We start from the raw sequence: 55,542 nt of genomic DNA on the forward strand, positions 1-55,542 counted from the left end.
ACCCGCCAGCACGTCGTCGACGAACGCCTCGTCGCCGAGGTCGTCGAGCAGTCGCGGCTGAAGATCAGCAGACGTCCCGGAGGGCGACCCACTGCCCGAGGCGGAGGAGCTGGGTGAGCCGGGGGAGTCGGAGGCATCGCCGCCCTTGGCGTCGGAGGCGTCGGCCGACGGCTCGTCCGAGGCCTCCGACGACGCGGAAGCCGAGGCCTCCGACGCCACCGGCTCCGGCAGATGGGCCGCGTCCGCCTTCGACGCGAACACGGACGCCGCACGGTCGTCATCGCTCACCGCCGTGTCGTACGACACCACACGCTCGAAGTCGAGGCTCAGACGATGCGTGCCGTCCCGGGCCGAATCGTCCTTCCACCGGCACCCGACCCGGCGATCCGTGTCGTACGTGACCGTGGCCACACCCTCGTACGCCTTCTCCCGCTGCTCCGCGTCCGGGAGCTTCCTGATGCCGGGCAGCATCTCGTCCAGCGTGCCCCGGTCGGGCTGGCTGCACGGCTCGGGCAGCGTCCGGTACTTGCCCGGCTCCGCGGTCGACGCGGTCGCGGTCGGCTCACCCGGCTTCGAGTCGTCGGCCCCGCCGTCGCCGTCGGAACCACTGGTGCAGCCGGCGAGCACAGCCGCAAGGAGCACGGCGACACCCGGTACGAACGCGTACGACTTCCGCTGCACCCTGAGGCTCCTCTCGGCGCTTCGCGCCTGGTTAATCGGTTGCCGCGACGGGGCGGCCAATGGGCACCATGTCTATCGCACGCGCCGCCGTGAATGCCGGTCCGGCATCCGATTTGCCGCGCTGGCGCCGGTATTTGCGCTACATCCATTTCCGCTGCTTCAACTCGAAGTTGACCAACTCGTACCAACTCATCCGATCCTCGGGGGATTTCATGTCATACGTAGAGGTTCCGGGCGCCAAGGTCCCGATCCGCATGTGGGCCGACCCGGCCACGGTGGACCCGGGCGCGCTCCAGCAGCTCCAGAACGTGGCGACGCTCCCCTGGATCAAGGGCCTGGCCGTCATGCCCGACGTCCACTACGGAAAGGGCGCCACGGTCGGCTCGGTGATCGCGATGCAGGGCGCGGTCTGCCCGGCGGCGGTCGGCGTCGACATCGGCTGCGGAATGAGTGCGGTAAAGACGTCCCTGACAGCGAACGACCTCCCGGGCGACCTGTCCCGCCTCCGCTCGAAGATCGAGCAGGCGATTCCGGTGGGCCGCGGCATGCATGACGAGCCGGTGGATCCGGGCCGGCTGCACGGGTTCGCCACGGGTGGGTGGGACGACTTCTGGGGACGGTTCGGCGGGGTCGCCGATGCGGTGAAGTTCCGGGAGGGGCGGGCCGTGAGGCAGATGGGAACGCTAGGCTCGGGCAACCACTTTGTAGAGTTTTGCGTAGATATGTCTGATTCGGTCTGGCTCATGCTGCACTCCGGTTCCCGCAACATCGGCAAGGAACTGGCGGACCATCACATCGGCGTGGCGCAGAGCCTGGCGCACAACCAGAACCTGGTCGACCGCGACCTCGCCGTGTTCATCGCGGAGACCCCGCAGATGGCGGCGTACCGCAACGACCTGTTCTGGGCGCAGGAGTACGCCAAGTACAACCGCACGATCATGATGGCGCTCTTCAAGGACGTGATCCGCAAGGAGTTCAAGAAGGCGAAGCCGACGTTCGAGCCGGAGATCAGTGCTCACCACAATTACGTGAGCGAGGAACGGTACGAGGGTGTCGACCTGCTGGTCACCCGCAAGGGGGCGATCCGCGCGGGCTCCGGCGAGTACGGGATCATCCCCGGTTCCATGGGCACGGGCTCGTACATCGTGAAGGGCCTCGGCAACGCGGCGTCCTTCAACTCCGCGTCGCACGGCGCGGGCCGGAAGATGAGCCGGAACGCCGCGAAGAAGCGCTTCTCGACGCGAGACCTGGAGGAGCAGACGCGGGGCGTGGAGTGCCGCAAGGACTCCGGCGTCGTGGACGAGATCCCGGGCGCGTACAAGCCGATCGAGCAGGTCATCGACCAGCAGCGGGACCTCGTGGAGGTCGTGGCCAAGCTCAAGCAGGTCGTCTGTGTGAAGGGCTGACCCACTGGGGCCGCGCGTACCCTGGGCTGCGATTCAGTGGATCGTCGCCGAAAGGTAGGGCAAGACCATGGCTCCCGCCCCCGCATCCCGTATTGCCGTCGTCACGGGCGCGAGCAGTGGCATTGGTGCTGCTACTGCTCGGCAGCTGGCGGCCGAGGGGTATCGCGTGGTGCTCACGGCTCGCCGGCAGGACCGGATCGACGCGGTCGCGAAGGAGATCACGGCTGCTGGGCACGATGCCGTCGCGTACGCGTTGGACGTGACCGATCGGGCTGCCGTCGACGAGTTCGCTTCCGCGTTCAAGACCATCGGCGTGCTCGTGAACAACGCCGGTGGCGCCCTCGGTGCCGATCCCGTTGCCACCGGGGACCCGGATCAGTGGCGGCAGATGTACGAGACGAACGTCATCGGCACGCTCAATGTCACGCAGGCGCTGCTGCCCGCCCTCACCGCGAGTGGGGATGGGACTGTTGTTGTTCTGTCGTCGACCGCTGGGCATGGGACGTATGAAGGTGGGGGCGGGTACGTCGCCGCCAAGCATGGGGAGCACGTGCTCGCGGAGACGCTGCGGCTCGAGATCGTCGGGACTCCGGTGCGGGTCATCGAGGTCGCGCCGGGGATGGTGAAGACCGATGAGTTCGCGCTGACCCGGTTCGGCGGGGACGAGGAGAAGGCCGCGAAGGTGTACCAGGGCGTGGCCGAGCCGCTGAGCGCGGACGATGTCGCCGACACCATCAGCTGGGCCGTGACCCGGCCGCCGCACGTGAACATCGACCTGCTGGTGGTGCGGCCGCGTGCTCAGGCGTCCAACACCAAGGTGCATCGTGAGCAGTCATAGCTCCGAGCAGGCTGGTGAGAGCGATCCGCTCGACGTGCTTCAGCGGGAGTACGACGAGCGGCGTCGCGCGGAGGAGAAGCGCGGCGAGCGGTACATGTGGTGGTACCTGGGGTACTTCCTGTTCGGGATTCATATCGTCGCGTTCGTGATGATCTACGCGATCAAGCACGCCAACTAGCCTGCGTATGCCGTCGGGGGTACCCCCACCGTCGATGTGAAGTCCCGTACGAGGTGGGCCTGGTCCGCGTAGCCGAGGTCGGCGGCCAGGGCGGCCCAGTCGATGTTGCGGCGGGCCGCGGCCGTCTCCACCGCCTCGTGGATGCGGTAGCGCAGGATGCACCACTTGGGGCTGACGCCCACGTACGCGTGGAAGAGGCGTTGCAGCGACCGCACCGTCATGCCCTCGGCCTGCGCGAAGTCGGCTACGCGGCGGACCCCACGGTCGGCTCTTATGCGGTCGACCAGGCCGATCGCGAGCTCCGCCTGCGGGTCGGGTGCGGTGGGGGCGAGGGGCAGCAGGTACGCGTCGAGGGCGGCGATCCGGCCCGCGTCGTCGGTGGTGTCTGCGGGGGAGAGGATGGCCGCCGGGTCCGTGGCCGGGAAGATCTCCTCGTAGGGCAGGACGCGGCCCGTCCACTCCGAGACCGGCGCGTCCGGCGCGAACGGTCGGAACGCCCCGGGCCGGAACTTCACCCCGCACACCCTTCCCCGCCCGTGGATCTTGCGCGTGTAGAGGCCGGGCGCGGCGACGCCGGTCAGCTCCCCGTACGGCGGCTGGTCGATGTCGTCCTGCTGGAAGGTGAGGTGCACGGACGGGTGGGGCAGCACGTTCGATGCGTAGGGCTCCGGCAGGTCCCAGTCGATGAACCAGTAGTTCTCGACGTGCCGGCGCAGCGGCTCGGCGGGTTCGTGGTGCCGCAGCCGTACGCGCGTGAGCAGCGCGGTCGGCTCGACGATCCCGCGGGTGTCGGGGCGGTCCTGCGACATGTCCTGTGACATGGGGAGAGCGTAGAGCGGGGCACTGACAGTGCGGTTCCGTGGCGTCGTGTTTCTTCAAGCCGGGCGGGCCGTGCGCTCGTAGCGTCGAGTCATGGACACGAACGAGAACACGAACGAGAACACGAACGAGAAGCAGACGCACACGAAGTCCCTGGGCGCGCTGCTCGCCGCGGCCGTCTCCCGTGCCGTCCCGGTCGTCGCCGGGATCGAGGACAAGGCCCTCGATGCCCCCACGCCGTGCGCGGACTACGACGTGAGGGCCCTGGCCAACCACCTTCTCCACGTGGTCGTCGAGTTCCAGAAGCTCGCGGTGAAGCAGGACTCCGACTTCTCCTCGCCGCCGGACTACGTGGCGGAGGCCGACTGGCGGGAGCGGTTCGCGCGTGAGGCGGAGGCGCTGGTCGAGGCCTGGTCCACGCCCGGGGCCGAGGAGGGGACGACCGGGGCGCTGAACATGCCGGCGCGGACCGTGGGCGGGATGGCGCTGCTGGATCTGACCGCGCACGCGTGGGATCTGGCGCGGGCGACCGGCCAGGAGTACGGGGCCGATCCGGCGGTGGTGGCGGAGCTCACGGAGGTCGTGGAGCGGCTCGCGCCGACGGGCCGGGAGATGGGGGTGTTCGGGGCGGCCGTGCCGGTGGGCGCGGACGCGGATCCGCTCACTCGCCTGCTGGCCGCCACGGGCCGGGATCCGTACGGGAAGTAGGTGGCGACGGCGTCGGGGAATAGCGCGCGACCGTGCACCGTTCCGGAGGTATAGTTGAAGCGTCAACAACCTGCGGAAGGTGAGCAAGGTGAGCAGCATGCAGTTCGGGATCTTCACCGTCGGTGACGTCACCGTGGACCCGACGACCGGACGCGCGCCGAGCGAGCACGAGCGCATCAAGGCGATGCTCGCCATCGCGCAGAAGGCGGAGGAGGTCGGCCTGGACGTCTTCGCCACCGGTGAGCACCACAACCCGCCGTTCGTCCCGTCCTCGCCGACGACGATGCTCGGCCACATCGCGGCCCGCACCGAGAACCTGATCCTGTCCACGTCGACGACGCTGATCACCACGAACGACCCGGTGAAGATCGCCGAGGACTTCGCGATGCTGCAGCACGTCGCGGACGGCCGGGTCGACCTCATGATGGGGCGCGGCAACACCGGTCCGGTCTACCCGTGGTTCGGCAAGGACATCCGGGACGGCATCGACCTCGCCATCGAGAACTACGCGCTGCTGCGCCGCCTCTGGGACGAGGACGTCGTGACGTGGAAGGGCAAGTTCCGTACGCCGCTCCAGTCGTTCACGTCGACGCCGCGTCCGATGGACGGTGTCGCGCCCTTCGTGTGGCACGGCTCCATCCGCTCGCCGGAGATCGCCGAGCAGGCCGCGTACTACGGCGACGGCTTCTTCCACAACCACATCTTCTGGCCGGCCTCCCACACCAAGCAGATGGTGAACCTGTACCGGCAGCGCTACGCCCACTACGGGCACGGCACGCCGGAGCAGGCGATCGTCGGCCTCGGTGGCCAGGTCTTCATGCGGAAGAACTCCCAGGACGCGGTGCGCGAGTTCCGCCCGTACTTCGACAACGCGCCGGTGTACGGGCACGGTCCGTCGCTTGAGGAGTTCACGTCGCAGACGCCGCTGACGGTCGGTTCGCCGCAGGAGGTCATCGAGCGGACGCTGTCCTTCCGTGACTACGTGGGCGACTACCAGCGCCAGCTGTTCCTCATGGACCACGCGGGGCTGCCGCTGAAGACGGTCCTGGAGCAGCTCGACCTGCTGGGCGAGGAGGTCGTGCCGGTGCTGCGCAAGGAGTTCGCGAACAAGCGGCCGGCGAATGTGCCGGATGCGCCCACGCATGCGGCCCGTGTCGCCGCCAAGTCGGCTTCTGCTTCTGATGAAGGGAGTTCGAAGTGAAGCTCGTCGTCGTGTCGGCGGGGCTGAGTGCTCCGTCGTCCACGCGGCTGCTGGCCGATCGGCTGGCTGCCGCGACCACGGAGCACGTGGACGGGGAGGTCGAGGTGCTCGAACTGCGTGACTACGCCACGGAGATCGCCCAGCACTTCGTCACCGGTTTCCCGCCGGTCCGGCTGGCCGCCGCGCTCGATGCGGTGGCGGCGGCGGACGGGTTGATCGCGGTGACCCCGGTCTTCTCCGCCTCGTACAGCGGCCTGTTCAAATCGTTCTTCGACCTGATCGACAAGGATGCGCTGACGGGGAAGCCGGTGCTCGTCGGCGCGACCGGCGGCACGGCCCGCCACTCGCTCGTGACCGAGCACGCACTGCGCCCGCTCTTCACGTACCTCCGGGCCGTCGTCCTCCCGACCGCCGTGTACGCGGCGTCGGAGGACTGGGGCGAGGAGGGCCTTGCCGCTCGTATCGCGCGGGCGGGTGGGGAGTTGGCGCGGTTCATGGGGCCTCCCGCGCAGGCCCCCGACGTGGACACGGCGTCGGCGATCGCCCCGCGCTCACTGCACGGCGCGATCACGTCCGTGGACCCGGAGGACGGCTTCGAGGTCGTCCCCTTCGCGGAACGCCTGGAGGCGCTGCGGGTCGGGTGACGCCGCGGTTCTACTTACGCGGGACCGGGGGCCGGGCCTGTACCGGGGCCGGCCCTCGCCGTTCTCGTCACGCGGCACCGGGGCGCCGCCTTGCCCACCCTGCCGCCCTAGGCGGCAGATTGCCCAAGTCGGCGGCGGTCGACCGCAGTGGGCGGGAGCCGTCCTTGCGGTCACGGACCCAAGGCGGGTGCGGTCGACCGTTATGGGCGGGGACGGGGCCATCGGCGGAGGCTGGGCAAATCAAGCCCCGCCTGTGGACGATAGCCCGCGGGGTCCGGGGCGGAGCCCCGTGGCGTAGGCAACACCCGGTCACCGCACCGCGCGCCGCACCCGCCTCTCCGCCCGCGCGCCCAGCTTCTGCCAGGACCGCCGGTGGCGGGAAGCGTGGAGGTCGGTGAAGAGGGACTCGTAGCGGGTCACGATCGGCTCCGGGTCGTAGCGGTGCGCGGAGGCGAGTGCCGCCGCGCCCATTTTGCGGCGGGCCGGCTCGTCCTCGATGAGGTCCATGACCGACTCGGCGAGCGCGCTCGCGTTTCCCACGGGCACGAGCCACCCGTCGACACCGTCCGTGATGATCTCGGCGGGACCGAGCGGCGCGTCCGTGGACACGACGGGTACGCCGCAGCGCATCGCCTCGACCAGCGTCATCCCGAAGGACTCCGCGTCCGAGGCGCTCACCACGATCGACGCCCGCGCGAACTCCGGCTCGATCGGCGACACCGTCCCCATGAGGTGGGCCCGGCCGCGCAGCCCGAGCTCGTCAACGAGGGCCCGCAGACGGGGTTCCTGCCGGCCGCCGCCGTAGATCCGCAGCTCCCAGTCAGGATGCTTCGCCGACACCGCGGCGAAGGCCTCCAGGAGCAGGTCGTAGCGCTTGCCGCGGGCGAGCCGGCCCGCCGCGGCGATGATCTTCGAGCTGCCGTCCGACGGCGGCACGGTGGCCGGCGGCACGATGTTCGGCACGCAGAGGATCCGCACTCCGGGCAGCCGCATCCTGGCCCGGTACACCTCCGCGTCCTCCTCCGTGACCGTGACCAGGGCGTCCAGCGCCTGGTAACGCCGGGCGGCGGTCTCGAGCAGCTTGCCGCTGTGCGCGTCGTGCCGCAGGTGTTCCTGCGCGATCCGCAGCGCCCGCTTCGGCCCCCACTGGGCGAGGTAGACGTTGAGCCCGGGCCGCGTCCCGATGACGACGTCGGCCTCGCACCGCTCCTCCAGGTAGGCGCGTACGCGAACGTCGTGCAGGAGCGAATACTGCTTGTACCGCTTGTCGGTCGCGGGGTAGTCCCGGGACGGCTCGTCGTACGCGGGGGCGCGGGTGTCGGACGTCTCCGCTCGGATGTCCACCAGCGGTACGAGGGTGATCCGCGGGTCGACCGGGAAGCGTGGGGTCTCCCGGTGCCGGGAGAGCGACACGATCTCCACCTCGTGGCCGCCGTGCTCGATGAGCGCGGTGGCGAGGTTGAGCGTGGTGCGCGCCGTGCCGCCGACGGCGTACACGTTGTGCAGCAGGAACGCGATCTTCATGTGCCCATGCCTTCCCCGGAAGGCGTGCGCCGCGGATGGGAGCCGGTGAAGAAGCCCTTCGGCGGACCACCGAACAGGCGACCCTCCGACGCCCCGGCGCTGGCCGTGCTGCCCACCATGCCGCCCGCCGTGCCGCCCGCGCGCCACCCGCCGGGGAGGACCCGTGGCGCTCTGTCGGGCGGGCGTCCTGGCCGACATCATGGCGTCATGCGCTTCTCGGTCAACATTCCGAACTTTGGTGACTTCGCCGACGCCCACACCGTCGCCCGCACGGCCGTCGCGGCCGAACAGGCGGGCTGGGACGGCCTGTTGCTGTGGGACCACGTCGTGCACGACAAGAAGGTGCGGCGCGGCAAGCCCTTCGGCGATCCATGGATGCTGCTCACGGCGGCGGCCCTGGCCACGTCCCGGATCAAGGTCGGCACGCTCGTCGCGGCGGTGCCCCGCTACCGGCCCGAGCAACTCGCTCGCCAGGTCGCCACATTGGACGCGCTCAGCGGCGGCCGTGTCGTGTTCGGTGCCGGTCTTGGTGGTCCCGTCGACGACGAGTACGGCGACTTCGGGGACACCGTCGACCGGATCGTGCACGCCGAACGCCTCGACGAGGGGCTGGACTTGCTCGCCCGGTACTGGTCGGGCGGGACGGTGGACCACGACGGTGCCCACTTCCGCGTAAAGGAGACGCAGCTGTTGCCCGCGACCGCACAGCAGCCCCGCCCGCCCGTCTGGATCGGCGGCTTCTGGCCGGCCCGCCCGCCGATGCGCCGCGCGGCCCGCTGGGACGGCGCGGCCCCCTTGTTCGCCGACGCCCTGCACGGTGTGCCGCCGCGCCCGGACCAGTTCGCGGACGTCGTCCGTTACGTGAACGAGCACCGGGAGTCCGTCGAGGGCCCCTTCGACTTCGTCGTCGGCGGGCTCACGCCGCCCGGCAAGGCGGCCGCGCTCGACGTCATCGGCCCGCTGGTCGACGCGGGCGCCACCTGGTGGGACGAGCGGCAGTTGCAGACGGGCGGGACGATCGACTCGTACGAGGCCGTGCTGCGAAGGATCGAGGCGGGTCCGCCGGTGCTGTAGGGGCGGCGGAGGCTCAAAGATCCGGCGGCCCAAGGGCCCAAGGATCCGACGGCTCAAAGATCCGAAGACCCAAAGCCCCGACAGGCGTACTGCCTACGGCCACACCAGGCAGTACGCCTGATGCCCCGCATCGTGCAGACGGTGGCTGAAGTCCTGCCACTCGTGCAGCAGTTGGTACACGTTGAACGCGTCGCGCGGGCCGCCGCGATCGGGGACCGTGGACCAGATGAACGCCGCGGCGCCGACGGACTCCTCGCCGACGCCGCGCAGCGGGTCGACGACCGTCATGGGGAGCTTGACCACCGCGTAGTCGGGGTGGAGGACGACGAGTTCCAGGGGCGGGACCTTGTGCAGGGGTATGCCCTCTATGCCGGTGAGGACCATCGCGGCCATCGTCTCCGGCTTGATCTTGGTGAACATGCCGCCCATGCCCAGCTCGTCACCGCCGAGCTCCTCGGGGCGCATGGAGATCGGGACGCGGGCGGCCGTCGCGCCGTCGGGCGCGCCGAAGTATTTGTACGTCACCCCCACCCGGCCACCATTCCCGATGTCCCCGTCCGTGATGTCTCTGGCCGTAATGTCCCTGGCCGTGATGTCCCTGGCCTCTTCGCCCTCTTCGCGCCGGTGCTTCCCCCGCCGGGCACGCCGGGGGCCCAGGTCGCCGGTCCCCTCGCCCAGTCCGCCACCGCGATGCATATCTCCACCCGACTGCTGTTCTCCAGGGCGTGAAGCCCTTTTCTAGGCCGCGCGACCGCCTACGCGCAACCCGATCATCGTGTCAGTGACCTCCCCCACGGTCCCCCGCCGAAACGTGTCGGCGCGGTATCGCGCGAGGCAGAGTCTAGAGTCCCCGCGGGTCCACGCGCCGGGGCGCGCGAGGGTGGGCCGTACGCTGAGAGGTATGGCAGAGGCGAACAACACTCCCTATCCCTATGAGGCACCCGCGTCGCAGGGGCTTTTCGACCGTGCGGAAGCGGTGACGCCCGGTGGCGTGAACTCGCCCGTGCGCGCGTTCCGTGCGGTGGGCGGAACGCCCCGGTTCATGGTGTCCGGTAACGGTCCGTATCTCACCGATGCCGACGGCCGCGAGTATGTCGACCTCGTGTGCTCGTGGGGGCCGATGATCCTCGGCCATTCCCACCCCGAGGTCATCGCGGCCGTGCAGGAGGCCGTCTCGCGCGGCACCTCCTTCGGTACGCCGGGCGCGGGTGAGGTCGAGCTGGCCGAGGAGATCGTCCGGCGGATCGACCCCGTCGAGCAGGTGCGCCTCGTGTCCTCCGGCACCGAGGCGACCATGTCGGCGATCCGGCTCGCCCGCGGGTTCACCGGGCGCGCCAAGGTCATCAAGTTCGCCGGGTGCTACCACGGTCACGTCGACGCGCTGCTCGCCGCCGCCGGTTCCGGCGTCGCCACGCTGGGCCTGCCGGACACCCCGGGTGTCACGGGCGCGCAGGCCGGCGACACGATCGTGCTGCCGTACAACGACATCGAGGCCGTGCGTGCCGCGTTCGCCGCGCACCCCGGCGAGATCGCCTGCGTGATCACGGAGGCCTCGCCCGGCAACATGGGCGTCGTGCCGCCGAAGGCGGGCTTCAACCAGGGGCTCAAGGACGTGTGCGCCGAGAACGGCGCGCTGTACGTCTCCGACGAGGTGATGACCGGCTTCCGTACGTCGAAGGCCGGCTGGTTCGGCGTCGATGGCGTCGTCCCCGACCTGCTGACGTTCGGCAAGGTCATGGGTGGTGGCTTCCCGGCCGCCGCGTTCGGCGGTCGCGCCGATGTCATGGCGCACCTCGCCCCGGCCGGCCCCGTCTACCAGGCGGGCACGCTGTCCGGTAACCCCGTCGCCACCGCCGCCGGTGTCGCCCAGCTGCGGCTGCTCGACGACGCCGCGTACGACAAGGTGAACGCGACCAGTGAGCAGCTGCGCGGCCTGGTGAGCGAGGCGCTCACCAAGGAGGGCGTCGCGCACCGCGTGCAGAACGCCACGAACATGTTCACCGTGTTCTTCACGGAGAACGAGGTGACGAACTACGAGGACGCGAAGGGGCAGGACGCCTTCCGCTTCGGCCCGTTCTTCCACTCGATGCTGGAGCAGGGCGTGTACCTTCCGCCGTCGGCCTTCGAGTCCTGGTTCGTCTCGACGGCCCACGACGAGCGGGCGATCGAGCGCATCGCGGCCGCGCTGCCCGCCGCCGCCCGCGCCGCCGCCGAGGCCACCGCATGAGCGCCCCGAAGTCGGGCGACGACATCACCGTCGTCCACGTGATGCGCCACGGCGAGGTGCACAACCCGGAGGGGATCCTGTACGGGCGCCTCCCCGACTACCACCTCTCCGAGCTCGGCCGGCGGATGGCCGACCGGGTCGCCGAGCACCTCACCTCGCGCGACATCACGCACGTCGTGGCGTCCCCGCTGGACCGGGCGCAGGAGACGGCGACGCCGATCGCGAAGTCGCACGGCCTCGACCTGGACAGCGACGAGCGGCTCATCGAGGCGGGCAACGTCTTCCAGGGCAAGACCTTCGGCGTCGGCGACGGCGCGCTGAAGAACCCGGAGAACTGGAAGCACCTGGTCAACCCGTTCAAGCCGTCCTGGGGCGAGCCGTACATCGACCAGGTCGTGCGGATGATGGGCGCCTTGGACGCCGCGAAGGATGCCGCGCGCGGGCACGAAGCCGTGTGCGTCAGCCACCAGCTGCCCATCTGGATCGTGCGGAGTTACGTCGAGAAGCGGCGCCTGTGGCACGACCCGCGCAAGCGGCAGTGCACGCTCGCCTCGCTGACGACGTTCACGTACCAGGGCGACAAGATCGTGTCCGTGGGCTACACCGAGCCCGCCCGCGACCTCGTTCCCGCGCATCTCCTGGCCGGCGCGAAGCCGGTGAAGGGGAAGGACAAGGCCTTCGGGGCCTGATCCCGGGCAACGATCACGCGAGAGGCCGCCGTCAACCCGGCGGCCTTTCGCGTACCCCTTCAAATCACCGCAAAACAGGACCGTTTACCGGAACCCGCGTGTTCCTCATGCCCTCTTCCGGGGCGCCCCTGTGAATGGGGCAGCGTGAGGAATGGGGACGACGGAATGCGGGACGTGAGTCGCAGGGGACTGCTCGGACTCGGTGCGGGCGCGGCGAGCGGGGCGCTGCTCGCCGGATGCGGTACGGGCGGTGCCCCGAAGGTCACTTCACCGGGGCACGGCGGGCCGGGTCCGCAGGGGCGGACGCCCGACCGGCCCATCGGCGACGGCTCGACGGCGTACACCGGAAAGCAGCCGCGGCAGCCCGGCAGGCCCGAGCGGCTCGAACCCGGCCAGAAGCCACCGCAGTTCGTGGTCTTCTCCTGGGACGGCGCGGGCGAGGTGGGCAACGGGCTCTTCCCGCGCTTCCTGAAGCTCGCCGAGGACCACGGCGCGCACATGACCTTCTTCCTCTCGGGCCTGTATCTGCTGCCCGAGTCGAAGAAGCGGCTCTACCGTCCGCCGAACAACCCCGTCGGCGCCTCCGACATCGGCTATCTGACCGACGCCCACATCAAGGAGACCCTGAAGTACGTCCGCCGGGCCTGGCTCGAAGGGCACGAGATCGGCACGCACTTCAACGGGCACTTCTGCGCGGGATCCGGCTCCGTCGCCAACTGGACGCCCACGCAGTGGCGCGACGAGATCGACCAGGCGACGTCCTTCGTAAAGAAGTGGCGTACGAACACGGGCTGGAAGGACCTGCCCGCGCTGCCCTTCGACTACGACAAGGAACTCGTCGGCGGCCGCACGCCCTGTCTGCTCGGTCAGAACAGCCTGCTGCCCACCGCCCGCGAACTCGGCTGGCGCTACGACGCGTCCTCGCCCGGCGGCGTCCAGCGCTGGCCGCACAAGCGGCTCGGGATCTGGGACCTGCCGCTGCAGGCCGTCCCGTTCCCCGGCCGGAGCTTCGAGGTCCTGTCGATGGACTACAACATGCTGGCCAACCAGTCCCTCAACTCCACGCGGGCGCCCGCCGCCAACTACCCGGGCTGGCGCAAGCAGTCCGCACAGGCGTACATCCAGGGATTCAAGCGGGCATACGAGACGAACCGGGCGCCGTTCTTCATCGGCAACCACTTCGAGGAGTGGAACGGCGGCATCTACATGGACGCCGTCGAGGACGCGCTGAAGCACATCGCGGCCACCGCGGAGACCCACCGTGACGTGCGGCTCGTCTCCTTCCGGCAGTTCGTCGACTGGCTCGACGCGCAGGACCCGGAAACGCTGGCGAAGCTGCGTACGCTCGATGTGGGACAGCAGCCGTCCGAAGGCTGGCGCAAGTTCCTCGCAAACCCCTCCTGAAGTGGGCTTTTCCCGCCGCGAGGGGGGTGCGGAAGATCCCCTAAACAGACATGCGAAACTTTTCACATGAGTGCCGCCTCCCGCACCCCCCGCACCACCGCGACGAAGCGCCGCGCCGCCCAGCTGACCGTAGGAGCCGCCGTGGCGGCCCTCGCGCTGACGGCCTGCGGCTCCGGCGGTACGTCGGGCGGCGGCAACAACACCAACTTCGTCACCGGGTCCGGCGGCATCGCCACGGTCAAGAAGGGCGAGCGCCACAACGCCCCCTCCCTGACCGGCAAGGACCTCGAGGGCAAGCAGCTCGACATGTCCGACTACAAGGGCAAGGTCGTCGTCCTCAACGTCTGGGGCTCCTGGTGCCCGCCCTGCCGGGCCGAGGCGCCGAACTTCGTGAAGGTCGCCAAGGACACCGATAAACAGGACGTCCAGTTCCTCGGCATCAACACCCGGGACACCAGCACCGGCCCGGCCAAGAAGTTCGAAGAGAACTACGACGTCCCGTACCCGAGCTTCTACGACCCGACGGGCCGGCTCCTGCTCAAGTTCGACAAGGGCACGCTCAACCCGCAGGCCATCCCCTCGACGATCGTCGTCGACCGCGAGGGAAAGATCGCCGCGCGTTCGCTCAAGCCACTCAGCGAGAAGGCCCTGCGCAAGATGGTCGCGCCGGTCATCGCGGAGAAGTGAGCGAAGGTGAGCTCCTCCCTCGTCACACTCGCCGCCGGTGACACCGTCACCGACGGTGCGCTCCTCCTGGCCGTCCCCGTGGCTCTCCTCGGCGGCCTGGTCTCCTTCTTCTCCCCGTGCGTGCTGCCCCTCGTACCCGGCTATCTGTCGTACGTGACCGGCATCACCGGCACCGATCTGATGGAGCAGCGGCGGGGCCGGATGGCGGCGGGCGCGAGCCTGTTCGTCCTCGGGTTCACCGCCGTCTTCGTCTCCGGCGGCGCCCTGTTCGGCTTCTTCGGCCAGACGCTCCAGGAGTACCAAGGGGTGCTGAGCAAGGTGCTCGGCGGCCTCATGATCGCCATGGGCATCTTCTTCATGGGCTTCATGCCCTGGATGACGCAGCGGGAGTTCCGCTTCCACAAGAAGCCCGCCGCCGGTCTGGCCGGAGCCCCGGTCCTCGGCGCGCTGTTCGGCATCGGCTGGACCCCCTGCATCGGCCCGACCCTCGCCTCCGTGATCGGCCTCTCCTCGGTGCAGAGCACCGCCGGCCGCGGGGCCATACTGACCATCGCGTACTGCCTCGGCCTCGGCGTGCCCTTCGTGCTCGCCGCGATCGCCTTCCGCAAGGCGCTCGGCGCGTTCGGCTGGGTCAAGCAGCACTACACGTGGGTGATGCGCATCGGCGGCATCATGATGATCCTGACCGGAGTTCTGCTCCTCACGGGTGCGTGGGACGCGCTCGTGGGGCAGATGCGGACCTGGTCCACCGGCTTCCAGGTGGGAATCTGATCCATGAGCAACACGACCGACGACGTGCAGACCGGTGGCGATCCCACTGAGCTCGAAGCCGCGTCCCAGCTGAGCACGGCCCCCCAGGAGGACCGTTCGCCCAACCTGCCCCGGCTCGGAGTCTTCGGCTGGGTCCGCTGGTTCTGGCGGCAGCTCACCTCGATGCGGGTCGCCCTGATCCTGCTGTTCCTGCTCTCCCTCGGCGCCATCCCCGGCTCGCTGATCCCGCAGCAGGGCACGGACCCGACCAAGGTCGACACCTTCCGCAAGGCACACGACACGCTCGCGTCGATCTACGACAAGATCGGCTTCTTCCACGTCTACAGCTCGGTGTGGTTCTCCGCGATCTACCTGCTGCTGTTCATCTCGCTCATCGGCTGCATCGTGCCGCGCACCTGGCAGTTCGTCGGGCAGCTGCGCGGCCGCCCGCCGGGCGCGCCCAAGCGGCTCACCCGGCTGCCCGCGTACGCGACGTGGCGCACGGAGGCGGACCCCGAGCAGGTGCGCACCGCCGCCCTCGCGATGATGAAGAAGCGCCGCTACCGCGCGCATGTCGCCGGTACTGCGGTCGCGGCCGAGAAGGGCTATCTGCGCGAGGTCGGCAACCTCGCCTTCCACATCGCGCTGATCGTGATGCTGGTGTCCTTCGCCTGGGGCCAGCTGTTCAAGTTCGAGGGCGGCAAGCTCGTCACCGAGGGCGACGGGTTCGCCAACACGCTCACCCAGTACGACGACTTCAAGTCCGGCAACCTCTTCGACAGCGACAACGACCTGTCGCCGTTCAGCTTCACCCTCGACAAGTTCACGGCCACGTACGAGCGCACGGGTCCCGAGAAGGGCACCCCGCGCACGTTCCGCGCGAACGTCAGCTACACCGAGGGCTCGGGCGACAAGACGAAGCAGACCAAGATCGAGTCCAACCACCCGCTGGACATCGACGGCACCAAGATCTTCCTCAACGGGCACGGCTACGCGGTCCCCATCACGGTCCGCGACGGCAAGGGCAAGGTCGTCTCGAAGCAGACCGTGCCGATGCTGCCGATCGACTCCAACATCTCCTCGCAGGGCGCCATCAAGGTGATGGACGGCTACAAGAACGCGAAGGGCAAGAAGGAACAGCTGGGCTTCGCCGCCTGGTTCGTGCCGACGTTCGCGGGCGCGGGCAAGGGCACGATGCTCTCCCAGTTCCCCGCGCTCGACTATCCCGTCCTCGCGCTGAACGCGACGCACGGCGACCTCGGCGTCGACGCCGGCCTTCCGCAGAACGTGTACCAGCTGGACACCTCGCACATGAAGGCCTTCAAGGACTCCAAGGGCAAGGCGCTCAAGCAGCGGCTGCTCCCCGGCGAGACGATGAAGCTGCCCAACGGGGCGGGCTCCATCACGTTCGACAAGGACATCAAGGAATGGGTCACCTTCCAGATCTCCCACCAGCCCGGTGACACCTGGGCACTGGGCGGCGCCATCGCCGCGATCTTCGGTCTGGCCGGCTCCCTGTTCATCCAGCGCCGCCGCGTCTGGGTGCGCGCCGTCGAGGGCCCCGACGGGGTGACCGTCGTCGAGATGGCGGGCCTCGGCCGCAGCGAGTCCGCGAAGCTGCCGGAGGAGCTCGGCTCCTTGGTCGAGCAGCTGCACAGCAAGGCGCCGAGCGCGCCCGAACCCACTGAAACCTCCGCATCAACCACCGCTGTTCCTGCCGCCGAAGGGGCTGAGAAGTGACTCTCGCCGCCGCAGTCAACGAGAACCTGGCTCACACCAGTAACGTCCTCATCTACTCGTCGATGGCCGTCTATCTGCTCGCGTTCTTCGCGAACATGGCCGAGTGGATCTTCGGTAGCCGCAGCAAGGTCGGCCGAACCGCCGCCGCGCTGACCGGCACGGCCGAGGAGAAGGAGGCGGCCGCCGCGCCGGCCGTCACGGTCAACAAGAAGGGCGGCACCGCCGTCCTCGACCGGCCGAAGGTCGTGACCCGAGCGGCGGCCGGCGCGCGTGACGTGCCGGACGGCCCCGGCGCCGCCGCCGGAGACGAGAAGGGCGACCTGTACGGGCGCATCGCCATCTCCCTCACGGTGCTCGCCTTCGTCATCGAGTTCGGCGGCGTGCTCACGCGCGCGCTCTCGGTGGAGCGGGCCCCGTGGGGCAACATGTACGAGTTCAGCATCACCTTCTCCACCGTCGCCGTGGCCATCTACCTGGTCCTGCTGGCGTTGAAGAAGAACGTGCGCTGGCTCGGACTGCCCCTGGTCATCACGGTCCTGCTCGACCTCGGTCTCGCCACCACCGTGCTGTACACGTCCAGCGACCAGCTGGTGCCGGCGCTGCACTCGTACTGGCTGTACATCCACGTCTCGACGGCGATCTTCTGCGGCGCGGTCTTCTACGTCGGCGCGGTCGGCACGATCCTGTACCTCTTCAAGGACTCCTACGAGAACAAGCTGGCGAGCGGCGGCACCCCCGGCCGCTTCGCGACCTCCGTCATGGAGCGGCTGCCCGCCTCGCAGTCCCTGGACAAGTTCTCCTACCGCGTGAACGCGGCCGTCTTCCCGCTGTGGACGTTCACGATCATCGCGGGCGCCATCTGGGCGGGCGACGCGTGGGGCCGCTACTGGGGCTGGGACCCCAAGGAGACCTGGTCGTTCATCACCTGGGTCGCCTACGCGGCGTACCTGCACGCCCGCGCGACCGCCGGCTGGAAGGGCCGCAAGGCCGCCTACCTGGCGCTGATCGCGTTCGGCTGCTGGATCTTCAACTACTACGGCGTGAACATCTTCGTCACAGGCAAGCACTCGTACGCCGGGGTGTGAGCCGCATCGCTTCGTGAAAGGCCGGTCCTGCGGGGCCGGCCTTTCGCGTACGCGCGTCAGCCCACCGTGATGGCGTCCAGCTTTCCGCGCAGGTACGCGTGCGAGTCGACCGGCTCGTACGCGACGCGGCCCTTCGGGGCGGGCAGCGGTTCCACGGTCGTGCCGGGGTCGCACTCGTAGAAGTAGACGAGCGACATGAGCTCCTCGGCGGGCGCGTCGGCAGGGGGCGGCAGGACGCGGTGCCGGCCGGAGCGCCAGCGGTCGCCGGTCCAGCGGGCCATCAGGTCACCGATATTGATCGTGAAGGCGTCCGGGTCGTACGGGGCGTCTTCCCAGCCCCCGTCATCGGTGAACACCTGGAGGCCGCCCTTCCCGGCCTGCCGGTCGAGCACTGTCACCGTGCCGAAGTCGGTGTGCGGGCCGATCCGGAACTGGCCGGGCTCCGGGGCGCCGACGACCTCCGTGCCCGGGTACCAGTTGATGTTGAAGCCCCAGGTGGGGTGCGCGGTGTGGCGGGTGAAGAAGTCGGCGGGCTCGTCGAGGGCGGCCGCGAGGAGTTCGAGCAGCCGGTCGGAGAGCGTCCGCATCTGCTCCAGGTACGTCTCCACGAGCGCGCGCAGTTGCGGCGACTCGGAAGGGAAGACGTTCTCGCCCGACCACTCGGCGCGCACCGCCGGGTCGTCGAAGGGCGTCGCCGTGGCGAAGGACAGCGACTCCTTCAGGTCGGGCGGCGTCTCGGTGCCCTCGGCGTAGCCGTTGGCCTCGGCGCCCGGGCCGAGCCAGCCGCGTCCGCCGACCTGCACGCTGTACGGCTCCTTCACCGGCGCCGGCATACGGAAGAACCCACGGGCCGCGTCCCGGATCCGGGTGCGCAGCCCCGGGTCGACGCCGTGCCCGGTGACCAGCAGGAACCCGGCGGTGCGCAGCGCGTCGTCCACGGTGGCGGCGATCGCGGCGCGGGCCTTCGGGTCGCCGGACATCCACGGCAACAGGTCGATGGTCGGAATGCGCGGCGCGGCGCCGGGGGAAGCGGTCATACGGTCCACTTTCGCGGCGCGGAAACACCGGGGCAACGTGCGGGGCGTACTGTCCCGGCCGTTCCTACCCCGACGGAATGTCCGCACGCGCGCGTGCCCACCGGGAGGCCAAGTGTCCGCTCTCACACTCCGCGAGATCCTCCACCTCGACGTCGTCGGCGGCGCCGACCCTGAACTCCTCGCCGGGGAGGGCGGGTTGGACCGGCCCGTGCGCTGGGTGCATTCCAGCGAGGTGTACGAGGGCGCGGGCTTCCTGGACGGCGGGGAGCTGCTGCTGACGAACGGGTTCGCGTTCCTCGACGCCGACGGGGGCGCGCTGCGCCGCTACGTAAGGGAGTTGACGGCGCGCGGGGCGGTGGGCCTCGCCGTGGAGGTGGGCCGGGCCCTGGAACGTATGCCGTCCGAAGTGGTGGAGGCTGCGCGGGAGTTGGGTTTCCCGCTGATCGCATTGCGACGCGTCGTGCCGTTCGTGCGGATCGCGGAGGCGGCCAATCGGGCCATCGTCACCCACGGGCTCGCCGCCCGCCCCGCGGTGACGCTCCGGGGCGCCGGCCACTCGGCCGCGCTGCTCGCCGACCTGGCCGACCGGCAGGCGCTCAACCAGCCGGAGGTGCAGGCACGTTCGGTGCTCGCCGGGTTCCGGCCGGGGCCCGGGGAGCGGCTCGTCGGGGTCTCCGTGCACGGCCCGGCGGTGGCGGCCCGTGCGGCGGTCGACCGGGTGGCGGGGCGGGGCGCGCTGTGTGCCGCGTTCCCCGGTGATGTGCTCGCGCTGGTGGCGGCACCGGCCGGCCGTGACGCGGTGCGCGGCGTCCTCGACGCCTTCCGCGCCGCGGCCGCGATGGGGCTCACCGTGGCGGTCGGGCCCGCCGTCGCCGCGGGCGACGGGTGGCTGCGCTGGAGCGACACGCTGCGTACGGCCCGTATGACGCTGGAGCTGGCGCTGACCGTGCCGGCCGCCGAACCGGCGCTCGTCGAGGGGCCGTTGGTGACGTCCTCGCGGGCGCTCGCCCTGGAGCGGGAGCTGACCAGGGGCGGTGTGGAGGCCAACCGGGAGCGGCTGACGCGGCTCGTCGGCGACGTCCTCGGGCCGCTCCTGGAGTGGGAGGCCGCGCACGGCAGCGACCTCGTGCACACCCTTGAGGTGCATCTGCGGCACGGCTGCAGCCCCACGCGTACCGCCGCGCTCCTGCACATCGGACGGCAGTCCCTCTACCAGCGCCTGGAGCGCATCGAGTCGCTGCTCGGCGCCGAGGTCGGCGACCCGGAATTGCTCGGGGAGCTGCTCCAAGCGGCGTGCGCGGCCCGTGTCGTGGGGGCCGGGCGTGCCGGTCAGGGGGTCAGCGAGCGCCAGATCCTCTCCGACAGGACGCGCGCGGCCTGATCGAGGTCGGTCTCGTGCGTCCCGGCGAGCCAGCCGCGCGCGAGGCCGACGACCGGGCCGAGCACCAGGGCCTCGATGAGCGGCCCGGGCAGCGGGGCGATCGCGCCGGATTCGACGTGCTGCCGCATCCACTCGGTGAGCGGCGAGAGCCGGGCCTCCTGCGCGTCGCGCAACTGGCGGGCATGCGCCATCCCCAGCCGGTCGGCGTACGAGGAGTGCAACAGGCGGGAGGCGTCGGGGTGTTCGCGGATGAAGCGCAGATACGAGTCGACGATCGCCTGGATCCCCGTGCGCGGCGTGCGGGAGCGTTCGAGGGCCGCGGCGAGTTCGTCGAGGAACCGGCCCAGCCAGCGCAGCAACAGCGCCTGCATCAGCCCGTCGACGCTGCCGAAGTGGTGGTACAGGCTCCCCGGACTCGCCCCGCCCGTCCGCGTCAGGGAGCTGACGGTGATGCCCTGCTCGCCGGCGTCCGCGTAGACGCGCAGCGCGGCATCGAGGAGGCGGTCGACGGTTTCCGCGCCGCGCAGTTGCTTGGGGCTCATGACGACGACCAGCCTAAGGCACCTCCCGGGGCTGTGTTTCTATAGTGAATTTCTAGAAATTCACTCCAGTTCAGTAAGGTGCTGAGCCACACTGATCACCCTGGTCGAGGCCGTCGAGCGGCACGGGGGACCGCTCGACGGCCCGGCCTGTGGTAGCGGCTTGATCAGCCCACCCGCAGCAGCAGCTTGCCCGTGCTGGTGCGGGAACCCATCAGGCGGTGGGCCTCCGGCGCCTCCGTGAGGGGGAATTCCGCTGTCACCGGGAGTTCGAGCCCCGGTACCGCGAAGGCGCGTTCGGCGAGTGACCGCAGTTCGGTGGGGGCGGTCCGGGCGAGGCCGAGGATGGAGAAGCCGGCCACGGAGAGGCCCGTCGGGTACAGCTCGGGCTGACCGACCTGCCACGCGGGCGCGGACGACGCGTTGCCGAAGGACACGAGCCGCCCGAACACCGCGAGCGCCTCCCGCGTCTCCCGGAGCGTCTCGCCGCCCACCGGGTCCAGTGCCAGATCGACCCCGCGCCCGCCCGTCAACTCCCGTACCGCCGCGCCGAATTCATCGGCCAGGACCACGTGGTCGTACCCGTACCCCTTCGCGTACGCGGCCTTCGCCTCGCTCGACACGACGCCGATCACCCGCCCCGCGCCCGCCGTCCGCGCCAACTGCCCGGCCACCGTGCCGACTCCGCCCGCCGCACCCTGCACGAGAACGGTCTCGCCGGAGCGCAGCCGCCCCACCGAGTGCAGCAGCGCGTACGCCGTCGGCAGCACGGTCGGCAGCGTCGCGGCCGTGCGCAGCGACAGGCCGTCGGGGAGCGGGAAGGTGGTGACGGCGTCGGCGACGGCCACCTCCGCGTAGCCGCCGGAGGTGGTGAGCGCGGCGACCTCCTGGCCGACCGCGAGCCCCTCGACCCCCGCCCCCAGGGCGCGTACGCGGCCGGAGACCTCCAGGCCGGGGGAGTACGGCAGCGCGTCCACCCGGTAGCCCTCCGCGCGGGCCTTGAGGTCGGCGAAGTTCACCCCGGCGTACGCGACATCGATGCTCACCCGGCCGGGCCCGGGCTCCGGCACCGCCACGTCCTCCGCCACCCGCAGGACCTCGGGCCCGCCGTACTCCTCGAACCGCACCGCTCGCATGGCACACGCCTTCCGTCGTCCGAGAAGAACCGACCGGTGTTCGCCGCTCGACGAACACCAACGGCTCAGACTGTACGACGCGCGGCGAACACTCGGCAAGTGGTCGCGTACACCACCGCGCTCACCACGAAGCCGACCAGACACGTCACGTCGCCGAGCGAGGGCCAGTGCCGCGCCGCCCACCCCGCGTACTGCTCCTGGTTCGAGAAGAGCGGGACGGAGACCGCGATGCCCGCCAACAGGGCTGCGAAGCCCGGCCAGTTGGAGAATCCGGGGTTGCCGAGGCGGCCGGCGAGGTCGGCCCCGGGTGCGCGTCGCGAGCGCCACCGCTCCGTGAGCACCACGCCCAGCCATGGGCCGATCCAGTACGCGATCACCAGCAGGAACGCCTCGTACGCGTGCCCCGCGTCGGAGAGCGAGGACCACGCCGCTGCCGTGCCCGCGAGACCCGTCAGGACGACCAGCGTGCTGCGGCCGAGCCACCGCGGCAGCCGCAGGCCGATGGAGGTGATCGACATGGAGGACGAGTAGATGTTGAGGGCGTTCGCCGAGATCGCGCCCAGGATGATCGCCACGAGCACCAAGTGGCCGAGCCAGGACGGGAGATGGCCGGTGAACGCGGCCGTGGGCGTCGCGTCCGCCGGCGCGGCGATCGTCGCCGACGCCGCGCCGGTCAGTGCCACGACCGAGACGGACAGGAACATGCCGAGCGCCGGGTACAGCACCGTACGGAAGCGGTTCGCGGTGCGCGGCAGATAGCGCGAGTAGTCCGAAGCGTTCGGGTTCCAGCCCGCCGCGTACCCCCACGCCGAGCTGAACGCGAGCAGGAAGCCGCCGATGCCGCCCCCGCCACCGGCCGCCGACAGGTCCGCCTCGCCGAACGTCCAGACGCCCGCCACGAGGAAGACGACGGCGAGCACCGGGAACGCGTACCGCTCGAAGGTGTGCACGAAGTTGTGGCCGATGAAGCCGATGACGATCTCGGCGGCGACGACCACGAGCAGCGAGGGCGGCGGCCGCAGACCGGTCAGCGTGTTCAGGGCGAACGCGGCGCTCACACTGTTCACGGCGAACCAACCGACGCCCGCCACCAGGGCGTTGACCCCCGCGGGCAGCGCGTTGCCGCGGAAGCCGAAGGCGAGGCGCCCGATCGCCATCTGCGGCACGCCGAACCGTGGTCCGTCCAGCGACAGGATCCCCTGCGTCAGCGCGCCGAGCGCGGTGCCGAGGAGCAGGGCCGCGGCCGCCTGCCAGAAGCTGAGGCCGAAGAAGAGTACGGAGATCACGCCGATGTAGACCGTCGCGAACTCGATGTTCGGCGAGGCCCAGGTCCACAGCAGCTGCCGTGGACCGCCGTGCCGTTCGGCGTCGGGGATCGGCTCCGCCCCGGCCGTCTCCACGGCGACGATCTTGTCGCCGTAGGCGGGAGGCGATGGGGACGTGCTGGTGGGAGTGGTGCCCGGGGCGGTCGTCATGCCCCCTGAGTGTCCGGGTGCGGAGCGGTCCCGCACAGGGGCGCACCGTCCGCTTCAGGGGGCGCGACGGCGTACAACTTGTACGCGCCCTTCACTGCCGCGCGCCCTTCACCGTCACGCGCCTTTCACTACCAACGGCTCATTCGCCGATGTCCTCGTTCCACAGCTGCGGCTTCGCCGCGATGAAGTCCTCCATCATGGCGACGCACTCGGGGTCGTCGAGCAGCACGATCTCGACGCCGTGCTCGGCGAGCCAGTCGTGCCCGCCGTGGAAGGTGCGCGCCTCACCGACCACCACGCGCGAGATCCCGAACTGCCGCACCAGACCCGAGCAGTACCAGCAGGGGCTGAGCGTGGTCACCATCGTGGTGCCCTTGTACGTGCGCTGCCGCCCGGCGTTGCGGAACGCGTCGGTCTCCCCGTGCGAGGACGGGTCGGCGTCCTGCACGCGCCGGTTGTGGCCGCGGCCGAGGAGCTTGCCGTCGGCGGAGTACAGGGCGCCGCCGATCGGGATGCCGCCCTCCGCGAGGCCGGCCCTCGCCTCCTCCACGGCGGTGGCGAGCCAGGTGCGGGCGAGATCGAGATCCATGGTGCTCATTCGTCCTTTTTGTCGTCGTCCTTCAGGGACCGCAGGAATTCGGGGTTGTCGTCGGGCGCGACGAACTTCGTGCTGCCGCCACCCGTGGGGGTGCGGCGCGGCCTGCCCACCACCAGCCAGGCGATCGGTCCGAGCAGGACCTCGCCGAACAGCAGGATGATGATGACCCACACCACCTTGGGCAGCTTGCGCACCTCTTTTTCCGGGGTGTTCAGGCAGTCGATGAACGCGTAGATCCAGAGCGCCAGGACCAACAGGAAGGGCAAGTAGCGCAGCATGGTGTCGCGATCCCCCAAGGAACGGAACGGGGCGTACTGGGCCCCCGGTGACTCGGCCAGGTTAACGGTTGCCCGATACTGGAACGCATGGCTTACGACGATCTTCGCTCCCTGCTCAGGGCTCTGGAGCGCGAGGGCGACCTGAAGCGCATCAAGGCCGAGGTCGACCCGTACTTGGAGGTCGGTGAGATCGTCGACCGGGTGAACAAGGCCGGCGGCCCCGCCCTCCTCTTCGAGAACGTGAAGGGCGCGTCGATGCCCCTCGCGATGAACGTGTACGGCACCGACCGGCGCCTCCTCAAGGCACTCGGCCTCAAGTCGTACGACGACATCAGCGACAAGATCGGCGGCCTGCTGAAGCCGGAGCTGCCGCAGGGCTTCGTCGGCATCCGCGAGGCGTTCGGCAAGCTCGGCGCGATGACGCACGTACCGCCGAAGAAGGTGAAGTCGGACGCGGCCCCCGTCCAGGAGGTCGTGCTGCAGGGCGAGGACGTCGACCTCGACAAGCTGCCGGCGCTGTTCACCTGGCCGGAGGACGGCGGCTCCTTCTTCAACCTGGGGCTCACCCACACCAAGGACCCCGAGACGGGCATCCGCAACCTCGGGCTCTACCGCCTGCAGCGCCACGACAAGCGCACCATCGGCATGCACTGGCAGATCCACAAGGACAGCCGGAACCACTACCAGGTGGCCGCCAAGCGGGGCGAGAAGCTGCCCGTCGCCATCGCCTTCGGCTGCCCGCCGGCGGTCACGTACGCGTCGACGGCGCCGCTGCCCGGCGACATGGACGAGTACATGCTGGCCGGGTTCATCCAGGGCAAGCGCGTCGAGATGGTCGACTGCAAGACGGTGCCGCTGCAGGTCCCGGCCAACGCCGAGGTCGTCATCGAGGGCTGGCTGGAGCCGGGCGAGATGCTCCCGGAGGGCCCCTTCGGGGACCACACCGGCTTCTACACGCCGCAGGAGCCGTTCCCGGCGCTGAAGATCGACTGCGTGACGATGCGCAAGCGCCCGCTGATTCAGTCGATCGTGGTCGGGCGCCCGCCGACGGAGGACGGTCCGCTGGGCCGCGCCACGGAGCGCTTCTTCCTGCCGCTGCTCAAGGTGATCGTCCCGGACATCGTGGACTACCACCTGCCGGAGTCCGGCGGCTTCCACAACTGCGCGATCGTCTCGATCGACAAGAAGTACCCGAAGCACGCCCAGAAGGTCATGTCCGCGATCTGGGGCGCGCACATGATGTCGCTGACGAAGCTCATCGTCGTCGTCGACTCCGATTGCGACGTCCACGATCTTCATGAAGTCTCGTGGCGCGCGCTCGGGAACACGGACTACGCCCGTGACCTGACCGTGGCCGAGGGGCCGGTCGACCACCTCGACCACGCCTCGTACCAGCAGTTCTGGGGCGGCAAGGCGGGCATCGACGCGACGAAGAAGTGGCCCGAGGAGGGCTACACGAGGGACGGAGGCTGGCCCGAGATGGTCGTCTCCGACCCCCGTACGGCGGCCCTCGTGGACCGTCGTTGGAAGGAGTACGGACTCTCGTGACCAGCGCTTCAGCAGCAATCCCGCAGCAGCCGGGACGGACCAAGGCGTTTCTGCGCCTGGTCATGATCGAGCACTCGGTCTTCGCGCTGCCCTTCGCCTACATCGCGGCCCTCACGGCGATGTTCCAGCTGGACGAGAACATCCACTGGGGCCGACTCCTCCTGGTCACCATCTGCATGGTGGGCCTGCGGACGTTCGCGATGGCGGCGAACCGGATCATCGACCGCGAGATCGACGCCCGCAACCCGCGCACCGCGCACCGCGAACTGGTGACGGGCGCGGTGTCGGTGAAGTCGGCCTGGACCGGCGCGCTGATCGCCCTGGTCGTCTTCCTGGCCTCGGCGGCGCTCCTGAACCCGCTCTGCCTGGCGCTCGCGCCCATCGCGGTGATCCCGATGGTGGTCTACCCGTACGGCAAGCGGTTCACGAACTTCCCGCAGGCGATCCTGGGCCTCGCCCAGGCGATGGGCCCGATCGGCGCGTGGATCGCGATCACGGGCGAGTGGTCCTGGACGGCCGTCATCCTCGGTCTCGCGGTCGGCATCTGGATCGGCGGCTTCGACCTCATCTACGCCTGCCAGGACGTGGAGACGGACCGCGAGGTCGGCGTGAAGTCGGTCCCGGCGCGCTTCGGCATCCCCGGCGCGATCTGGGGCGCGCGCGTCTGCCACACCCTCACGACGGCCCTGTTCGTCTGGTACGCCCTGGCCACCGACGCGGGCACCTTCTTCTGGGTCGGCCTCGTGATCGTCGCAGGCGCGTTCCTCTACGAGCACTCGATCGTGAAGCCCCACGACCTGTCCCGCCTGAACCGGGCGTTCTTCCAGGTCAACGGCTTCATCGGCATCGCACTCTTCGTGTGCGCCCTGCTCGACCTGCTGGTGCGGGGGCTGACGGTCTAGGGCCTGTCGTTTGGATCAGGCCCTAGGACGGGCCCTGCTGGGCCGATGGGCGGCGGCGGAACAGGAACGCCGCCGCCACACCAGCGGTCAGCCCGATCAGGTGGCCCTGCCAGCTCACCCCGTCGTTCGTGGGGGAGAGGCCCGCCAGGAACGACGTGCCCCAGTACGCGGCTATGAGGACGCCGACGATGATGCCGAGCGGGCGGCGCTCCACGAAGCCGGACAGGACGACGAAGGCGAACAGGCCGAATATCAGGCCCGATGCGCCCGCCGTGTTCGTGTGGGACGGGGCCACCAGCCACACCCCGAGGCCGTCCGCGACGACGATCAGGGCGCAGGCCAGGAAGAAGCGGCGCAGCCCGCCGAGCGCCGCGACGAATCCGAGGACCAGCAGGGGTATCGAATTCGCCGCGACATGGGCGAAGCCGAAGTGGATGAAGGACGCCGGGACGACGTCGATCAACTCGGAAGGCTCGCGCGGCTGAATGCCGAAGGTGTCCAGAGCGCCGCCCGACGCCGCGTCGACCACTTCGAGGAGCCAGAGCAGGGCCACCCAGGCGACCATCACCTTGCCCGCCGTCAGTGCCCGCTCACGCCTCGGCCGCCGCAGGACCGCCGCCCGGCCCGATCCGTCGTCGTACGTCATCCCAGCCCCCGCCCGTCATGGAAAGAACGCTCACCGCCCCTGCTCAAGTTCCCCCGCAGGGCCGCCGGATAGGCTCGTGGTGTGGAGCACGTCAAAGCAAGCAGCCGCAGGCCGTGGGTCGTCGGGGTGTCCGGCGCCTCAGGAACCCCGTACGCCGCTTCCGTGCTGCGCGCCCTGCTCGCGGCGGGCGAAGCCGTCGACCTCGTCGTCTCGCGGGCCTCGCGGCTCACGCTGCTCGACGAGACGGGGATCCCGCTGCGGGACGCGCACTGGCGCGAGGACCTGGCGGAGTGGCTGGCGCGCGGCGCCGACGGCAAGCCGGACACGTTCCGTGGCGTCGGGCTCGACGACGTGCGGTACTGGCCCGCAGGTGATCTCGCGGCCGGTCCTTCCTCCGGCTCGTACCCGGTCAAGGGCATGATCATCGTGCCCGCTTCGACGGCGTGCGTGGCCGGAGTCGCGCTCGGACTCTCGAAGGATCTGCTGCAGCGCGCGGCGAGTGTCACGCTCAAGGAGCGGCGGTCGCTGATCGTCGCCGTACGGGAGACGCCGCTGAACGGGCAGACCCTCAAGCACCTGGTGGCGCTCGACGAGGCGGGCGCCGTGGTGCTGCCGGCGTCACCGGCCTTCTACGCGGGGGCGACGCACATCCAGGACCTCGTGGACTTCGTCGCGGGGCGGACGCTGGACGCGGCGGGTGTGCCGCACACGCTGTACCGCCGCTGGGAGGGCGAGCTCGGGGGAGGCTCCCGTGCAGCCGAGTGACGCCGTTCCCCGTACGTGAGGGGGCTCCGTCGCCCCGAGTGAAGAACTTTGGATTTTGCGGGGATTCACCCTAGCGCGCCTTCGTTTCTGTACATAAGCTCGCGTCAACGCTGAACAATGAAAGGCATTGGACCTTATGGACGCCGTGGACAGGCAGCTCATCCAGGCCCTGCGCGAGAACGGCCGCGCCTCGTATGCGGAGTTGGGCCGGCTCGTCGGCCTGTCCGGACCCAGCGTCACGGACCGCATCAACCGCCTCGAGGCGGCCGGCGTGATCACCGGCTACCGCGCCACCGTCGACTCCGCCTCGCTCGGCCTCGGTGTCACCGCCCTCATCGGCATCTCGCTCTCCGACGCGGCCGACCACGAGGACGTGGCGCACCGCCTGCGCGACCTGCACGAGATCGAGGACTGCTGGTTCATCGCGGGCGACGACTCGTACATGCTGAAGGTTCGCGCGGGCGACGTGGACAGCCTGGAGCGGACGATCCGTCGGCTCAGCGGCACGAAGGGCGTGTCCCGGACCCGTACCACGATCATTCTCTCCACGAAGTGGGAGAACCGGGTGGGGGAGCTTCCCGAAGAGGTGTGAGCCCCGGGGCGTACGGTGGGCTGGTCTGTTGAGTTGAGGGAAGGTACGGGCATGGACGCAGGGCTCAAGCGCGAGCTGGAGCAGAAGGTCAGGGACGGTGAGCGGCTGTCCCGCGAGGACGGCATCGCGCTCTACGAGTCGGACGACCTGGCCTGGCTCGGCGGCCTCGCCCACGAGGTGCGGACGCGGAAGAACGGCGACGTCGTGCACTTCAACGTCAACCGTCACCTGAACATGACGAACGTGTGCACCGCCTCCTGCGCGTACTGCTCCTTCCAGCGCAAGCCCGGCGAGAAGGACGCCTACACGATGCGCATCGAGGAGGCCGTCAAGCTCGCCCAGGCGATGGAGTCGGAGAACCTCACGGAACTCCACATCGTCAACGGACTGCACCCGAACCTGCCGTGGCGCTACTACCCGCGTTCGCTCAAGGCCCTCAAGGAGGCGCTGCCGAACGTCGGGCTCAAGGCCTTCACCGCCACCGAGATCCACCACTTCGAGAAGATCTCCGGGATGAGCGCGTCCGAGATCCTCGACGAGCTGATCGAGGCCGGTCTGGAGTCCCTCACCGGTGGTGGCGCCGAGATCTTCGACTGGGAGATCCGGCAGCACATCGTCGACCACGACACCCACTGGGAGGACTGGTCGCGGATCCACCGGCTCGCGCACGAGAAGGGCCTCAAGACGCCCAGCACGATGCTGTACGGGCACATCGAGGAGCCCCGGCACCGCGTCGACCACGTGCTGCGGCTGCGCGAACTGCAGGACGAGACCGGCGGCTTCCAGGTCTTCATCCCGCTGCGCTACCAGCACGACTTCGTCGACATGCAGGACGGCAAGGTCCGCAACAAGCTGCAGGCGCGGACGACCATGGCCACGGGCGCCGAGGCGCTGAAGACCTTCGCCGTGTCGCGGCTGCTGTTCGACAACGTGCCGCACGTGAAGTGCTTCTGGGTCATGCACGGGCTGCACACCACACAGCTCGCGCTGCAGCACGGGGCGGACGACATGGACGGCTCGGTCGTCGAGTACAAGATCACGCATGACGCGGACAACTACGGGACGCCGAACAAGATGACGCGTGAGGATCTGCTCGATCTGATCCGTGACGCGGGGTTCCGGCCGGTTGAGCGGAATACGCGGTACGAGATCATTCGGGAGTACGAGGGGGCGGATCCGGGGCGGCGGGATGCGCCGCAGCCGATGCGGGTGTGATTTTGGCGGGTCCCGGTTCTGGCCGGGGCCCGTTCTCGTTGCGGTCGTCGTCCGCCTAGGCCACGGGGCTCTGCCCCGGACCCCGCGCCTCAAGCGCCGGCGGGGCTGGAAAGATCGGGGCTCTGCCCCGGACCCCGCTGCTCAATCGCCGCAGGGGCTTTAGTGGAGCGGCAGCATCATGTGGACGTCGTCTCGGTCGTCGCCCGGGGCCACCCGTATCGCGCCCGGGACGCGGCCGACCTCTTTGTAGTCGCAGGCCGCGTAGAAGGCGTCCGCGCCCGTGCCGCCGCGGCAGGTGAGGCGGAGGGCCTCGATGCCCTCGAAGGTGCGGGCGACCTCGGCGGCCGCCGACATCAGGGCGCGGCCGTAGCCCTTGCCCTGGTGCTCGGGGTGGACCATCACCGTGTAGAGCCACAAGTGGTGCTTCATCAGGCGGTGCTGGTTGTACGCGAGGAAGGCCGACGCCGCGACCCTGCCGTGCTCGTCGCGGCCCACGAGGAGCCGGGTCCGGCCCCCGGCGAGGTCCGCGAGGCGCTTGACCAGCTCCGGGCGTATGTCCTCTGGCGTGACCGGCGGGACGAAGCCGACCGCGCCGCCGGCGTTCGTCACGTCCGACCACAGGGTGAGGAGCCCGTCGCGCAGGTCGGGGTCGACCGACGGGTCGAGTTCGAAGGTGAGGGGAGATGTGGTGCGCATGGGCCCGAGCGTAACCAGAGGCGAGGCCGTGACGTTCGGACGTCCGGGCCCAGCTGTCCGCCGTCCGCAAGAACCGGTGGCTGATCCGACGCCACGAGCCCCCGCTGAAATCGGACGCCCCTCCCCGTGCTTCACTGGAGGGGCGCTCGTCCTGTAAGGACACCATTTCGGAACGGAAGAGTGGATTGACATGCTCCGCTACACGCTGATGCGGCTCGGGATCTTCGTGGGCTGCTTCCTCGTCGTCTGGGGTCTCGTCGCCACCGGCATCGTGCCCGCCGGTATCGGCGGCTCCTACTGGATGTGGATCGCGCTGCTCGGCCTGGTGATCTCCGCACCCATCAGCTACGTCGTGCTGCGCGGCGAGCGCGACCGCGCCTCCGAGAAGGTCGTCGCCCGCGTGGACCGCGCCAAGTCGAACATGGCGGCCAACCGCTCCATGGAGGACGAGGCGGACGACGCCGCCCGCACCAGCGCCCACACCCAGGAGGCGTGAGCGCCCCCTGCTTCTGAAGGACCTGCTTCTGTAGGGCCCGCGTAAGCTTCCTCACAGTCAGCACGACCCCGGCACCGGATCAGGTGCCGGGGTCGCCTGCATTTTCAAGGTAAATGCCGCTTTGGGCCCGTACGGGCACCTCATCTGCCCCAAAGAAGCCCTTTGATGTTCCCAAAGTTGCGGTGTTAACGTTCCTGTCATGAAGACATCAGTTGCGCCTCGAACCGCCACGGGCATCGCGCTCGTGGAGCGCCTGCATGTCGATCTCTGCCGCTGCATGTCCGCGGCCTGTCGCGCCTGATCGCGCAGTTTCGACTTCCTTGGCCGAAGCGATGCAGCGGCGCCGTTGACCACGTCCCACGGTCGCCGCTCCTGAACGCCCCCTGACTTGTCCCCGCGTGTCATCACAGGAGTGCCTCCGTGTCCGCGAACACCCCCGCAGCCGAACAGAAGTCCGGCTTCCGCATACCCAAGATCCCGTTCTGGGCGCAGATCCTCGGCGGCCTCGTCCTGGGTGTGCTGCTCGGCTGGCTGGCCCGCAGCCAGGACGTCTCCTGGCTCGTCACCACCCTGCAGAAGGTCGGCGACACCTTCATCCAGCTCCTGAAGCTGGCCGTCGCCCCGCTGGTCTTCTTCGCGATCCTGGTGTCCATCACCAACCTTCGTAAGGTCAACAACGCCGCCCGGCTCGCCTCGCGCACGCTGATCTGGTTCATGGTCACGTCGCTGATCGCGGTCGTCATCGGCCTCGCCATCGGGCTGCTCACCAACCCGGGCGCCGGCACCGGCCTGACCCCGAAGGACGGCGCCAAGCCGGACCAGGCCGGCTCCTGGATCGACTTCCTCACCGGCATCATCCCGAAGGACATCATCACGCCGTTCACCGAGCTGAACGTGCTGCAGATCGTCTTCATGGCCGCCGTCGCCGGCATCGCCATCCTGAAGGTCGGCGAGAAGGCCCAGCCGATCCTGACGCTCTCCGAGTCGGTCCTCGAACTGCTCCAGAAGGCCCTGTGGTGGGTCATCAAGCTCGCCCCGATCGGCACCATCGGCCTCATCGGCAACGCCATCGCCACGTACGGCTGGAACCTGATCAGCAAGTACGCGACGTTCACCGCCGACATCTACGTCGGCTGCGCCCTGGTCCTCTTCGGCGTCTACCCGCTGCTGCTCGCCACGGTCGCGAAGCTCAGCCCGCTGCAGTTCTTCAAGGGCGCCTGGCCCGCGATCCAGCTGGCCTTCGTCTCGCGTTCCTCGGTCGGCACGATGCCGCTGACGCAGCGGGTCACCGAGCGCCTCGGCGTTCCGAAGGAGTACGCCTCCTTCTCCGTGCCGTTCGGCTCGACGACCAAGATGGACGGTTGCGCCTCGATCTACCCGGCGATCGCCGCGATCTTCGTCGCGCAGATCTTCGGCATCGACCTCAACGTCGGTGACTACCTGCTCATCGCCTTCGTGTCGGTGATCGGTTCCGCCGCCACCGCCGGTCTGACGGGCGCCACGGTCATGCTGACGCTGACCCTGTCGACGCTCGGCCTGCCGATGGAGGGCGTGGGCCTGCTCCTCGCGATCGACCCGATCCTGGACATGATGCGGACGGCGACGAACGTTGCGGGCCAAGTTGCGGTGCCGTTGATCGTGTCTGCGCGGGAGAAGATCCTCGACCGCGACAAGTACCAGACGGCCACGTCTTCCCCCATCGACGAGTCGCAGGCTGTGGTTGCCGCAGCCTGACGTCCCCAGGCTCGTTGCGACACGTGCCCCGCACCCGTGAAATCGGGTGCGGGGCACGTGTCGTTGGTGCGCTGTCGGTGCGGGCCTACTGGACGGCCGGGGCTGGGATGGTTGCCTTTGCCGAGATGGTCGGCCTGGTCAGGCCCGCTCCAGGATCGCGGTGACTCCCTGCCCGCCCGCGGCGCAGATCGAGATCAGGCCGCGGCCCGAACCTCCGCGCTCCGCCAGCAACTTCGCAAGCGTGGCGACGATCCGCGCGCCCGTCGCCGCGAAGGGATGCCCGGTCGCGAGGGACGACCCCGCCACGTTCAACCGGTCCCGGTCGACCGGCGCGAGCCCCGTCTTCTCCCACGCCGCGAGCGTCGCCAGCACCTGTGAGGCGAACGCCTCGTGCACCTCGAACAGGTCGAAGTCCTCGATCCCGAGCCCGGCCCGCTCCAGCATTCGCGGCACGGCGTACGCGGGCGCCATGAGCAGCCCGTCGCCTTCGCCACCGGTGACGTCACCGTCGACGAAGTCCACGGCCGCGGTCTCGTACGCGGTCAGATACGCGAGCGGTTCGAGGCCGCGGGCCTTCGCCCACTCCTCGCTCGCGAGCAGCACCACCGCCGCGCCGTCCGTCAGCGGCGTCGAATTCCCGGCCGTCATGGTCGGGTTCTCGCCCTTGACCCCGAACACCGGCTTCAGCGTGCCGAGTTTCTCGACCGTCGAGCCCGGGCGCAGATTCTGGTCTCGCTCAAGTCCCCGATACGGCACGACGAGTTCCTCCAGGAGCCCGCGGTCGTACGCCGCCGCGAGCCGCTGATGGCTGGTGGCGGCCAGCTCGTCCTGGGCCTCGCGCGCGATGCCCCACGCGCGCGCGGTGACGGCGGCGTGCTCGCCCATGGACAGGCGGGTGCGCGGCTCGGCGTTGCGCGGGATGTCGGGGATCAGATGCCCCGGCCTGACCTTGGCGAGCGCCTTGATCCTGGCGCCCGCCGACTTGGCGCGGCGGGCCTCGAGGAGGATCTTGCGCAGCTCGTCGTTGACGCCCAGCGGGGCGTCGCTCGCGGTGTCGGAGCCGCCCGCGATCGCGCTCTCGGTCTGGCCGAGCGCGATCTTGTTGGCGGCGGCGATCACGGCTTGCAGGCCGGTGCCGCAGGCCTGCTGGATGTCGTACGCGGGCGTGCGCGCGTCCAGCATCGAGCCGAGCACGGTCTCGCGCGCGAGGTTGAAGTCGCGGCTGTGCTTGAGCACGGCGCCCGCCACGAACTCGCCGACGGCGCCCGGCTCGTGGAGCTTCATCCGCCCCACGAGGCCGTCGAGCGCGGCGGTCAGCATGTCCTGGTTGGACGCGGTCGCGTACGGGCCGTCGGAGCGCGCGAACGGGATGCGGTTTCCGGCGACGACGGCGACACGACGGGGGGCGTTTCCTACGACCGGGGCGGCTGGCCCCTTTCCTGCGGCAGAGGCCTTCGGGGTTCGCGCCATGTTCGGCAGCTCCTGAGCTCTCGACAAGTACTGACCAATGAGTAACCTTACTCTGTAGTAAATTTACGACCGAGCTGGGAGCTGGACAATGGCCGACCGCTATCTGAACTTCACGGGCACGGCCCCCGGCCGCTTCCTGACCCGCCGCCTCGGCCTGCCGCAGCCCGCGCCGCTGCACCGCTTCAGCCCCGAACGTCCGGGCCTGGAAGGGAAGTTGCTGCACCTCACGGCGGGCGAGCCCGCGCACCGCGATGAGCTCGGGAAGCTGCTCGCCGGCACCGGCCTCGACGTCGTGTCGACCGCCTCCACGGGCGAGCACCCCGTCGCCGCCGTCGTGGACGCCACCGCCGTGACCGGCCTCGACTCGCTCGCCGATGTGCACGCCGCGCTGCACCCGGTCGTCCGCTCCCTCGCGGCGGGCGGGCGCGTCATCGTCCTCGGCGCGCCGCCGTCGCCCGAAGACCACCACCAGGCGGCCGCGCAGCAGGGCCTCGAAGGCTTCGTGCGCTCGCTCGGCAAGGAGATCGGGCGCGGCCGCACGGTGAACCTCGTGCGCGTCGCGGGCCCGGTGGCCGGCGCCGAGTCGACCCTGCGCTTCCTGCTGTCGCCGAAGTCGGCGTACGTGAGCGGGCAGGTGATCCAAGTGGGTGCCACGGAGGGCGAGTTGACGCTCCCCGAGAATTGGGACCGGCCGCTCGCCGGGCGCACCGCGCTCGTCACCGGCGCCGCCCGCGGTATCGGTGAGGCCGTCGCCGAGACCCTCGTACGGGACGGTGCCGAGGTCGTCCTGCTCGACGTGCCGTCCGCCGAGGCCGACCTCGCGAAGGTGGCGGAGCGGCTCGGCGGGCGCGCGCTGCCGCTGGACATCACGGCGGCCGACGCGGGCGAGCGGATCGCGGAGTTCGTGCCCGACGGCCTGGACGTGCTCGTGCACAACGCGGGCATCACCCGCGACCGGCGCCTGGCCAACATGCCTGCCGAGCGCTGGAGTTCGGTTCTGGAGGTCAACCTCGCGAGCGTGCTGCGGACGACGGACGCGCTGCTCGAGGCCGGGGCCGTACGTCGCGGCGGGTCGATCGTCGCCACCGCGTCCATCGCCGGGATCGCGGGCAACACCGGGCAGACCAACTACGCGGCGAGCAAGGCGGGCATCGTCGGGCTCGTACGATCGCTCGCGCCGCGGGCCGCCGCCGAACACGGGGTGACGGTGAACGCGGTGGCGCCCGGTTTCATCGAGACCAAGATGACGGCGGCCGTCCCGCTGTTCATCCGGGAGGCCGGACGCCGGATGAACTCCCTTGGGCAGGGCGGGCTTCCGGTGGACGTGGCGGAGACGACGTCGTGGTTCGCGTCCCCGGGTTCGGGGGCGGTGAACGGCCAGGTGGTCCGGGTGTGCGGGCAGTCGCTGCTCGGCGCGTAACCCCTCCGGGGCGCCCCCCGCCTCGCGCAATCCGCCGCCACCCGAGCCTCGCGCAATCCGCCGCCACTCGCCGCCTTGGGCAATCCGCCGCCGCTCCGGCCGCCTTGGGCAATCTGCCGCCAGGGGCGGCAGGGTGGGCAAGGCGGCACCCCGGCGCGGGCAGCGCCCACCGGTCGGCGCCCACCCCGTCGCAGCCCGCACCACAGCTCCCGCAACGACACCCCCACCCCTCACGAGGACCCGCCATGACCCCCCGCACCGTCACCCTCGACCGCACCCCCTCCCTCCTCCCCCTCATGCTCCGCGGCGCCGCCCTCTCCCCGCTCAAGCGGCCGCGCCAGGACGCGCCGCTGCCCGACACCCGGCTCGCCGTCCCCGGCCTCCGCATCACGCAGAACCACCTCACCGCGTACGAACGCGCCTGCGGGTTCGCGACCGAGCGGCCCGAGCTGCCCGTCACGTATCCGCACATCCTGGGCTTCCCGCTGGCCATGCGGCTGATGTCGGAGCGCGCGTTCCCGCTGCCGGTGCTCGGCCTCGTCCACACGTCGATCGCGATCACGCAGCAGCGCGACCTGTCACCCACTGAAACGTTCGAACTGAGCGTCCACGTCAAGGAGTTGCAACCGCACCGCCGCGGCACGGAGGCCGTCGTCGTCACCGAGCTGCACACCGAGGGGGAACCGGTGTGGCAGTCGACCAGTACGTACCTGGCCCGCCACAAGACCTCCACGCCCAAGGGTGAGACGCCCCCGCAGGACACCCCCGCCGAACCGCTCCCCGAGCAGGCCCGCTGGCGGCTCGGCGAGGACCTCGGCCGCCGCTACGCCGCCGCGTCCGGCGACCGCAACCCCATCCACCTGCACCCGCTCACGGCCCGCCTCTTCGGCTTCCCGCGCGCCATCGCCCACGGCATGTGGACGGTGGCCCGCTGCCTGGCCGAGCACAAGACGAACGGGCCCGTCCACGTACAGGCCCGCTTCAAGGCGCCGGTGCTGCTGCCGGGCGAGGTGGTGTACGCGGCGCAGGGCCCGGCCTTCGAACTGCGGGCCGCCGAGGGCGACCGGGTGCACGTCACGGGCGAGGTGCACGGGTTGGCGGGCTAGGGCCTGAACCGAACGACAGGCCCTAGGGCCCTAACGGGCCGACCAGCGCTCCCCGTCCATCAGGTTGCCGAGGCCCGACCAGGAGAAGTTCATCAACGTCGTGGCGGCCTCCTTCGCGGACACCGTCGCGTCGCCGTTCGCCCAGTCCGCCAGCGCCTCCGCCGCGCCGACGAGGGCCTGGGCGAGGCCCGCGACCTCCCGCTCGGCCAGCTCCGGGTTGTCGTGCGCCTCGCGTGCGGCCTCCGCGATCAGATGGGTCACGAACGCCACGATCTCCTCGCGCATCGCGCCGACCTCCGCGACAACGGGGTCCCCCTTGCTCGAACGAAGTTGAGACCCTGAGGAAGAGTCCCCGCCGGAGCGCGCCTGGCTGTGCAGCACCGCCCAGCCGTCGGGTCGTTCGGCGGTGTGCGTGAAGAAGGCGGTCAGGCCCTCCCACAGCTGCCGGTCGGCGGCCACGTCCGTGCGTACGCCCGCCCGGACCGCGTCGACCAGCGCCTCCGCCTCCCGCCGGATGCAGGCGCCGAACAGGTCTTCCTTCGAGTTCAGATACAGATACACCAACGGCTTGGACACGCCCGCCAGTTCGGCGATCTCGTCCATCGACGCGGCCCGGTACCCCCGCTTCCCGAACACCCGCACCGCGGCGTCCAGCATCTGCCGCTCCCGCTCGGCCCGCGGCATCCTCTTCTGCCGCACCACCCCGGACCGCACCTCGCCGCCCACCCCAGCCGCCTTTCCTCGCCCGCTCTGCACGCCTCAGCGTACGCAGCCCGGCGTGACCACCCGCTCCCGAGGACCGGCGGGGACGACACATACCTTGCCCCGACGCTGCGCGTGCGGCGGGGCTCGATGATGCTCAGCGCGGGCTTGCCTGTTGGGGGTCCAGCTTCAGGACCGCCTCCTCGTCCGGCGACCCCGCAGGGGCCTGGTAGACGACCATGCGCTGGCCGCCCGTGCGCGCCAGCTGCATCACCTCGAAGGTGAGCGTCATCGCGCCGACCTTCGGATGGTCGAAGGACTTCGTGCCGCCGCTGCGCTCATGGACGTCGTACCGGTCCCAGATGCGGGTGAAGTCCGGTGACTTCAGGAGGAGTTCGCCGACCAGCGCCGCCATCCGCGGGTCGTCCGCGTCCGTGCCGCCGATGGCCCGCAGGTGGGCGACCGACGCGGTCACCGTCTCCTCCCACGGCACGTACAGGGTCCGCCCGACCGGGTGCAGGAAGAGATAGCGGGTGATGTTGCGCTGCTCGGCCGGCAGGTCCCACAGGCCGGGCAGCAGGCGCCGGCCCGGCGGGTTCGCCGCGAGTACGTAGTTGAAGCGGCTGACCACGTACGCGGGCAGCGGCCGCAGCGCCTCCAGCATCCGGTGCACCGAATCGCGCACCGTGTCGTCGGTGGTGGGGCGGGGCTCGGTGTGCCGGCCCGAGGCCATCTCGGCCAGGTCGTGCAGCCGCTCGTGGGCGTCGCCGCGCAGCCGCAGTGCGTGGGCGATGGCGTCGATCACGGCGGGGGAGGGGTTCGTCTCGCGGCCCCGCTCCAGGCGCGTGTAGTAGTCGACGCTCACTCCGGCGAGCGTCGCCAGCTCCTCGCGCCGCAGCCCGGGCGTGCGCCGCATCCCCGTGCCGGCGGGCAGGCCCGCCTCGGCCGGTGTCACCTGCCCCCTGCGGGCCCGCAGATAGCGGCCCAGTTCCGTGGTCTCAGCCATACGTGCATTGTCCATGCTCGTCGAGCGCGGTGGGGGGCCGTGTCAGGGCCAGGAACGCGGCACCCCGGTGCGGCGCGGTCTGCCACCTTTCGCGCGGCGGCCGCAGAGTTGTCCTCGCTGCGGGTGGCCGGCAGGCGAGGGCCCTTCACGTAAGGGCCCGGGGGCCCAGGGAGTGCATGTCACAGGGCCGCGGCCCGTGCCTGCCGCCCACCCGCACTTCGCACACCACGCCCCAGGAGGACAGCGTGACCACCGTCGCCGCCAGAGCCCGTACTCGTACGCAACCCGTACTCGAAGCCGAGGCCGTACCCGGCCGCACCGGCCGGACCCCCGCCCTCCTCGCCGCGCTGCTCGGCTTCGCCGTGATCACCATCGACGTGTCGGCCGTGAACATCGCCCTGCCGGACATCCGCGACGACCTGCACAGCGGCATGACCGGACTGCAGTGGGTGGCGGACGCGTACACGCTGATGTTCGCCGGTCTGATGCTGTCGGCGGGCGCGCTCAGCGACCGCACCGGAGCCCGCCGCGCCTACGTCCTCGGCACCACCCTCTTCACCCTCGCCTCGCTGGCCTGCGCCGTCGCCCCCGGCCTCGGCGCGCTGATCGCGGCCCGCGTCGTCCAGGGCGGGGCGGCCGCCGTCCTGATGCCCGCGTCGCTCGCGCTGATCCGGGAGGCGTACGACGACGCGCGGCGGCGGGCTCGGGCGATCGCCCTGTGGACGGTCGGCGGTTCGGTGTCGATGGCGGCGGGCCCGGTGCTCGGCGGCGTACTCACCGAACACGTGGGCTGGCGTGCGGTGTTCTTCCTCAACCTGCCCGTGGGCGCGGCCATCCTGCTCCTGCTCACGAAGGTCGCCCCCTCGCCGCGCCGCCCCGCACCACTGGACATCCCCGGCCAGATCACGGCGGTCCTCACCCTCGCGGGCCTGACCTTCGCGGTGATCGAGGGCGGCCGCGCGGGCCTCGCGGCGTTCGCCGTGGCGGTGGTCTCCGCGATCACCTTCTACGTGACCGAGAAGCGCCACCGCGCCCCGATGGTCCCGCTGACCATGCTGCGCGACCGCACGGTCTCGGTGTCCCTCGCGATCGGCTTCGCCACGAACGTCGGCTTCTACGGTGTGGTGTTCCTGCTCGGCCTCTACCTTCAGCAGCTCCGGGGCATGTCCGCGACGGCGGCGGGCCTGGTCTTCGTGCCGCTGGCCGTACTGATCACCGGCACGAACCTGATCTCGCCGCGCGCCGCCGAACGCTTCGGCCGCCGCACGGTCGTCGTCATCGGCCAACTCGTCCTGGCCCTCGCGATGTTCGCCCTGCTGCCCCTGTCCGCGCACACCCCGACCTGGCTGCTCCTGACCCTCCTCGTCCCGACGGGCCTCGGCGGAGCGTTCGCGATCCCGGCGGTGACGGCGATGCTGATGGACGCCGTCCCGGGCCCGCGTGTGGGCACGGCATCCGGCCTCCTCAACGCCCTCCGCCAAACCGGCGGCGCCCTCGCGGTCGCCCTCTTCGGCACCCTCCTCGCCGCCAACGGCGAGGGAACGTTCTCCCTGGGCGGTATGCGGGCGAGCCTGGTGGTGGCGGGTGTGCTGCTGGTGGCGACGGCGGTGTTGAGCGGGGTGCTGCTGCGCAAATCAAGCCCCGCCGGCGATTGAGGCGCGGGGTCCGGGGCAGAGCCCCGAGACGTCAACCCCGGCTGGGCGCAACGTCACCGGCCCCGCGCATAGCGCCCCGGCGGAACCCCCACCACCCGCCTAAAGCACCGCGTCAAATGCGCCTGGTCGTAAAACCCACACGCCTCCGCCACCCCGGCGGGGGCCTGCCCGTCGAGCAGCATCCGCCGCGCCCGATCCACCCGCCGCGACATCAGGTACTGGTGCGGAGCGATCCCGTACGCCGCCCCGAAGGACCGCACCAGATGCGCCGGATGCGCGTGCACAAGCCCCGCCGCCTCCTTCAGCTCGACGCCCTCGGTCACCCGCGCGTCGATCAGCTCCCGCAGCGACGCGGCGACACGACGGTCGGGCACGCGCTTCCGGTGGCCCGGGGCCTCGGCGAGAGCCGGCCGCAACCGCTCGCGGAGCCGTTCGCCGACGAGAGCGAAGCGGGCCGCGGCCTCCAGCTCGTCGCCGGGGTGCGCGAGCGCGGTGTGCAGCTGCCCGATACGTCGCCGTAGCAGCGGATCCACCAGGTCGGGAGTGTCCACGGCGGCCCCGACGAACGACGCGTCGAGCGGCCCGTCCTCCCCGGCCGCCTCCAGATACAGCACCCGCTTGCGGAACCCCTCCGGCGTCGCGGCCTGCCCGTTGTGCGGAACCTGCGGCGGCAGCAGCGAGACGGTGCCGAGCGGCGTCCCGTGCTCGTGCCGCTCCAGGTCGTAGCGGACCGCGCCCTCGTCGACGATGAGCAGCGTCCAGGTGTCGTGCACGTGCATCGGGTAGGCGTGCCGCGTGAAGTGGGCGTGGAAGACCTCCGTGACGCCCGGTACGCGGGGCCGCCACGCGGTGATCTCTTCCCCCGCGGAACCGCCGACTGCCATGCAAAAAACGTACAAGACCGGACGGGAAGGTGGGCGGCAGTCTCAAGCCATGAGCACCGAGACCACCGCCCCCGCACCCGCACCCGCCACCACCCCGGCCCCCGTCCGCTTCGACACGAAGATCGCCGTGCTGCTCCGCGACGACCTGGAGACCTGGCAGCGCCTGAACGTCACGGCCTTCCTCGTCAGCGGCCTCGGCCCCCAGGTGCCCGAGGTGATCGGCGAGCCCTACGAGGACGCGGACGGCACCCCGTACCTGCCGATGTTCCGCCAGCCGGTGCTGGTCTTCGAGGGCGGCAAGGACCTCCTGAAGACCGCCCACGAACGCGCCCTGCGCCGCGCCCTGCCCCGCGCCGTCTTCACGTCCGACCTCTTCGCCACCGGCAACGACACCGACAACAGGGCAGCCGTACGCTCCGTGTCCGCCACCGAACTGGACCTGGTGGGCCTCTCGGTCTACGGCCCGCGCAACGCGGTGGACAAGGTGCTGAAGGGTGCGCGTATGCATCCGTGAGTGTGTTGCGGGTGCCCGGCAGGCAGGGAGGCGATTGGCCCAGCCACGGGCCCCACAAGTTGCCTACTCGCGCAGGAGCGTTCCTCCATAGCGTGAGGAGTATGCCGCCCCGTTCGCCTGTCCGCGCCCTCGCCGCAGCACAGCTGGCCAACTCCGTCGGAGACGGCGTCTACTACGTCACGTCCGCCCTCTACTTCATCCGCGTCGTCGGGCTCTCGCCCACGCAGGTCGGCCTCGCCCTGACGGTGGCGTGGGCCGTGGGCGCGATGGCGGGGGTGCCGCTCGGGGCGGCCGCCGACCGGCGCGGGCCGCGCGGCGCGTCCGTGCTGCTGGCCCTCGGGACGGCGGCGGCCGTGCTGTCCTTCCTGGTCGTCCGTTCGTACGCCGCGTTCCTGCTCGCGCTCGTCGCGTACGCGGTCGCGCAGTGCGGCCTCGCGGCGGCCCGGCAGGCGTTGCTCGCGGGTGTCGTGGAACCGGCCCGGCGCACCGCCGCCCTCGCCCGCCTCCAGTCGACGCTGAACGCGGGCCTGGCGGTCGGCGCGGGCATCGGCGGGCTCGCCCTCCAGCACGACACCCGCGCCGGCTACCTCCTCGTGCTCGCGCTCGACGGCGTCGGCTTCGTGGTCTGCGCGCTGATCCTGTTCCGGCTTCCCGTGGTGCCGCCCGTCCCGGCGCGGGCGGTGAAGGAGCCGCGCCTCGCTGTGCTCCGCGACCGCCCGTACGTCGCCGTGACCGTGCTCAACGCCGTTCTCCTGCTGCGCATGCCGCTGCTCTCGCTCGCGGTGCCGCTGTGGATCGTGACGCACACGGCCGCGCCGGGCTGGCTGGTGTCGGCTCTGTTCGTGCTCAACACCCTTGGCGTGATGGCGTTCCAGGTGCGGATGGCGCGCGGCGTCGACGGTCTGCGCGCCGCCACGCGGACGGTGCGCCGCTCCGGCGCCGTGCTGTTGGCGTCGTGCGTGGTGTTCGCCGCGTCGGCCGGGGGCGGCCTCGGCCCATGGGGCGCGGTGGCGGTCCTCGTCGCGGCCTCGGTCCTCCAGCTCGTGGGTGAGATGCAGCAGTCGGCGGGGTCGTGGCAACTGTCCTTCTCGCTTGCGCCCGCGCACCAAGTAGGCCAGTACCAGGGCTTCTTCGGTACGGGAGTGCCGCTCGCCCGTACGGTCGGCCCGCTCGTCCTGACCGCGCTCCTGGTGACGTGGGGTGTGCCTGGTTGGCTGGTGCTCGGCGCGGTGTTCCTCGCGGCAGGCGCGGCGATGGGGCCGGTGGCGCGCCGGGCCGAGGCCGCTCGGGGCGTTCCTGCGACAGCCCTGCCGGCCGCAGCAGCCCCGTGACCACTGGGCCGGGTCCTCGCGGGGCCGACGGAGGACCCCGTCGAGCTCGCTCCCGGTGACTACCTCTCGTACCCCGGCGACGTACCCCACACGTGCCGGGCGCTGGAGCCGGGCACCACCTGTGTGCTGGTGATGCAGCACACGTAGGCGGTCGTGCGGGCGGCCCCGGCGGCTACTTCTTCCGCCGGTTCAGCAACTGCTCCCGCAACACCGTGAGTTGGTGCGACGTCGACACGGCGAGCCCCTCGTCCAGCGTCGTCATCGCCAGCAGCAGCGCGTCCGCCACCACCAGCGCCGTCAGTGCCTCCGTGGTGATCCCCGTGGGCGTGTGCGGGGCGGTGAGCACCGCGTCGACCCGGTCCCCGTACCGCTCGGCCAGCTCGTCCGTGACCAGGACGACCCGCGCGCCCACCGCCCGCGCCCGGTCGATCAGCACCGTCAACTCGGGCAGATCGCGGCCCGGTTGGAAGATCACGACCGCGTCGCCCTGGCGCAGCCGCAGCAGATGGTCCGCGAGGGCGAACCCGGTGGCCCCGACGTACTGCGCCCTGCGTCCGACCCTGCCGAGCGCCAACGTCAGGTGCCGCGCGGCGAGTTCGGACGCCGCCACCCCGTAGCAGTGGATCTCGCCGGCCTCCGCCAGGATCCCCACCGCCTCCCGCAGTGCCTCGCCGGGCGTCAGGCGCCGGGCGTGCTCGATGCGCTCGGCGGCCTCGTCGAACACCTCGCCCCAGATGGCGTCCAGGTCGCGGCCGACATGGGCGATGCGCCGCTTGAGCCGCACCTCGGGGGCCACGGCGGACGTGAGGTCCGAGGCCAACTCCCGCTTGAGCGCGGGCAGTCCCGCGTACCCGAGCTTCTGCAGGGTCCGCACCACGCTCGCGTTGCTGGTGCCGCTCGCCGTTCCCAGCTCCTGCGCGGAGGCGAAAAGGAGGGACTCGGCCGGGGCGCTGACCAGGTACTGGGCCACCGCCCGCTCGGACGCGGACAGTTCGTCCCAGCGTTCGCGCACGGCGCCGCGCAGCCGGGCGGCCCCATCGGTAATTTCCATTACAGCTATTGACTCTCGTGTGATGGCCGTTACTCTCCTGGACAACGCATTCCAAGTGGAGAGCATCTCGTAATCGACGTTACAGCACGGTTTCGGGAGCGAGTCCTCTCCGTGGCGAGGAGAACCATGGCATCCCGGACCCTCCCGGTCATCGACATCAGCGGCACCCCTCTCGAGCGCGGCCGCCAGTACGGCGAGGCCGTCAGGCCTCAACTGGGCGCCGCCATCGGCTACTACGAGCAGGCCTTCGGCCAGTCGGCCGGCCTGACCTGGGACCGGGTCACCGCACGCGCGGCCCGCTGGCTGGAGCCGGTGCGCGACTACGCCCCCGAACTCCTCGACGAAATGCGGGGCATAGCCGACGGCGCGGGCGTCGACGTCCTCGACGTCCTCGCGCTCAACGCCCGCGGCGAGGTCATCTACGACCGCTCCTTCAAGGACATGGCCGCCAAGGAGGAACCGGAGGAGCCCGCCGAGGGCTGCACCTCCTTCGCCGCGTACGGCGAGGCCAGCGGCGACGGTCACGTCTGGGCCGGTCAGAACTGGGACTGGCGGGCCGGCGTCGCCGACACCGTCGTCATGATCCGGATCGAGCAGCCGCCCAAGCCCACCGTGATCATGCAGGTGGAGGCCGGCCAGATAGGCCGCCAGGGCGCCAACTCCGCCGGCATCGCCCTCAACGCCAACGGCCTCGGCGGTCGGTTCAGCGAGGCGATCGGCCTCCCGCAGACCGTCATCCGGCGCAGCGTCCTCGACACCCACACGGTCACCGACGCCCTCGACATCCTCTGCCGCACCCGCGCCCACATCGCCAGCAACGCCCTGCTGACCTGCCGCGAGGGCTTCGCGGTCGACCTGGAGACGACCCCGGCGAGCATCGGCTGGATGCATCCGACCGACGGCCTCCTGGTCCACGGCAACCACTACCAGGCAGGCGTCCCGGCCGCCCTCGCCGCCGACTACCGCCCCATGTCGTCCGACTCCCTCCTGCGCGTCCCCCGCGCCGAACAGGGCCTCGCCGCCCTGCGCGGCTCCACCGGCGCCGACGAGTCCCGCAAGCTCATCAAGCAGGCCATGTCGGACCACCTCGGCCTGCCCGAGTCGCTGTGCACGCACCCCGACGTCCGCAAGCCGGAGGTCAAGCACTGGATGACGCTCGTCTCCTCCTGCGTCGACCTGACGACCGGCGACTACCACGTCACCGCCGGCACCCCCTGCGACCGCGAATACCAGCACCTGCCCTGGAACCTCTACGACGGCCCGTACGGAGATGCCGGATGACGACGACAAGACGACGGGCGGCGGTGGCCGTGGTCGTCGCCGCGACCCTTCTCGCCGCCACCGGCTGCGCGGGCGCCGATCGCCCCACCGGGGGCGCCGCCCCGGTCGACGCGTCCAAGCTGAAACTCGACGCGACGACCCCGGCCGCCAACGGGCCGCTCACCAAGGCGAATTGGCTCCTGGAGAACGAACCGGACTCCCTCGACCTCGACTCCCAGGGCTCCAGCTCGGGCCGCATCGTCCTCACCAGCGTCTGCGAGCGCCTCTACCAGCTCCAGCCGGACATGACGACGAAGCCGTTCCTGGCGAAGAAGGCCGTCACCTCCGACGGCGGCCGCAAGCTCACCTTCACCCTCCGCGACGACGTCACCTTCCACGACGGTACGAAGATGACGGCGGACGACGTCCTGTGGTCGCTGAAGCGGCACGCGTCCAAGGACATGGAGCAGTCGGACGAGTTCGAGAACGTCACGTCGATGAAGAAGACGGCCGCCAACCAGGTCACCGTCACCTTCGAAGCACCCGACGCGATGTTCCTGAAGGCCATGGCGGGCGACGCGGGCATCGTCTGGAACAAGGCCCAAGTCGCCAAGTCCGGCAAGGAGTTCGGCACTCCCGGCCAGCCCGACGCCTGCTCGGGCCCGTACGAACTCGCCGGCTGGAAGTCCGGCGACTCGATCACCATTCGCGCCGCGAAGGACTACTGGGGCAAGCAGCCCCTCACCCGCCAGATCGTCTTCCACTGGGCCACCGACAGCGCCTTCGTCAACGCACTCAAGACGGGCGCCGCCGACGGCGCCTACGCCGACGCCCCGAACACGGCCGCGGCCCTGCGCGCCGACAAGGACCTCAAGCAGTACTACGGTCCGTCGACCGCCTCGCTCGTCCTCATCCCGACCGACCGAGGCGGCCTCACCGACCCGAGGATCCGCCGCGCCCTCTCCCTCGCGCTCGACCGCAGGGGCATCGCGGAGTCCGGCTACGGCGGTCTCGTCCAGCCGTGGGCGTCCCCGGTCGGCTCCGGCGCCTGGGGCTACGAGAAGGCCGAATTCGCCGCCGCACAGAAGAAGTTGGACAGGCTCGCCCCCGCCTCGCCCAGCGACGCCGACCTCGCCGCGGCCAAGAAACTGGTGAAGGCGGCAGGCGCCCCCACCGACCCCGTCGTCATCGGCGCCGACGCCAGCCAGGGCCGCACCGTCATCGCCAACGCGACCCGCGCCGCCCTCCAGAGCATCGGCATCCGCGCCGAGATCAAGACGGTGCCGCCCGCCGAGTTCGAGGAGTTCTACAGCGACCCGACGGCCCGCGCCGACATCGACGTACTCGCAGGTGACTGGTACATCTCCAAGGCCGACCCGATGGGCTTCTACGACAACGGCCTGTCCGACTCCTCGAACAACTGGGTCCACTACAAGAGCAAGACGTACGACGCCCAGGTGAAGCAGGCCCTGTCCACCCTCGACGACACCAAGCGCGCCGCGCTCGCCGTCGACGTACAGCAGAAGTTCGTCGAGTCGGCGGTCTGGATCCCGCTCGCGCAGGTCCCCACCATCCTCGTCCTGAACAAGAAGCTGGCCGGCCCCACCGCCTCCCAGGCCTACCTCTATTACCCCTGGGCCACCCAACTCGGCGTAAGAAAGGGCTAGTCGACACATGATGCCCCTTGCCCTCGTCACGCGCCTCGCCCGCCGCATCGCCGGCCTCGTGGCGACCCTCTTCGCCGCGTCGTTCGTCATCTTCGCCGCCGTGTACGCGGCCCCCGGCGACCCCGCCGTCTTCCTCGCGGGCGGCCGCGACAAGCTCACCCCCGAACGTCTCGCGCAGGTCCGCGAGCAGTACCACCTCGACGAACCGCTCGTCGTCCAGTACGGCCGCTGGCTGTGGGACACCGTCCACCTCGACCTCGGCCGCTCCTTCAAATACAGCGACCAGGTGGCGGACCTGATCGCCTCCCGCCTGCCCTCCACCCTCGAACTCGTCGCGTACGCCACCGTGTTGTACGTGGTCTTCGGGGTCGGCGCCGGGATCCTCGCGGCGGTGCGGCGCTCGACATGGGTCGACTCGGCGGTGGTCGGCGGCACGACGCTCGCCGCCTCCGTCCCCTCGTTCGTGGCCGCGATCGCGCTGGTCTCGCTGTTCGGTGTGCAGCTCGGCTGGTTCCCGGTGACCGGCTCGGGCTCCGGCCTCGCCGGCACCCTGCACCACCTGACCCTGCCCGCGGTCTCCCTCGCCCTCGGCGCGCTCGCCATCATCAGCCGCGTCACCCGGCAGGCCATGGCGGACGCCGCCGCATCCGACCACGTCGAGGCGGCCCGCGCCTCCGGCGTCCCGGAACGCGAGATCGTCCGCCGGCACGTCCTGCGCAACGCGCTCGGGCCCATCGTCACCATGTGCGGCCTGGTCATGGCGGGCATGCTCGCCGGCACGGTCGTCGTCGAGACGGCCTTCGGTATCAGCGGCATCGGCTCGCTGCTCGTCAACGCGATCAACACCCACGACTTCCCGGTCGCCCAGGCCGTCCTGCTGCTGATGGTCACCGGATACGTCGTCGTGACGACGCTCGTCGACCTCGTGCACCCCCTCCTGGACCCGAGAGTGAAGGAGGCCCACGCATGACGGCGGCCCTCAGCCTGACCCCGGTCAGCACCACGCGGCGCCCCCTCGGCGTCACGCTCGCGGGAGCGGTGCTCGCGCTCGTCGTGCTCGCGGCGCTCGCCGCGCCCCTGCTCGCGCCCTACGCACCCGACGCCATCGACCTCTCCGCCTCCCTCGTCGGCACCGGCGCAGACCACCTCCTCGGCACCGACTCCTCCGGCCAGGACCTGCTCTCCCGCGTGCTCTACGGCGCCCGGTCCAGCCTCGTCGCACCGGTCGCGCTGCTCGCGGTGGCCGCGGCCCTCGGGGTGACGCTCGGAGTGCTCGCCGCATGGCGCGGCGGTTGGGTCGACACGCTCGTCTCCCGCCTCACCGACGTGATGTACGCCTTCCCCGGCCTGCTCTTCACGGTCCTGATCATCGCGGTGTTCGGCGCCGGCATGACGACCTCGGTCCTCGCCCTCGGCCTCGCCTTCACCCCGACCATCGCCAAGTACACCCGCTCCCTCGCCCTCTCCGAGGCCCGCAAGCCGTACGTCGACGCGTACCGGGTGCAGGGCATGGGCGGCGCCCGGATCTGCGCGCTGCACCTGGTCCCGAACCTCGGCCGGTCGATCCTCGGCTACCTCGTCGTCCTCTTCGGCGAGGCCCTGATGTCGCTCGCGACCCTCTCCTATCTGGGCTTCGGCGCCCAACCGCCGTCCTCCGACTGGGGGCTGATGGTCCAGGAGGGCCAGGCCGCGATCGTGCAGGGCGCGCTGCTGCCCGCCATGGTCCCCGGCACGGCCATCGCCCTGGTCGTCGTCTCCTTCAACGTCGTCGGGGTGTGGGCCGCCGACCGCCTCGGAAAGCAGGACTGATGACGAAGCTGCTCTCGATCGAGGACCTCACGGTCACGGTCCCCGGCGCCGCCCGCCCCCTCCTCGACTCGGTCTCCCTGAACGTCGCCGAGGGCGAAGTCGTCGGCCTGGTGGGGGAGTCGGGCTCGGGCAAGTCGACGACGGCGAAGGCGGCGCTCGGGCTGCTGCCGGAGGGGTCGACCACCACGGGGACGGTGCGGGTCGAAGGCTCGGACGTGCTTTCGCTGCGCGGTGAGGAGCTGCGGCGGCACAGGTCGGCCACGGTCGCGATGATCCACCAGGACCCGCGGGCCGCGCTGAACCCGGTGCGCCGCATCGGTGACTTCCTGACGGAACGCGGTGCGACGAAGGACGAGGCGCTCGACCTGCTCGCCGCGGTCGGCCTGCCCGACCCCGCGCGGCACCTCCGTCAACGCCCGCACGAACTGTCCGGCGGCATGCTCCAACGCGTCGTCATCGCGGGTGCGTTGGCGGCCCGGCCCCGGCTCCTCCTCGCCGACGAGGCGACCAGTGCGCTCGACGTGACGACCCAGGCGGAGATCCTCACGCAGCTCCGCAAGGCCCGGGAGTCCCGGGGCGCCGGTCTCCTCTTCATTACGCACGACCTGCATCTGGCGGCGGCCTACTGCGACCGGGTCCACGTCATGTACGCGGGCCGCGTGGTCGAACACCGGGCGGCGAAGGCCCTGTTCACGGCGCCGGCCCATCCGTACACCCGGGGCCTCCTCGCCTGCTCCCCGACGCTGGGCGAGCCCGGTCCCCTGGACCCGATCCCGGGCCGCCCACCGTCCCTCTCGGATGCGTTCGAGGGCTGCCCGTTCGTGGACCGGTGCGGGGAGGCGGAGGACGCGTGCGCCACGTGGCACCCGGAACCGAGCCCTGTACGTGGTGGCGGAACGGTCACGTGCCGCCGCACCGCGCCTCAAACGCCGGCGGGGCTTGATTTGGTGCCGCGCAACGACAACGAGGGGGCAGGGCCCAAGTGAGCACGCAAGCACCACTCCTGGAGGTCACGGACCTCCGTAAGACGTACCCGCTCCCCGGTGGCGGCAGCCACACCGCCGCGGAGGGGATCACGTTCGACCTCACCCCCGGCGGGGCGATGGGCATCGTCGGTGAGTCCGGTTCCGGCAAGACCACCGTCGCCCGCATGCTCGTCGGCCTCGTCCGCCCGGACCACGGCACGATCAAACTCGACGGCACCCCACGCACCGGCAAACAACCGCGCGGCAAGGCGCCCCGCCTCGCCAGGGCCCGCCAGATCCAGATGGTGTTCCAGGACCCCTACGTCTCCCTGGACCCCCGCCTCACCGCGGAACAATGCCTCCGCTCGGCCCTCCACCTGCACGGCCGCGACGAATCCACCGCGACGGAACTCCTCGACCAGGTGGGCCTGGGGGAGCGGGAGGCCGGGGCCCGCCCCCGCCACCTCTCCGGCGGCCAGCGCCAACGCCTGGCCATCGCCCGCGCACTCGCCGTCGACCCCCGCGTCCTCGTCCTCGACGAGGCCGTCGCCGCGCTCGACGTCTCCATCCAGGCGCAGATCCTGCGGCTCCTCGACGAGATCCGCCGGGACACCGGAGTGGCCCTGGTCTTCGTCAGCCACGACCTGGCCGTCGTCCAGCACGTCACGGACGAGGTCCTGGTGATGCGGCGCGGCAAGGTGGTCGAACGAGGGCCCACGCACCGCGTCCTGAGCGAGCCCACCGACCCGTACACACGGCTGCTGCTCGCCTCGGTGCCGGGCCGCGACTGGGACCCGGCGGACGCGGTCGCGGCCCGCGCCGCACTCACGTAGAAGGCACCCGGAAAAGGCAGGAGCCCCGCTGCCATAAGGCGCGGGGCTCCTTGGGTACTGCGCTAGGTTCCGGATCAGAACACGGCAACTACCACCGTGTGATCGCGAACGATCAGACGGGGGTGACGTTCTCCGCCTGCGGGCCCTTCGGACCCTGCGTGACGTCGAAGCTCACGGCCTGGTTCTCCTCGAGGGAGCGGAAGCCGCTTGCGTTGATCGCGGAGTAGTGGACGAAAACGTCCGGGCCGCCGCCTTCCTGGGCGATGAAGCCAAAGCCCTTTTCAGCGTTGAACCACTTCACGGTTCCGGTAGCCATAAGCCCTCCTATGGGCCATAGGGTCGCCCTGCTCCAGAACCTGCAAATGCACTTGCGAACAACTGCAAAAGTCTGAAAACGACGAGAGCCCGCGGTCACATGCTCCGCAGGCTCTGTACTGCAAGGGAAACCAAACTGCAACTTGCGGCGAGCCTAGCACGCAGGCAGCCGAATGCAATAGAGGGCAAGATCACGTCACTCGCAGGTTTGAAGGGGTCCCGGTGAGGGTTGACCCGAGGACGTGGCTGACCCGGATCCTGCACCGTACAGCATGGGGTTTACTGTCGCGATGTGGACAATTCTCCCGAGACCCTGAAGGCCGCGCGGCGCACTCGTCCGCGAGTGGGCCACATCCAGTTCCTGAACTGCATGCCCCTGTACTGGGGGCTTGCCAGGACGGGCTCGCTCCTGGACTTCGAGCTGACGAAGGACACGCCGGAGAAGCTGAGCGAGCAGCTGGTGAACGGTGACCTCGACATCGGTCCTATCACCCTCGTCGAGTTCCTCAAGGCGGCCGACGACCTCGTCGCGTTCCCGAACCTCGCCGTGGGCTGCGACGGCCCCGTGATGTCCTGCGTGATCGTCTCGCAGGTCCCCCTCGACCAGCTCGACGGCCGGCGGGTGGCCCTCGGGTCCACCTCCCGTACGTCGGTCAGGCTGGCGCAGCTGCTGCTGGCCGAGCGCTTCGGCGTACAGCCCGACTACTACACGTGCCCGCCCGACCTGGGCCTGATGATGCAGGACGCGGACGCGGCCGTGCTCATCGGGGACGCGGCGCTGCGGGCCAATCTGCACGACGCCCCGCGGCTCGGCCTCCAGGTGCACGACCTGGGCGCGCTGTGGAAGGAGTGGACGGGGCTGCCGTTCGTCTTCGCGGTGTGGGCGGCGCGCAAGGAGTACGTGGAGCGCGAGCCGGAGATCACCCAGAAGGTGCACGAGGCGTTCCTGGCCTCGCGCGACCTCTCCCTTGAGGAGGTCACCAAGGTCGCCGAGCAGGCGGCGCGCTGGGAGGTCTTCGACGAGAGGATCCTCGAGGAGTACTTCACGACGCTCGACTTCCGCTTCGGGCCCGCGCAGCTGGAAGGCGTCACGGAGTTCGCGCGGCGGGTCGGCCCCACGACGGGATTTCCCGCGGATGTACGGGTCGAGCTGCTGACGCCGTGAATTCCGCCTGAGTGCGATCGTGGTCCGGCGCACTTCGGCATCTTCGGCGTCTCTTCGGCGTCTCTTCGGTGTTCTCCGGCGTTCTACGGCGCGGGATTCCTGGAACCTTGTACGGGAATTCCGCGCCGGTGGGTGAATTCGGTACGAATTCACGGTGATCAGCCCTGTACTCCCGATGTGTTCCGGATGCGTTCCAGATGTGTTCCGGAGCGTTCGAGAGGCATGTGCGCGGGCGATGCGCGGGGCTACGCTGCTGGTGCGTGCGTGCACATTGGGGGAGGTCCGCATCATGCAGCCGCTTCAGACTGGCGAACCCACGGCTGTGGGGCCCTACCGGTTGCTCGGCAGGATCGGTTCGGGCGGCATGGGCCGGGTGTACCTGGGCCGCAGCGCCGGAGGGCGCACCGTCGCCGTCAAGATCGTGCACCCGCACTTCGCGCTCGACGACGAATTCCGGGCGCGCTTCAAGCGTGAGGTGCAGGCGGCCCGCCGGGTGGGCGGCGCCTGGACGGCGCCGGTGCTCGACGCCGACCCGGACGCCGAGGTGCCGTGGGTGGCGACGGGATACGTCGCCGGCCCCTCGCTCACCCGGGCCGCGGGCGACGGCGCGGGCCTGCCCGAGCACTCCGTACGGGTCCTGGGGGCCGGCCTCGCCGAGGCGCTCGCGGCGGTGCACGGCCTGGGGCTCGTGCACCGCGACGTAAAACCCTCGAACGTGCTGCTGACCCTGGACGGGCCGCGGCTCATCGACTTCGGTATCGCCCGCGCCACCGACGGCACGGCCTCGCTCACCTCCACCGGCGTCTCCATCGGCTCGCCCGGCTACATGTCGCCCGAGCAGATCCTCGGCAAGGCCGTCACGGGCGCCGCGGACGTCTTCTCGCTCGGCGCGGTCCTCGTGTACGCGGCGTCGGGGTCGTCCCCCTTTCCCGGTGACTCGTCGGCCGCGCTCCTCTACAAGGTCGTCCACGAGCAGCCCGAACTGGGCGCGCTGACAGGGGAGCTGCGCGAGGTCGCCGCGGCCTGCCTCTCGAAGGACCCGGCCGTCCGCCCCACCCCCGAGGAGGTCGCCCGGCGACTCGCCCCGGAGGGCGCGGCCCGTCTCGTGCAGGCGGGGTGGCTGCCGGGCCCGATGGTGGAGGAGGTCTCGCGCGGCGCGGTGCGGCTCCTGGACCTGGAGGGCACGCCCGCCGACGTCCCGCACTCGGGGCCGACGGAGTTCAGCAGCCCTGCCGTGTCCGGGAGTTCGCGGCCTTCGGAGTTCAGTAGCCCCTCTGTTCCTGGGAGTTCGCGGCCCGGGGAGTTCAGCAACCCCGCCACCCCCGGGAGTTCGCGGCCCGCAGGCGTCTTCGGGCCGCCGGATCCCGCGTACGCGCCCGTGCCCACGCCCCGTACGGAGGGGGCACCCACCGAGGGGTCGCCACAGGACGCCGTACCGGGGCGTCTGTCGATGTCCGTGACGGCGACCTCGACCCCCGACAAGCCGAACGGCCGTGGCCGCCGGGTCAGTTGCACGCTGGCGCTCTCCGTGGCGGGTGCGCTGGCGGCGGTGACCGTCGGCGGGGTGGTCCTGTTCAACGTGCTGCCGGGCGAGGGCGGCGGCGACCAGGGCAGCGCGGGCGACGCCAGGCCCACCGCGTCCGCGGCGTCGAAGGCACCCGGTGTGCCGAAGTTCTACGTGGGGTCGTGGGACGGGCCAGCGAAGCAGGCGGGGATCTCCTTCGGCACGTTCCACGTCGACCTGAAGCAGGCCCGGGTCGGCAAGCAGGTCGGCAAGGTGACGTCGACGGACCCGCTGGGCATCCAGTGCGTCGACGTACTGACCCTGAAGTCCGCCGACGGAAAGGCACTGGTCGCCGCCGGCAAAGCCGCACCCGGCAACCCGGGGACCTGCGCGACCGGCCGGCACACCGTGCGCCTCACCCCGGACGGTGCGTCCCTCAAGTACACCTCGCGGTACCCGGCCGCCGGCAATCCCACGGCGGACCTCGACCGGGTCAAGAGCGGCTGAGGCGGCGCGGGGGACGTGGTGCAGGGGGACGTTTTGATCGCCACCGAGGCCGGTGCGCCGGTCGTGCTGGTCGCGCTCGCCGCACTGTGGGGCGCGGCCTGGGGGCTGCTCCTGCCGCGGCCCGCGTACCGGCTGTCCGTCGAACCGGGGGAGCCGTGGCGCCCGGCCCGCGGCTGGCTGGGGGTCCGGCCGGGGCCTCGGGCCTCCGGGCTCGCCGCCGTCACCGCGCTCGTCTGCGCGCTGCTCGCCGTCGCCACCGGCACCCGGCCCGAACTCGGCGCCTGGCTGCTGCTCGCGCCGCTCGGCGTGCTGCTGGCCACCGTCGACTTCGCGGTGAAGCGGCTGCCGGACGTGCTCACGCTGCCGCTCGCCGGGCTCACCCTGCTCGCGCTCGGCGGGGCTGCGCTGCTGCCGGAGGCCGGCGGGGCGTTCAGCGGCACGCTGTGGGGCGCGCTCGGGCTCGGCGGCGGATATCTGCTGCTTCTGCTCGCCTACCCGAAGGGGATGGGCTTCGGTGACGTGAAGCTGGCGGTGGGACTCGGCGCGGCGCTCGGCTGGTACGGGTGGGGCGTGCTGTTCCTGGGGGCGTTCGCCGGAGTGTTGTTCAACGGCCTGTACGCCCTGGTGCTCGTCGTCGCGCGGCGGGCGGGACGCAAGAGCGAGATCCCTTTCGGCCCCTTCATGATTCTGGGCGCCCTCGCGGGGGTTCTGCTGGGTGGCCTGGGGGCCTGACGTACGCTGAGATTTCAGCTCAGACTCGTCGAGACTCCGGCTCGGACTCGGCAGGATCCTCCGAAAGGGGCTCGCCCGGTGACCGAGAAGGCCGCGCTTCAGTCCGTCCTCGACCGCGCCGCCGACGGTGGGCGGATCACCCCCGAGGAGGCCGTCGCCCTCTACCGCGACGCCCCGCTGCACGCGCTCGGCGCCGCCGCCGACGCGATCCGCCGCCGTAAGTACGCGGGCATCGAGCACATCGCGACGTACATCATCGAGCGGAACATCAACTACACGAACGTGTGCGTCACGGCGTGCAAGTTCTGCGCCTTCTACGCGGCCCCCAAGGACACCAAGAAGGGCTGGAGCCGCGACCTCGAGGACATCCTGCGCCGCTGCGCCGAGACCATCGAGCTCGGTGGCACGCAGATCATGTTCCAGGGCGGGCACCACCCGGACTACGGGGTCGAGTACTACGAGGAGCACTTCGGCGCCATCAAGAAGGAGTACCCGGAGCTCGTCATCCACAGCCTGGGCGCTTCCGAGGTCGAGCACATGGCGCGGATCTCCAAGGTGTCGGTCGAGGAGGCGATCCAGCGGATCCACACCGCGGGGCTCGACTCCTTCGCGGGCGCCGGCGCGGAACTCCTCCCGGAGCGTCCCCGCAAGGCGATCGCTCCTCTCAAGGAGTCCGGCGAGCGCTGGCTGGAGATCATGGAGACCGCGCACCGCCTCGGTGTCGAGTCCACCTCCACCATGCTCATGGGCACCGGCGAGACGAATGCCGAGCGCATCGAGCACCTGCGCATGATCCGCGACACACAGGACAAGACGGGCGGCTTCCGCGCGTTCATCCCGTACACGTACCAGCCGGAGAACAACCACCTGAAGGGCCGCACGCAGGCGACGCTCTTCGAGTACCTGCGGATGATCGCGATCGCCCGGATCTTCCTGGACAACGTCCAGCACAT

54 protein-coding genes and 1 pseudogene (2 of these 55 running past the window's edge) are annotated in these 55,542 nt (G+C 70.6%); 37 read left to right on the top strand and 18 right to left on the bottom strand.

All coding sequences use genetic code 11. The annotated features are described in order from the left end of the window. Nucleotides 1-681 carry the 5' portion of a DUF3558 domain-containing protein gene (locus tag OHA73_RS24985; protein ID WP_266712798.1) on the bottom strand. 174 nt of this gene lie to the left of the window's left edge, so the window shows 681 of its 855 coding nt (coding positions 1-681); the start codon lies at nt 679-681; its stop codon lies off the left edge, out of view. A 212-nt stretch (nt 682-893) separates the two neighbouring features. Between OHA73_RS24985 and OHA73_RS24990 the strand changes: the two genes are divergently transcribed. The 3 genes from OHA73_RS24990 (at nt 894) to OHA73_RS25000 (ending at nt 3,103) form a co-directional block, all read left to right on the top strand. Continuing rightward, nucleotides 894-2,087, top strand: a complete 1,194-nt coding sequence (locus tag OHA73_RS24990; RefSeq protein ID WP_267069586.1) for an RtcB family protein — start codon at nt 894-896, stop codon at nt 2,085-2,087. 67 nt (nt 2,088-2,154) lie between these two features. Beyond that, nucleotides 2,155-2,925, top strand: a complete 771-nt coding sequence (locus OHA73_RS24995) for an SDR family NAD(P)-dependent oxidoreductase (RefSeq protein WP_266712802.1) — start codon at nt 2,155-2,157, stop codon at nt 2,923-2,925. Beyond that, nucleotides 2,912-3,103 carry a hypothetical protein gene (locus tag OHA73_RS25000; protein ID WP_267073048.1) on the top strand — a complete coding sequence of 64 codons (192 nt, stop codon included), beginning with the start codon at nt 2,912-2,914 and terminating at the stop codon, nt 3,101-3,103. The genes OHA73_RS24995 and OHA73_RS25000 overlap by 14 nt, the downstream gene beginning before the upstream one ends. Here the strand turns inward: OHA73_RS25000 and OHA73_RS25005 are convergent. Continuing rightward, nucleotides 3,100-3,912 carry a helix-turn-helix domain-containing protein gene (locus OHA73_RS25005; protein ID WP_267072821.1) on the bottom strand — a complete coding sequence of 271 codons (813 nt, stop codon included), beginning with the start codon at nt 3,910-3,912 and terminating at the stop codon, nt 3,100-3,102. The genes OHA73_RS25000 and OHA73_RS25005 overlap by 4 nt on opposite strands. 103 nt (nt 3,913-4,015) lie before the next feature. Here OHA73_RS25005 and OHA73_RS25010 point away from each other — a divergent pair, with 103 nt between their 5' ends. The 3 genes from OHA73_RS25010 (at nt 4,016) to OHA73_RS25020 (ending at nt 6,475) form a co-directional block, all read left to right on the top strand. Next, the gene (locus tag OHA73_RS25010) at nt 4,016-4,630 is read left to right on the top strand and encodes a TIGR03086 family metal-binding protein (protein WP_267069585.1); all 615 of its coding nucleotides are present in this window, start codon (nt 4,016-4,018) and stop codon (nt 4,628-4,630) included. Nucleotides 4,631-4,727: 97 nt separating this feature from the next. Next, the gene (locus OHA73_RS25015) at nt 4,728-5,831 is read left to right on the top strand and encodes an LLM class flavin-dependent oxidoreductase (RefSeq protein WP_327658524.1); all 1,104 of its coding nucleotides are present in this window, start codon (nt 4,728-4,730) and stop codon (nt 5,829-5,831) included. Then, complete coding sequence (locus OHA73_RS25020; protein WP_327656176.1) at nt 5,828-6,475, top strand: CE1759 family FMN reductase; 648 nt, start codon at nt 5,828-5,830, stop codon at nt 6,473-6,475. Before OHA73_RS25015 ends, OHA73_RS25020 begins: the two co-directional genes overlap by 4 nt. A 309-nt stretch (nt 6,476-6,784) precedes the next feature. Here the strand turns inward: OHA73_RS25020 and OHA73_RS25025 are convergent, their stop codons facing one another. Further along, nucleotides 6,785-7,999, bottom strand: coding sequence for a glycosyltransferase family 4 protein (locus tag OHA73_RS25025; protein ID WP_327656177.1), 1,215 nt, complete (start codon nt 7,997-7,999; stop codon nt 6,785-6,787). A 207-nt stretch (nt 8,000-8,206) separates the two neighbouring features. Here OHA73_RS25025 and OHA73_RS25030 point away from each other — a divergent pair, with 207 nt between their 5' ends. Continuing rightward, a complete protein-coding gene (locus OHA73_RS25030) occupies nt 8,207-9,073 on the top strand; it encodes an LLM class flavin-dependent oxidoreductase (RefSeq protein ID WP_327656178.1) in 867 nt (288 codons plus the stop codon). A 93-nt stretch (nt 9,074-9,166) separates the two neighbouring features. Here the strand turns inward: OHA73_RS25030 and OHA73_RS25035 are convergent, their stop codons facing one another. Continuing rightward, the gene (locus tag OHA73_RS25035) at nt 9,167-9,769 is read right to left on the bottom strand and encodes a hypothetical protein (RefSeq protein ID WP_266712812.1); all 603 of its coding nucleotides are present in this window, start codon (nt 9,767-9,769) and stop codon (nt 9,167-9,169) included. Nucleotides 9,770-9,974: 205 nt separating this feature from the next. On the opposite strand from OHA73_RS25035, the gene hemL reads away from it, so the two are divergent. From hemL to ccsB, 7 genes are all read left to right on the top strand, one after another. Then, a complete protein-coding gene (hemL, locus tag OHA73_RS25040; RefSeq protein WP_266712814.1) occupies nt 9,975-11,300 on the top strand; it encodes a glutamate-1-semialdehyde 2,1-aminomutase in 1,326 nt (441 codons plus the stop codon). Further along, nucleotides 11,297-11,989 (top strand): histidine phosphatase family protein, encoded by a 693-nt coding sequence (locus OHA73_RS25045; protein WP_327656179.1) that lies wholly within the window; start codon nt 11,297-11,299, stop codon nt 11,987-11,989. The genes hemL and OHA73_RS25045 overlap by 4 nt, the downstream gene beginning before the upstream one ends. Before the next feature lie 165 nt (nt 11,990-12,154). Beyond that, the gene (locus OHA73_RS25050) at nt 12,155-13,393 is read left to right on the top strand and encodes a hypothetical protein (RefSeq protein WP_327656180.1); all 1,239 of its coding nucleotides are present in this window, start codon (nt 12,155-12,157) and stop codon (nt 13,391-13,393) included. 66 nt (nt 13,394-13,459) lie between these two features. Beyond that, the gene (locus tag OHA73_RS25055; protein WP_266712820.1) at nt 13,460-14,080 is read left to right on the top strand and encodes a TlpA family protein disulfide reductase; all 621 of its coding nucleotides are present in this window, start codon (nt 13,460-13,462) and stop codon (nt 14,078-14,080) included. Between the two features lie 6 nt (nt 14,081-14,086). Further along, entirely contained in the window at nt 14,087-14,851 is a 765-nt protein-coding gene (locus OHA73_RS25060; RefSeq protein ID WP_267069578.1) for a cytochrome c biogenesis CcdA family protein, read from the top strand. 3 nt (nt 14,852-14,854) lie between these two features. Further along, on the top strand, nt 14,855-16,570 hold the full coding sequence (gene resB / locus OHA73_RS25065; protein WP_327656181.1) for a cytochrome c biogenesis protein ResB: 1,716 nt from the start codon (nt 14,855-14,857) through the stop codon (nt 16,568-16,570). After that, nucleotides 16,567-17,655, top strand: a complete 1,089-nt coding sequence (ccsB, locus tag OHA73_RS25070; RefSeq protein ID WP_327656182.1) for a c-type cytochrome biogenesis protein CcsB — start codon at nt 16,567-16,569, stop codon at nt 17,653-17,655. Before resB ends, ccsB begins: the two co-directional genes overlap by 4 nt. 56 nt (nt 17,656-17,711) lie before the next feature. On the opposite strand, the gene OHA73_RS25075 is transcribed toward ccsB, so the two are convergent. Continuing rightward, nucleotides 17,712-18,692 carry an isopenicillin N synthase family dioxygenase gene (locus tag OHA73_RS25075; RefSeq protein ID WP_327656183.1) on the bottom strand — a complete coding sequence of 327 codons (981 nt, stop codon included), beginning with the start codon at nt 18,690-18,692 and terminating at the stop codon, nt 17,712-17,714. 112 nt (nt 18,693-18,804) lie between these two features. Between OHA73_RS25075 and OHA73_RS25080 the strand changes: the two genes are divergently transcribed. Further along, the gene (locus OHA73_RS25080; RefSeq protein ID WP_327656184.1) at nt 18,805-20,073 is read left to right on the top strand and encodes a PucR family transcriptional regulator; all 1,269 of its coding nucleotides are present in this window, start codon (nt 18,805-18,807) and stop codon (nt 20,071-20,073) included. Here the strand turns inward: OHA73_RS25080 and OHA73_RS25085 are convergent. The 5 genes and pseudogenes from OHA73_RS25085 to OHA73_RS25105 all read right to left on the bottom strand — a co-directional run. Then, nucleotides 20,022-20,615 (bottom strand): TetR/AcrR family transcriptional regulator, encoded by a 594-nt coding sequence (locus OHA73_RS25085; RefSeq protein WP_327656185.1) that lies wholly within the window; start codon nt 20,613-20,615, stop codon nt 20,022-20,024. The two genes, OHA73_RS25080 and OHA73_RS25085, sit on opposite strands and share 52 nt — an antisense overlap. A 164-nt stretch (nt 20,616-20,779) precedes the next feature. Beyond that, entirely contained in the window at nt 20,780-21,748 is a 969-nt protein-coding gene (locus OHA73_RS25090) for a quinone oxidoreductase family protein (protein ID WP_327656186.1), read from the bottom strand. Between the two features lie 65 nt (nt 21,749-21,813). Then, entirely contained in the window at nt 21,814-23,223 is a 1,410-nt protein-coding gene (locus OHA73_RS25095) for a purine-cytosine permease family protein (RefSeq protein WP_327656187.1), read from the bottom strand. A 139-nt stretch (nt 23,224-23,362) separates the two neighbouring features. Continuing rightward, on the bottom strand, nt 23,363-23,812 hold the full coding sequence (locus tag OHA73_RS25100) for a nucleoside deaminase (RefSeq protein WP_266718776.1): 450 nt from the start codon (nt 23,810-23,812) through the stop codon (nt 23,363-23,365). An 8-nt stretch (nt 23,813-23,820) separates the two neighbouring features. Continuing rightward, a pseudogene (locus OHA73_RS25105) lies at nt 23,821-24,099 on the bottom strand (PLD nuclease N-terminal domain-containing protein); the annotation flags it as partial. 87 nt (nt 24,100-24,186) lie between these two features. Between OHA73_RS25105 and OHA73_RS25110 the strand changes: the two are divergent. Then, nucleotides 24,187-25,647 (top strand): menaquinone biosynthesis decarboxylase, encoded by a 1,461-nt coding sequence (locus OHA73_RS25110; RefSeq protein ID WP_267069573.1) that lies wholly within the window; start codon nt 24,187-24,189, stop codon nt 25,645-25,647. Further along, nucleotides 25,644-26,549: a menaquinone biosynthesis prenyltransferase MqnP gene (mqnP, locus tag OHA73_RS25115; protein WP_266712840.1), complete on the top strand. Its 906-nt coding sequence runs from the start codon at nt 25,644-25,646 to the stop codon at nt 26,547-26,549. The genes OHA73_RS25110 and mqnP overlap by 4 nt, the downstream gene beginning before the upstream one ends. A 22-nt stretch (nt 26,550-26,571) precedes the next feature. On the opposite strand, the gene OHA73_RS25120 is transcribed toward mqnP, so the two are convergent. Further along, nucleotides 26,572-27,195: a rhomboid family intramembrane serine protease gene (locus OHA73_RS25120; RefSeq protein ID WP_327656188.1), complete on the bottom strand. Its 624-nt coding sequence runs from the start codon at nt 27,193-27,195 to the stop codon at nt 26,572-26,574. An 81-nt stretch (nt 27,196-27,276) separates the two neighbouring features. Between OHA73_RS25120 and OHA73_RS25125 the strand changes: the two genes are divergently transcribed. From OHA73_RS25125 to mqnE, 3 genes are all read left to right on the top strand, one after another. Next, nucleotides 27,277-27,960: a UbiX family flavin prenyltransferase gene (locus OHA73_RS25125; RefSeq protein ID WP_327656189.1), complete on the top strand. Its 684-nt coding sequence runs from the start codon at nt 27,277-27,279 to the stop codon at nt 27,958-27,960. 136 nt (nt 27,961-28,096) lie between these two features. Continuing rightward, nucleotides 28,097-28,552, top strand: a complete 456-nt coding sequence (locus OHA73_RS25130) for an Lrp/AsnC family transcriptional regulator (RefSeq protein ID WP_266712846.1) — start codon at nt 28,097-28,099, stop codon at nt 28,550-28,552. A gap of 51 nt (nt 28,553-28,603) precedes the next feature. Next, nucleotides 28,604-29,767: an aminofutalosine synthase MqnE gene (mqnE, locus tag OHA73_RS25135; RefSeq protein ID WP_266712848.1), complete on the top strand. Its 1,164-nt coding sequence runs from the start codon at nt 28,604-28,606 to the stop codon at nt 29,765-29,767. Nucleotides 29,768-29,926: 159 nt separating this feature from the next. On the opposite strand, the gene OHA73_RS25140 is transcribed toward mqnE, so the two are convergent. Next, the gene (locus OHA73_RS25140; RefSeq protein WP_266712850.1) at nt 29,927-30,463 is read right to left on the bottom strand and encodes a GNAT family N-acetyltransferase; all 537 of its coding nucleotides are present in this window, start codon (nt 30,461-30,463) and stop codon (nt 29,927-29,929) included. 190 nt (nt 30,464-30,653) lie between these two features. On the opposite strand from OHA73_RS25140, the gene OHA73_RS25145 reads away from it, so the two are divergent. After that, a complete protein-coding gene (locus OHA73_RS25145) occupies nt 30,654-30,959 on the top strand; it encodes a DUF4229 domain-containing protein (RefSeq protein ID WP_266712852.1) in 306 nt (101 codons plus the stop codon). Between the two features lie 420 nt (nt 30,960-31,379). Further along, nucleotides 31,380-32,693, top strand: a complete 1,314-nt coding sequence (locus tag OHA73_RS25150) for a dicarboxylate/amino acid:cation symporter (protein WP_327656190.1) — start codon at nt 31,380-31,382, stop codon at nt 32,691-32,693. A gap of 138 nt (nt 32,694-32,831) precedes the next feature. Here OHA73_RS25150 and OHA73_RS25155 read toward each other — a convergent pair whose 3' ends face one another. After that, entirely contained in the window at nt 32,832-34,163 is a 1,332-nt protein-coding gene (locus OHA73_RS25155) for an acetyl-CoA C-acetyltransferase (RefSeq protein ID WP_327656191.1), read from the bottom strand. A gap of 88 nt (nt 34,164-34,251) precedes the next feature. On the opposite strand from OHA73_RS25155, the gene OHA73_RS25160 reads away from it, so the two are divergent. After that, complete coding sequence (locus OHA73_RS25160) at nt 34,252-35,583, top strand: 3-oxoacyl-ACP reductase (protein WP_327656192.1); 1,332 nt, start codon at nt 34,252-34,254, stop codon at nt 35,581-35,583. A 245-nt stretch (nt 35,584-35,828) separates the two neighbouring features. After that, nucleotides 35,829-36,689 (top strand): MaoC family dehydratase, encoded by an 861-nt coding sequence (locus tag OHA73_RS25165; RefSeq protein WP_327656193.1) that lies wholly within the window; start codon nt 35,829-35,831, stop codon nt 36,687-36,689. Nucleotides 36,690-36,719: 30 nt separating this feature from the next. Here the strand turns inward: OHA73_RS25165 and OHA73_RS25170 are convergent, their stop codons facing one another. Both OHA73_RS25170 and OHA73_RS25175 read right to left on the bottom strand, forming a co-directional pair. Further along, nucleotides 36,720-37,373, bottom strand: coding sequence for a TetR/AcrR family transcriptional regulator (locus tag OHA73_RS25170; protein ID WP_266718777.1), 654 nt, complete (start codon nt 37,371-37,373; stop codon nt 36,720-36,722). Between the two features lie 175 nt (nt 37,374-37,548). Further along, nucleotides 37,549-38,397 (bottom strand): helix-turn-helix domain-containing protein, encoded by an 849-nt coding sequence (locus OHA73_RS25175; protein ID WP_267069567.1) that lies wholly within the window; start codon nt 38,395-38,397, stop codon nt 37,549-37,551. Nucleotides 38,398-38,642: 245 nt separating this feature from the next. Here OHA73_RS25175 and OHA73_RS25180 point away from each other — a divergent pair, with 245 nt between their 5' ends. Then, on the top strand, nt 38,643-40,052 hold the full coding sequence (locus OHA73_RS25180; protein ID WP_327656194.1) for an MFS transporter: 1,410 nt from the start codon (nt 38,643-38,645) through the stop codon (nt 40,050-40,052). Nucleotides 40,053-40,105: 53 nt separating this feature from the next. Here OHA73_RS25180 and OHA73_RS25185 read toward each other — a convergent pair whose 3' ends face one another. Continuing rightward, nucleotides 40,106-40,936 carry a helix-turn-helix domain-containing protein gene (locus OHA73_RS25185; protein ID WP_267069565.1) on the bottom strand — a complete coding sequence of 277 codons (831 nt, stop codon included), beginning with the start codon at nt 40,934-40,936 and terminating at the stop codon, nt 40,106-40,108. Between the two features lie 49 nt (nt 40,937-40,985). On the opposite strand from OHA73_RS25185, the gene OHA73_RS25190 reads away from it, so the two are divergent. Further along, nucleotides 40,986-41,450, top strand: coding sequence for a DUF2000 domain-containing protein (locus OHA73_RS25190; RefSeq protein ID WP_327656195.1), 465 nt, complete (start codon nt 40,986-40,988; stop codon nt 41,448-41,450). A gap of 101 nt (nt 41,451-41,551) precedes the next feature. Then, a complete protein-coding gene (locus tag OHA73_RS25195; RefSeq protein WP_267069564.1) occupies nt 41,552-42,781 on the top strand; it encodes an MFS transporter in 1,230 nt (409 codons plus the stop codon). Between the two features lie 172 nt (nt 42,782-42,953). Here OHA73_RS25195 and OHA73_RS25205 read toward each other — a convergent pair whose 3' ends face one another. Then, entirely contained in the window at nt 42,954-43,832 is an 879-nt protein-coding gene (locus OHA73_RS25205) for a MurR/RpiR family transcriptional regulator (RefSeq protein ID WP_327656196.1), read from the bottom strand. 126 nt (nt 43,833-43,958) lie between these two features. Between OHA73_RS25205 and OHA73_RS25210 the strand changes: the two genes are divergently transcribed. From OHA73_RS25210 to OHA73_RS25235, 6 genes are read left to right on the top strand one after another with little or no spacing between them, the layout of a single operon-like run. Continuing rightward, a complete protein-coding gene (locus OHA73_RS25210; protein ID WP_266712874.1) occupies nt 43,959-45,113 on the top strand; it encodes a C45 family autoproteolytic acyltransferase/hydolase in 1,155 nt (384 codons plus the stop codon). Further along, the gene (locus OHA73_RS25215) at nt 45,110-46,759 is read left to right on the top strand and encodes an ABC transporter substrate-binding protein (protein WP_327656197.1); all 1,650 of its coding nucleotides are present in this window, start codon (nt 45,110-45,112) and stop codon (nt 46,757-46,759) included. The genes OHA73_RS25210 and OHA73_RS25215 overlap by 4 nt, the downstream gene beginning before the upstream one ends. A 10-nt stretch (nt 46,760-46,769) precedes the next feature. Then, nucleotides 46,770-47,729, top strand: coding sequence for an ABC transporter permease (locus tag OHA73_RS25220; RefSeq protein WP_266718778.1), 960 nt, complete (start codon nt 46,770-46,772; stop codon nt 47,727-47,729). Beyond that, on the top strand, nt 47,726-48,568 hold the full coding sequence (locus tag OHA73_RS25225) for an ABC transporter permease (RefSeq protein ID WP_267069561.1): 843 nt from the start codon (nt 47,726-47,728) through the stop codon (nt 48,566-48,568). The genes OHA73_RS25220 and OHA73_RS25225 overlap by 4 nt, the downstream gene beginning before the upstream one ends. Continuing rightward, nucleotides 48,568-49,554, top strand: a complete 987-nt coding sequence (locus tag OHA73_RS25230) for an ABC transporter ATP-binding protein (RefSeq protein WP_327656198.1) — start codon at nt 48,568-48,570, stop codon at nt 49,552-49,554. The genes OHA73_RS25225 and OHA73_RS25230 overlap by 1 nt, the downstream gene beginning before the upstream one ends. Then, nucleotides 49,551-50,366 carry an ABC transporter ATP-binding protein gene (locus OHA73_RS25235; RefSeq protein ID WP_327656199.1) on the top strand — a complete coding sequence of 272 codons (816 nt, stop codon included), beginning with the start codon at nt 49,551-49,553 and terminating at the stop codon, nt 50,364-50,366. Before OHA73_RS25230 ends, OHA73_RS25235 begins: the two co-directional genes overlap by 4 nt. Before the next feature lie 112 nt (nt 50,367-50,478). On the opposite strand, the gene OHA73_RS25240 is transcribed toward OHA73_RS25235, so the two are convergent. Continuing rightward, a complete protein-coding gene (locus OHA73_RS25240; protein ID WP_003998944.1) occupies nt 50,479-50,682 on the bottom strand; it encodes a cold-shock protein in 204 nt (67 codons plus the stop codon). A 291-nt stretch (nt 50,683-50,973) separates the two neighbouring features. Between OHA73_RS25240 and OHA73_RS25245 the strand changes: the two genes are divergently transcribed. The 4 genes from OHA73_RS25245 to mqnC form a co-directional block, all read left to right on the top strand. Next, nucleotides 50,974-51,846, top strand: a complete 873-nt coding sequence (locus OHA73_RS25245; RefSeq protein ID WP_267069558.1) for a menaquinone biosynthetic enzyme MqnA/MqnD family protein — start codon at nt 50,974-50,976, stop codon at nt 51,844-51,846. Nucleotides 51,847-52,135: 289 nt separating this feature from the next. Then, the gene (locus OHA73_RS25250) at nt 52,136-53,857 is read left to right on the top strand and encodes a serine/threonine-protein kinase (protein WP_327656200.1); all 1,722 of its coding nucleotides are present in this window, start codon (nt 52,136-52,138) and stop codon (nt 53,855-53,857) included. A 33-nt stretch (nt 53,858-53,890) separates the two neighbouring features. Further along, entirely contained in the window at nt 53,891-54,589 is a 699-nt protein-coding gene (locus OHA73_RS25255) for an A24 family peptidase (RefSeq protein WP_327656201.1), read from the top strand. A 78-nt stretch (nt 54,590-54,667) separates the two neighbouring features. Further along, nucleotides 54,668-55,542, top strand: the 5' portion of a protein-coding gene (gene mqnC / locus OHA73_RS25260) for a cyclic dehypoxanthinyl futalosine synthase (protein ID WP_266712895.1). It continues 325 nt past the right edge of the window; only the first 875 of its 1,200 coding nucleotides appear in the window; it begins with the start codon at nt 54,668-54,670; the stop codon falls past the right edge of the window.

This window comes from Streptomyces sp. NBC_00483 (genome assembly GCF_036013745.1).
Classification (GTDB): domain Bacteria; phylum Actinomycetota; class Actinomycetes; order Streptomycetales; family Streptomycetaceae; genus Streptomyces.

What these genes read in the sequence shown, in the direction of transcription:
- OHA73_RS24990 (WP_267069586.1), top strand. Translation starts at nt 894, where the DNA reads ATGTCATACGTAGAGGTTCCGGGCGCCAAGGTCCCGATCCGCATGTGG.
- OHA73_RS24995 (WP_266712802.1), top strand. Translation starts at nt 2,155, where the DNA reads ATGGCTCCCGCCCCCGCATCCCGTATTGCCGTCGTCACGGGCGCGAGC.
- OHA73_RS25005 (WP_267072821.1), bottom strand. Translation starts at nt 3,912, where the DNA reads ATGTCGCAGGACCGCCCCGACACCCGCGGGATCGTCGAGCCGACCGCG.
- OHA73_RS25010 (WP_267069585.1), top strand. Translation starts at nt 4,016, where the DNA reads ATGGACACGAACGAGAACACGAACGAGAACACGAACGAGAAGCAGACG.
- OHA73_RS25015 (WP_327658524.1), top strand. Translation starts at nt 4,728, where the DNA reads ATGCAGTTCGGGATCTTCACCGTCGGTGACGTCACCGTGGACCCGACG.
- OHA73_RS25025 (WP_327656177.1), bottom strand. Translation starts at nt 7,999, where the DNA reads ATGAAGATCGCGTTCCTGCTGCACAACGTGTACGCCGTCGGCGGCACG.
- OHA73_RS25030 (WP_327656178.1), top strand. Translation starts at nt 8,207, where the DNA reads ATGCGCTTCTCGGTCAACATTCCGAACTTTGGTGACTTCGCCGACGCC.
- OHA73_RS25035 (WP_266712812.1), bottom strand. Translation starts at nt 9,769, where the DNA reads ATGCATCGCGGTGGCGGACTGGGCGAGGGGACCGGCGACCTGGGCCCC.
- hemL (WP_266712814.1), top strand. Translation starts at nt 9,975, where the DNA reads ATGGCAGAGGCGAACAACACTCCCTATCCCTATGAGGCACCCGCGTCG.
- OHA73_RS25045 (WP_327656179.1), top strand. Translation starts at nt 11,297, where the DNA reads ATGAGCGCCCCGAAGTCGGGCGACGACATCACCGTCGTCCACGTGATG.
- OHA73_RS25050 (WP_327656180.1), top strand. Translation starts at nt 12,155, where the DNA reads ATGCGGGACGTGAGTCGCAGGGGACTGCTCGGACTCGGTGCGGGCGCG.
- OHA73_RS25055 (WP_266712820.1), top strand. Translation starts at nt 13,460, where the DNA reads ATGAGTGCCGCCTCCCGCACCCCCCGCACCACCGCGACGAAGCGCCGC.
- resB (WP_327656181.1), top strand. Translation starts at nt 14,855, where the DNA reads ATGAGCAACACGACCGACGACGTGCAGACCGGTGGCGATCCCACTGAG.
- OHA73_RS25075 (WP_327656183.1), bottom strand. Translation starts at nt 18,692, where the DNA reads ATGACCGCTTCCCCCGGCGCCGCGCCGCGCATTCCGACCATCGACCTG.
- OHA73_RS25085 (WP_327656185.1), bottom strand. Translation starts at nt 20,615, where the DNA reads ATGAGCCCCAAGCAACTGCGCGGCGCGGAAACCGTCGACCGCCTCCTC.
- OHA73_RS25090 (WP_327656186.1), bottom strand. Translation starts at nt 21,748, where the DNA reads ATGCGAGCGGTGCGGTTCGAGGAGTACGGCGGGCCCGAGGTCCTGCGG.
- OHA73_RS25095 (WP_327656187.1), bottom strand. Translation starts at nt 23,223, where the DNA reads ATGACGACCGCCCCGGGCACCACTCCCACCAGCACGTCCCCATCGCCT.
- OHA73_RS25100 (WP_266718776.1), bottom strand. Translation starts at nt 23,812, where the DNA reads ATGGATCTCGATCTCGCCCGCACCTGGCTCGCCACCGCCGTGGAGGAG.
- OHA73_RS25110 (WP_267069573.1), top strand. Translation starts at nt 24,187, where the DNA reads ATGGCTTACGACGATCTTCGCTCCCTGCTCAGGGCTCTGGAGCGCGAG.
- OHA73_RS25120 (WP_327656188.1), bottom strand. Translation starts at nt 27,195, where the DNA reads ATGACGTACGACGACGGATCGGGCCGGGCGGCGGTCCTGCGGCGGCCG.
- OHA73_RS25130 (WP_266712846.1), top strand. Translation starts at nt 28,097, where the DNA reads ATGGACGCCGTGGACAGGCAGCTCATCCAGGCCCTGCGCGAGAACGGC.
- mqnE (WP_266712848.1), top strand. Translation starts at nt 28,604, where the DNA reads ATGGACGCAGGGCTCAAGCGCGAGCTGGAGCAGAAGGTCAGGGACGGT.
- OHA73_RS25140 (WP_266712850.1), bottom strand. Translation starts at nt 30,463, where the DNA reads ATGCGCACCACATCTCCCCTCACCTTCGAACTCGACCCGTCGGTCGAC.
- OHA73_RS25145 (WP_266712852.1), top strand. Translation starts at nt 30,654, where the DNA reads ATGCTCCGCTACACGCTGATGCGGCTCGGGATCTTCGTGGGCTGCTTC.
- OHA73_RS25155 (WP_327656191.1), bottom strand. Translation starts at nt 34,163, where the DNA reads ATGGCGCGAACCCCGAAGGCCTCTGCCGCAGGAAAGGGGCCAGCCGCC.
- OHA73_RS25160 (WP_327656192.1), top strand. Translation starts at nt 34,252, where the DNA reads ATGGCCGACCGCTATCTGAACTTCACGGGCACGGCCCCCGGCCGCTTC.
- OHA73_RS25165 (WP_327656193.1), top strand. Translation starts at nt 35,829, where the DNA reads ATGACCCCCCGCACCGTCACCCTCGACCGCACCCCCTCCCTCCTCCCC.
- OHA73_RS25170 (WP_266718777.1), bottom strand. Translation starts at nt 37,373, where the DNA reads ATGCCGCGGGCCGAGCGGGAGCGGCAGATGCTGGACGCCGCGGTGCGG.
- OHA73_RS25175 (WP_267069567.1), bottom strand. Translation starts at nt 38,397, where the DNA reads ATGGCTGAGACCACGGAACTGGGCCGCTATCTGCGGGCCCGCAGGGGG.
- OHA73_RS25185 (WP_267069565.1), bottom strand. Translation starts at nt 40,936, where the DNA reads ATGGCAGTCGGCGGTTCCGCGGGGGAAGAGATCACCGCGTGGCGGCCC.
- OHA73_RS25190 (WP_327656195.1), top strand. Translation starts at nt 40,986, where the DNA reads ATGAGCACCGAGACCACCGCCCCCGCACCCGCACCCGCCACCACCCCG.
- OHA73_RS25195 (WP_267069564.1), top strand. Translation starts at nt 41,552, where the DNA reads ATGCCGCCCCGTTCGCCTGTCCGCGCCCTCGCCGCAGCACAGCTGGCC.
- OHA73_RS25205 (WP_327656196.1), bottom strand. Translation starts at nt 43,832, where the DNA reads ATGGAAATTACCGATGGGGCCGCCCGGCTGCGCGGCGCCGTGCGCGAA.
- OHA73_RS25210 (WP_266712874.1), top strand. Translation starts at nt 43,959, where the DNA reads ATGGCATCCCGGACCCTCCCGGTCATCGACATCAGCGGCACCCCTCTC.
- OHA73_RS25215 (WP_327656197.1), top strand. Translation starts at nt 45,110, where the DNA reads ATGACGACGACAAGACGACGGGCGGCGGTGGCCGTGGTCGTCGCCGCG.
- OHA73_RS25220 (WP_266718778.1), top strand. Translation starts at nt 46,770, where the DNA reads ATGCCCCTTGCCCTCGTCACGCGCCTCGCCCGCCGCATCGCCGGCCTC.
- OHA73_RS25225 (WP_267069561.1), top strand. Translation starts at nt 47,726, where the DNA reads ATGACGGCGGCCCTCAGCCTGACCCCGGTCAGCACCACGCGGCGCCCC.
- OHA73_RS25230 (WP_327656198.1), top strand. Translation starts at nt 48,568, where the DNA reads ATGACGAAGCTGCTCTCGATCGAGGACCTCACGGTCACGGTCCCCGGC.
- OHA73_RS25240 (WP_003998944.1), bottom strand. Translation starts at nt 50,682, where the DNA reads ATGGCTACCGGAACCGTGAAGTGGTTCAACGCTGAAAAGGGCTTTGGC.
- OHA73_RS25250 (WP_327656200.1), top strand. Translation starts at nt 52,136, where the DNA reads ATGCAGCCGCTTCAGACTGGCGAACCCACGGCTGTGGGGCCCTACCGG.